This window comes from Arcicella sp. (assembly GCF_964672035.1).
On record NZ_CBABQS010000006.1, the window covers coordinates 1 to 57,671 of the forward strand.

Annotated in this window: 51 protein-coding genes (1 of these 51 running past the window's edge); 11 read left to right on the top strand and 40 right to left on the bottom strand. The window is 35.2% G+C overall.

Features of this window, described 5'->3' with window-relative positions; translation table 11 throughout:
• Positions 1-4,001, bottom strand: a 4,001-nt coding sequence (gene porU2 / locus AC1W31_RS02740; protein WP_481732868.1) for a putative type IX secretion system sortase PorU2, incomplete at its 3' end; no start/stop codon positions are given.
• A gap of 528 nt (positions 4,002-4,529) precedes the next feature.
• Here porU2 and AC1W31_RS02745 point away from each other — a divergent pair.
• Entirely contained in the window at positions 4,530-5,603 is a 1,074-nt protein-coding gene (locus AC1W31_RS02745; RefSeq protein ID WP_481732869.1) for a twin-arginine translocation signal domain-containing protein, read from the top strand.
• 18 nt (positions 5,604-5,621) lie between these two features.
• Entirely contained in the window at positions 5,622-7,205 is a 1,584-nt protein-coding gene (locus AC1W31_RS02750) for a c-type cytochrome domain-containing protein (RefSeq protein ID WP_481732870.1), read from the top strand.
• A gap of 63 nt (positions 7,206-7,268) precedes the next feature.
• On the opposite strand, the gene AC1W31_RS02755 is transcribed toward AC1W31_RS02750, so the two are convergent.
• Positions 7,269-8,222: an aldo/keto reductase gene (locus tag AC1W31_RS02755; protein WP_481732871.1), complete on the bottom strand. Its 954-nt coding sequence runs from the start codon at positions 8,220-8,222 to the stop codon at positions 7,269-7,271.
• A gap of 133 nt (positions 8,223-8,355) precedes the next feature.
• Here AC1W31_RS02755 and AC1W31_RS02760 point away from each other — a divergent pair, with 133 nt between their 5' ends.
• Positions 8,356-9,648: a DUF2851 family protein gene (locus AC1W31_RS02760; protein ID WP_481732872.1), complete on the top strand. Its 1,293-nt coding sequence runs from the start codon at positions 8,356-8,358 to the stop codon at positions 9,646-9,648.
• 2 nt (positions 9,649-9,650) lie between these two features.
• On the opposite strand, the gene AC1W31_RS02765 is transcribed toward AC1W31_RS02760, so the two are convergent.
• The 5 genes from AC1W31_RS02765 to AC1W31_RS02785 all read right to left on the bottom strand — a co-directional run bounded on the left by AC1W31_RS02765 (position 9,651) and on the right by AC1W31_RS02785 (position 16,304).
• Complete coding sequence (locus AC1W31_RS02765) at positions 9,651-12,941, bottom strand: carboxypeptidase-like regulatory domain-containing protein (RefSeq protein WP_481732873.1); 3,291 nt, start codon at positions 12,939-12,941, stop codon at positions 9,651-9,653.
• A gap of 136 nt (positions 12,942-13,077) precedes the next feature.
• Positions 13,078-13,857, bottom strand: coding sequence for a hypothetical protein (locus tag AC1W31_RS02770; RefSeq protein ID WP_481732874.1), 780 nt, complete (start codon positions 13,855-13,857; stop codon positions 13,078-13,080).
• Complete coding sequence (locus AC1W31_RS02775) at positions 13,832-14,275, bottom strand: ABA4-like family protein (RefSeq protein ID WP_481732875.1); 444 nt, start codon at positions 14,273-14,275, stop codon at positions 13,832-13,834. The genes AC1W31_RS02770 and AC1W31_RS02775 overlap by 26 nt, the downstream gene beginning before the upstream one ends.
• A 162-nt stretch (positions 14,276-14,437) precedes the next feature.
• Positions 14,438-15,616, bottom strand: a complete 1,179-nt coding sequence (locus AC1W31_RS02780; protein ID WP_481732876.1) for a class I SAM-dependent methyltransferase — start codon at positions 15,614-15,616, stop codon at positions 14,438-14,440.
• 127 nt (positions 15,617-15,743) lie between these two features.
• Complete coding sequence (locus AC1W31_RS02785) at positions 15,744-16,304, bottom strand: hypothetical protein (RefSeq protein ID WP_481732877.1); 561 nt, start codon at positions 16,302-16,304, stop codon at positions 15,744-15,746.
• Positions 16,305-16,517: 213 nt separating this feature from the next.
• On the opposite strand from AC1W31_RS02785, the gene AC1W31_RS02790 reads away from it, so the two are divergent.
• Positions 16,518-17,213, top strand: coding sequence for a fatty acid desaturase (locus AC1W31_RS02790; protein ID WP_481732878.1), 696 nt, complete (start codon positions 16,518-16,520; stop codon positions 17,211-17,213).
• Positions 17,214-17,288: 75 nt separating this feature from the next.
• Here the strand turns inward: AC1W31_RS02790 and AC1W31_RS02795 are convergent, their stop codons facing one another.
• Complete coding sequence (locus AC1W31_RS02795; RefSeq protein ID WP_481732879.1) at positions 17,289-18,263, bottom strand: polyprenyl synthetase family protein; 975 nt, start codon at positions 18,261-18,263, stop codon at positions 17,289-17,291.
• A 382-nt stretch (positions 18,264-18,645) separates the two neighbouring features.
• Between AC1W31_RS02795 and AC1W31_RS02800 the strand changes: the two genes are divergently transcribed.
• The gene (locus tag AC1W31_RS02800) at positions 18,646-19,587 is read left to right on the top strand and encodes a patatin-like phospholipase family protein (RefSeq protein ID WP_481732880.1); all 942 of its coding nucleotides are present in this window, start codon (positions 18,646-18,648) and stop codon (positions 19,585-19,587) included.
• A gap of 157 nt (positions 19,588-19,744) precedes the next feature.
• Here the strand turns inward: AC1W31_RS02800 and frr are convergent, their stop codons facing one another.
• From frr to AC1W31_RS02825, 5 genes are all read right to left on the bottom strand, one after another.
• The gene (gene frr, locus AC1W31_RS02805; RefSeq protein WP_481732881.1) at positions 19,745-20,305 is read right to left on the bottom strand and encodes a ribosome recycling factor; all 561 of its coding nucleotides are present in this window, start codon (positions 20,303-20,305) and stop codon (positions 19,745-19,747) included.
• 99 nt (positions 20,306-20,404) lie between these two features.
• A complete protein-coding gene (gene pyrH / locus AC1W31_RS02810) occupies positions 20,405-21,115 on the bottom strand; it encodes a UMP kinase (RefSeq protein WP_481732882.1) in 711 nt (236 codons plus the stop codon).
• A gap of 173 nt (positions 21,116-21,288) precedes the next feature.
• Complete coding sequence (locus AC1W31_RS02815) at positions 21,289-21,786, bottom strand: acyl-CoA carboxylase biotin carboxyl carrier protein subunit (RefSeq protein ID WP_481732883.1); 498 nt, start codon at positions 21,784-21,786, stop codon at positions 21,289-21,291.
• A gap of 25 nt (positions 21,787-21,811) precedes the next feature.
• Entirely contained in the window at positions 21,812-22,735 is a 924-nt protein-coding gene (locus AC1W31_RS02820) for a DMT family transporter (RefSeq protein ID WP_481732884.1), read from the bottom strand.
• Between the two features lie 145 nt (positions 22,736-22,880).
• Positions 22,881-23,387 carry a hypothetical protein gene (locus AC1W31_RS02825; protein WP_481732885.1) on the bottom strand — a complete coding sequence of 169 codons (507 nt, stop codon included), beginning with the start codon at positions 23,385-23,387 and terminating at the stop codon, positions 22,881-22,883.
• 213 nt (positions 23,388-23,600) lie between these two features.
• Here AC1W31_RS02825 and AC1W31_RS02830 point away from each other — a divergent pair, with 213 nt between their 5' ends.
• Both AC1W31_RS02830 and AC1W31_RS02835 read left to right on the top strand, forming a co-directional pair.
• Positions 23,601-24,470 (top strand): aldose 1-epimerase family protein, encoded by an 870-nt coding sequence (locus tag AC1W31_RS02830; RefSeq protein ID WP_481732886.1) that lies wholly within the window; start codon positions 23,601-23,603, stop codon positions 24,468-24,470.
• Between the two features lie 169 nt (positions 24,471-24,639).
• The gene (locus tag AC1W31_RS02835) at positions 24,640-26,913 is read left to right on the top strand and encodes an NADP-dependent malic enzyme (RefSeq protein ID WP_481732887.1); all 2,274 of its coding nucleotides are present in this window, start codon (positions 24,640-24,642) and stop codon (positions 26,911-26,913) included.
• A 67-nt stretch (positions 26,914-26,980) separates the two neighbouring features.
• Here AC1W31_RS02835 and AC1W31_RS02840 read toward each other — a convergent pair whose 3' ends face one another.
• From AC1W31_RS02840 to AC1W31_RS02860, 5 genes are all read right to left on the bottom strand, one after another.
• Positions 26,981-27,991: a glycosyltransferase family 2 protein gene (locus tag AC1W31_RS02840; protein WP_481732888.1), complete on the bottom strand. Its 1,011-nt coding sequence runs from the start codon at positions 27,989-27,991 to the stop codon at positions 26,981-26,983.
• A gap of 102 nt (positions 27,992-28,093) precedes the next feature.
• Positions 28,094-29,212 carry a glycosyltransferase family 4 protein gene (locus tag AC1W31_RS02845; protein WP_481732889.1) on the bottom strand — a complete coding sequence of 373 codons (1,119 nt, stop codon included), beginning with the start codon at positions 29,210-29,212 and terminating at the stop codon, positions 28,094-28,096.
• Positions 29,213-29,291: 79 nt separating this feature from the next.
• Positions 29,292-30,632: an argininosuccinate lyase gene (gene argH / locus AC1W31_RS02850; protein ID WP_481732890.1), complete on the bottom strand. Its 1,341-nt coding sequence runs from the start codon at positions 30,630-30,632 to the stop codon at positions 29,292-29,294.
• A 29-nt stretch (positions 30,633-30,661) separates the two neighbouring features.
• Complete coding sequence (locus tag AC1W31_RS02855; RefSeq protein WP_481732891.1) at positions 30,662-31,735, bottom strand: M20 family metallo-hydrolase; 1,074 nt, start codon at positions 31,733-31,735, stop codon at positions 30,662-30,664.
• A 72-nt stretch (positions 31,736-31,807) separates the two neighbouring features.
• Positions 31,808-32,728 carry an ADP-ribosylglycohydrolase family protein gene (locus tag AC1W31_RS02860; protein ID WP_481732892.1) on the bottom strand — a complete coding sequence of 307 codons (921 nt, stop codon included), beginning with the start codon at positions 32,726-32,728 and terminating at the stop codon, positions 31,808-31,810.
• An 81-nt stretch (positions 32,729-32,809) separates the two neighbouring features.
• Between AC1W31_RS02860 and AC1W31_RS02865 the strand changes: the two genes are divergently transcribed.
• Positions 32,810-33,013, top strand: a complete 204-nt coding sequence (locus tag AC1W31_RS02865; RefSeq protein WP_481732893.1) for a hypothetical protein — start codon at positions 32,810-32,812, stop codon at positions 33,011-33,013.
• A gap of 320 nt (positions 33,014-33,333) precedes the next feature.
• Here the strand turns inward: AC1W31_RS02865 and argB are convergent, their stop codons facing one another.
• Both argB and AC1W31_RS02875 read right to left on the bottom strand, forming a co-directional pair.
• Positions 33,334-34,113 carry an acetylglutamate kinase gene (gene argB, locus AC1W31_RS02870; protein ID WP_481732894.1) on the bottom strand — a complete coding sequence of 260 codons (780 nt, stop codon included), beginning with the start codon at positions 34,111-34,113 and terminating at the stop codon, positions 33,334-33,336.
• Positions 34,114-34,208: 95 nt separating this feature from the next.
• Positions 34,209-35,183, bottom strand: a complete 975-nt coding sequence (locus tag AC1W31_RS02875) for an N-acetylornithine carbamoyltransferase (RefSeq protein ID WP_481732895.1) — start codon at positions 35,181-35,183, stop codon at positions 34,209-34,211.
• A gap of 170 nt (positions 35,184-35,353) precedes the next feature.
• Here AC1W31_RS02875 and AC1W31_RS02880 point away from each other — a divergent pair, with 170 nt between their 5' ends.
• The gene (locus AC1W31_RS02880; RefSeq protein ID WP_481732896.1) at positions 35,354-35,905 is read left to right on the top strand and encodes a hypothetical protein; all 552 of its coding nucleotides are present in this window, start codon (positions 35,354-35,356) and stop codon (positions 35,903-35,905) included.
• 362 nt (positions 35,906-36,267) lie between these two features.
• Here the strand turns inward: AC1W31_RS02880 and AC1W31_RS02885 are convergent, their stop codons facing one another.
• The 20 genes from AC1W31_RS02885 to AC1W31_RS02980 all read right to left on the bottom strand — a co-directional run bounded on the left by AC1W31_RS02885 (position 36,268) and on the right by AC1W31_RS02980 (position 56,628).
• Positions 36,268-37,221, bottom strand: coding sequence for a hypothetical protein (locus AC1W31_RS02885; RefSeq protein ID WP_481732897.1), 954 nt, complete (start codon positions 37,219-37,221; stop codon positions 36,268-36,270).
• Positions 37,222-37,628: 407 nt separating this feature from the next.
• Positions 37,629-37,925: a YtxH domain-containing protein gene (locus AC1W31_RS02890; RefSeq protein WP_481732898.1), complete on the bottom strand. Its 297-nt coding sequence runs from the start codon at positions 37,923-37,925 to the stop codon at positions 37,629-37,631.
• A gap of 11 nt (positions 37,926-37,936) precedes the next feature.
• The gene (locus tag AC1W31_RS02895) at positions 37,937-38,134 is read right to left on the bottom strand and encodes a hypothetical protein (RefSeq protein ID WP_481732899.1); all 198 of its coding nucleotides are present in this window, start codon (positions 38,132-38,134) and stop codon (positions 37,937-37,939) included.
• A 161-nt stretch (positions 38,135-38,295) separates the two neighbouring features.
• Complete coding sequence (locus AC1W31_RS02900; RefSeq protein ID WP_481732900.1) at positions 38,296-38,568, bottom strand: hypothetical protein; 273 nt, start codon at positions 38,566-38,568, stop codon at positions 38,296-38,298.
• Between the two features lie 12 nt (positions 38,569-38,580).
• Entirely contained in the window at positions 38,581-39,585 is a 1,005-nt protein-coding gene (locus AC1W31_RS02905; RefSeq protein WP_481732901.1) for a YpdA family putative bacillithiol disulfide reductase, read from the bottom strand.
• Positions 39,586-39,740: 155 nt separating this feature from the next.
• Positions 39,741-40,451 (bottom strand): head GIN domain-containing protein, encoded by a 711-nt coding sequence (locus tag AC1W31_RS02910; protein ID WP_481732902.1) that lies wholly within the window; start codon positions 40,449-40,451, stop codon positions 39,741-39,743.
• A gap of 158 nt (positions 40,452-40,609) precedes the next feature.
• Positions 40,610-43,027, bottom strand: a complete 2,418-nt coding sequence (locus AC1W31_RS02915; RefSeq protein WP_481732903.1) for a PspC domain-containing protein — start codon at positions 43,025-43,027, stop codon at positions 40,610-40,612.
• Positions 43,028-43,106: 79 nt separating this feature from the next.
• Complete coding sequence (locus AC1W31_RS02920) at positions 43,107-43,457, bottom strand: PadR family transcriptional regulator (protein ID WP_481732904.1); 351 nt, start codon at positions 43,455-43,457, stop codon at positions 43,107-43,109.
• Between the two features lie 303 nt (positions 43,458-43,760).
• On the bottom strand, positions 43,761-43,934 hold the full coding sequence (locus AC1W31_RS02925) for a hypothetical protein (protein WP_481732905.1): 174 nt from the start codon (positions 43,932-43,934) through the stop codon (positions 43,761-43,763).
• Positions 43,924-44,970 carry an ATP-grasp domain-containing protein gene (locus AC1W31_RS02930; protein ID WP_481732906.1) on the bottom strand — a complete coding sequence of 349 codons (1,047 nt, stop codon included), beginning with the start codon at positions 44,968-44,970 and terminating at the stop codon, positions 43,924-43,926. The genes AC1W31_RS02925 and AC1W31_RS02930 overlap by 11 nt, the downstream gene beginning before the upstream one ends.
• 229 nt (positions 44,971-45,199) lie before the next feature.
• Positions 45,200-46,084: a toprim domain-containing protein gene (locus AC1W31_RS02935; RefSeq protein ID WP_481732907.1), complete on the bottom strand. Its 885-nt coding sequence runs from the start codon at positions 46,082-46,084 to the stop codon at positions 45,200-45,202.
• 322 nt (positions 46,085-46,406) lie between these two features.
• Positions 46,407-47,744 (bottom strand): primase-helicase family protein, encoded by a 1,338-nt coding sequence (locus tag AC1W31_RS02940; RefSeq protein ID WP_481732908.1) that lies wholly within the window; start codon positions 47,742-47,744, stop codon positions 46,407-46,409.
• An 89-nt stretch (positions 47,745-47,833) separates the two neighbouring features.
• Positions 47,834-48,145 carry a hypothetical protein gene (locus AC1W31_RS02945; RefSeq protein WP_481732909.1) on the bottom strand — a complete coding sequence of 104 codons (312 nt, stop codon included), beginning with the start codon at positions 48,143-48,145 and terminating at the stop codon, positions 47,834-47,836.
• Positions 48,126-48,311, bottom strand: coding sequence for a hypothetical protein (locus AC1W31_RS02950; protein WP_481732910.1), 186 nt, complete (start codon positions 48,309-48,311; stop codon positions 48,126-48,128). Before AC1W31_RS02950 ends, AC1W31_RS02945 begins: the two co-directional genes overlap by 20 nt.
• Positions 48,312-48,374: 63 nt before the next feature.
• On the bottom strand, positions 48,375-48,632 hold the full coding sequence (locus tag AC1W31_RS02955) for a hypothetical protein (protein WP_481732911.1): 258 nt from the start codon (positions 48,630-48,632) through the stop codon (positions 48,375-48,377).
• A 137-nt stretch (positions 48,633-48,769) separates the two neighbouring features.
• Positions 48,770-49,558 carry a hypothetical protein gene (locus tag AC1W31_RS02960; protein WP_481732912.1) on the bottom strand — a complete coding sequence of 263 codons (789 nt, stop codon included), beginning with the start codon at positions 49,556-49,558 and terminating at the stop codon, positions 48,770-48,772.
• The gene (locus tag AC1W31_RS02965; protein ID WP_481732913.1) at positions 49,524-50,735 is read right to left on the bottom strand and encodes a site-specific integrase; all 1,212 of its coding nucleotides are present in this window, start codon (positions 50,733-50,735) and stop codon (positions 49,524-49,526) included. Before AC1W31_RS02965 ends, AC1W31_RS02960 begins: the two co-directional genes overlap by 35 nt.
• 935 nt (positions 50,736-51,670) lie before the next feature.
• On the bottom strand, positions 51,671-52,486 hold the full coding sequence (locus tag AC1W31_RS02970; protein WP_481732914.1) for an energy transducer TonB: 816 nt from the start codon (positions 52,484-52,486) through the stop codon (positions 51,671-51,673).
• A gap of 224 nt (positions 52,487-52,710) precedes the next feature.
• Positions 52,711-55,323, bottom strand: a complete 2,613-nt coding sequence (locus tag AC1W31_RS02975; protein WP_481732915.1) for a TonB-dependent receptor — start codon at positions 55,321-55,323, stop codon at positions 52,711-52,713.
• Positions 55,324-55,968: 645 nt separating this feature from the next.
• The gene (locus tag AC1W31_RS02980; RefSeq protein WP_481732916.1) at positions 55,969-56,628 is read right to left on the bottom strand and encodes an alpha/beta hydrolase; all 660 of its coding nucleotides are present in this window, start codon (positions 56,626-56,628) and stop codon (positions 55,969-55,971) included.
• A gap of 260 nt (positions 56,629-56,888) precedes the next feature.
• Between AC1W31_RS02980 and AC1W31_RS02985 the strand changes: the two genes are divergently transcribed.
• A complete protein-coding gene (locus AC1W31_RS02985; RefSeq protein ID WP_481732954.1) occupies positions 56,889-57,473 on the top strand; it encodes a 7-carboxy-7-deazaguanine synthase QueE in 585 nt (194 codons plus the stop codon).
• An 84-nt stretch (positions 57,474-57,557) separates the two neighbouring features.
• Positions 57,558-57,671: the 5' portion of an OmpA family protein gene (locus AC1W31_RS02990; RefSeq protein ID WP_481732917.1), read on the top strand. It continues 1,746 nt past the right edge of the window; 114 of the gene's 1,860 nt are visible here — the first part of the coding sequence; its start codon is at positions 57,558-57,560; its stop codon lies beyond the right edge, outside the window.

Genomic DNA, 57,671 nt, shown 5'->3' on the forward strand with positions numbered 1-57,671 from the left:
GAACGATTCGTCAGAATTTGCCTGACCGTGATAGAATCTTGGAAGTTCTGTTCAGAAATATTTTTAAACCAAATAGCTGCTGTAAAGTCTTCATATTCTTGTTTATCCGTAATTTTTGAAGACTGAGACGCATCCACAACGCCTTCGGGCACGCCCTTATACGTAACCATCCATGATTTTAATTGAGGTGCTTTTCCGAAAAAATCGTTGGTTTTTAGCTGTAATTTTAATTTAATAAATGGGCATTTTTTAGCATCTATTGAATTGATTTTCAATTGATTAGATTGTATATTTTGTTGTAAATAAGTTTCATTCCCTTGAAAATTTACGCCGATAATATCATACAAAAATGATTGATTTTTTGGGTCATTTTGTTCGATTTTTATAAATATATCATTCCACTCTGAGGTAGGCCCAATCAAGGGAGAAGTGATTGTTCCTTCGTTAAATCGGTCTTTAATTTCAAAATTATCAAGGCTCAATATCTCGGTTTCGGGGTTTCCATCAAAGTTTGGGAAAAGTTCTAAACTTGCCTTTTTTGCTCCTTTCCTACCAATCGTAAAGAAGGGTGAACCCGCTGTAAGTCGTTGAATTTTAGAGACATCCACACCAATTTCTGCAAATTGTTGTAAATTTTTAGTCGTTAATTTTGAGTAGTCTATCAATCCAGAATTCCAAATCATGACATAATTTCCCCAAGGAATTGCGGAGAAATAATCATTAATATCGGTATCGGTTGGTTCGGGAGAAAGGTAATTGATGGAATAAGGCGTATATCCACAGACTAATCTTGGTAAAACTGAAAAAGGTCTCAAAGCATGATTGAATGCAACCGCATTGAAGTTTTGCCAAGGATAACAAACGCCATCGCTCAACAATAATTTATCATTCAGAATTACGAAATTTGAACGATAGGGGCGAGATACGCCACTATTCCAGCCATACACTTTTGCGGATATTTTTATCATTGATTGGGGAAATTTCCAGTTTGTTCCGTCCAAAATAATTTGATTGTCAGTAGTCGTTTTTTCTAATTGAGCAAAGCTATTTTGAGCGAATCCTTCCGTGCCATTTTTGAGGTAGATAAACGAACTTTCCACCCAATCTTTTTGACTAAATATTTTCGTTCTGACGTAATAAACCGTGCTGTCTTTATCCAATAAATTTGTTCGCCAATTCAATAGAAATGAAGCCGTTCCAGAGAAAGTTTTTTTGAAAGTTGAATTATAGTTCTTGGAAGAATCCAACTCAATTGTAACGACTGATTTATTGTAAATTAAAGGAATTTGTAAAGTGAAATTTACTTCTTTTTGATTGACAATAGAGAATTCAAGGGGCGATAAAATGCTGATATTTGCACTCGGAAAGTTATATTCATACACCACTGAATTATTGTTTTTTCTGGATTCAAGTATTTGATTATCAGAGTCTAAGTTGATTTCAAAACGATTATTTCCAATGCTTAGGTTTTTGTCATTTCTGATATTAAAGTATAAAGTATCTTGATAATTAATGGGGTTGAAAAGCATTTTTCCAAAATCATCTACCGTTCCATTAGCGTACATTCGTTTTAAACTGATGCTCAATTTTTTAGCAGAAACTCTGCCCAAATTGCTGACAATTATACCAATTTTTATAGAATCTGCATTGGCATTTAACGGATTATTTTTATCAATATTTTGCAAGAAAATAGACGTATTATTTACTTCATAATCAGGTTTTTGAGTTGGGAAAAGCGCTACTGCTGGGTCGCCTTGCAAGGTGAATTGTTGAGCATTTCCAAGCACATAAAAATTGTCTGGGAACTTCTTTAAATGCCGATTTATACTCTCACGCATGATAGTTCCGAAAGGTTTATCCGCCCATAATGAATCGGTAAATTGTGTATTATAAATTTCGTCGGAATACGTTTTTAAGGCAAAAGGATAACCCAAATTTGAATGAGCCAAAAATAAAATTGCCCCACGATTTGGCGTATTTACCCAATCTGTTCCGAAGGAATTTCGAGTACTAAAAAGGTCACCCGCATCACAGCCGTTTACCATCACGAAGGGATATTTTCCTTTGTTTTGATAACCCAAAAGGTCATTAGAGCAATAGCCAATGTCCATGTCGGTTTGGCCTGGAGCGGAATGCCCAAACATCATAATCATTCCAAGGCCTTGATTTACACGCTCGGTAACGTTAATAAATTCAACGGGATTATCGGTTTTTTTGGATAATAAATCTACTTTTTGGCCCAATAAACCTTGCTCGCAAACCGCTTTAAATTCTTCGGTATACTGTCGTAAAGAAGTGAGCTCACTAATGCTTCTACCGCCCGACATTTTTAAGGCATTTTTTCGCCAAAGTGCATCCATTGGATTCGCTTCATGCTCTTTTACTTTATTCAAATAGTTCAAAACTGTTTCTGGATTATCAGTTGCCAATCGACCAATCGCAAGGCTTGAAAAGTTGGCATCTGTTCCGTTCAATCCCATGGTAAAAGGGATGTCTCCACCGGGATAACCCCACGTAGGAACTAAGTCAATTTGATAATCCGTTAGGCTTTTTCTGGCTCTTTGTGGATAATTTGCATTGCCAATTAAGAAAACAAATTCGGGTTTATTATGTTGCAATATTTGGCTCAGAAATCGCTTGATTGCCAAAGGGTTTTTATCTCCATAGGTAAATAAATTATAGAGTAAATCTACATCTACTGAAAGCGTGTCGTATTTTCCTCCCATAGCAGATGCTCTGTAAGTTGCATACGCTTTTATATATTTTGATAAAGATTTATGGTTGATAATCAGGTAATTAGCTTTTGTAGTTACCACATTTCTAAAGCTAATTGGCTCAATTTGAATAACCTTTTTTACTTGATTAGTCGCTAAAATTTGTTGTCCCGAAACGATGCTTTCGATAGCCGTTCCGTTGTTAGTAAATTCAATTTTTTGTACGTTGTTTTTATCCGAAATATCGTACAATTGTACGCCTTCGGGAGCGTTTGGAATACTGATAAATCGGTCTTGCCTTTCATTTTTTGGCCACGTGAAAACTTTCTCAGAAACACCTTGCATATCAAAACTTTGAGGATAAATTAGTTTGATATAAGATACTGAATATTGGTCAGCCTGGGAACCAATTGAGCGAGTTGAAATTCGTAAGGTGTTATCGGCAATGTCTTGGAAATTTACTATTTTTTTGATTTTCTTGGTGTAATAATTTTCCAAAATAGTAGTATCCAAAATCCGTTGATTTGGGGCATTCCTAAGCCAAGTTTCAATCAAATGCCCTCCTGATGAACGACCCGTAAAAAGCAGTTCAATCTGCGGTTTTTGAGTAACTGATTTTATTGAATTTCTAAGATTAAAGTCAAAATTTGCAAATATATTTTTGTCTTGAACTTCGCCCGTCCAGCCTTTTCCATCGCCATAATTACTATCTAAAACGCCTGAATGTAATGCCACCCCGATAGGATTTGGTTGTCCTTCGGCGTAGGATGAAGTGAATAATTGCAGGTTTTCTTCCCAATGAAAAAGCGCTGGTTTGAGGTTTTGAGTATTTTCTTTTTTGGATATTTTTATTCGTTTACCTGTCTGATCATCAATATGATACGTTAAAAAATACGAAGCTGTATCCGAGTATAAACTGTAGTATTGATGAGGTTGGGATAGGGTAGGGGCGTAAAGCAAAGAATCTAATTGTCCATTATTCCCTTCGGCATAAAACTCTATAAAATCGGTTTCATTGAATATTTTATCTTCGCCACTTTTGATAAAAATGGCTTGTTCTTGTCCACGCCTAAATACTTGTATTTTTTCTGGATTGATATTCGTTGGAAAGCCTGCTGTTTTTAGGTTAATGAAGGGAATTTGATAAATTCCTTTCTGCGTGATTTTGAACTTAAAATATTGCTGATTCTGCTTTATCCACTCGTTTCCAAAAGTTTGGGCGTGCGCAAAACTGTAAGATAGCAATAAGGAGAAAAACAGTGGATAAGTGCGAGTATAGGTAGTCATTTTTGTGAGAATATTAATTTTTTCAAAGTTCTTAATTTATCGAATAAAAACGAATTTTTTGACTCTTTTCCTGAAAGTATTTCAAAATCTTTTCGAAACCCTCGAATTTTTCTGAATTGATAAATCTTACCTTATGATTTGACAATTTGTAGAGGAGAATAATTATGATAATGCTGGTTCGCAGGCGTAACACCGCTTTTAGAACATTATGACAAAGTGAACTGGATGCGTAATATATTGTAATTCGGTTAATGATTAATAACTACACAAAAGTCTCCGATTAGTTCATCGGGGAGTTTTTAGTTTTACCCCATAATTCCTTGCATTAATTTATTTGAAATATGAGTATATTGCTAATGGATATTTTCTTTTGAAGATAACAAAATTTTACGGTTTTGAATATGGATAAAGAAATTTTACCATCCTTGAAAATTTTGTAAAAACCCTTCATTGAGAACGGTGAAATGCCAATTTATTGTCTATAATCGGCTATATCTTAATTTTCAGAGAATACTTAACTAATTAATCATGAACCCATATAATTCGAGAAGAAATTTTCTGAAAACCAGCGGGTTAGCCGTTGGAGCAGGACTTTTATCGCATAATCTTTTAGCCAAAAATCAAAAAATGGAAGACGTTATAATCGGTCATAATGCTCATAAATACCGTGTAAAAGCAGGCTGGGGCATATTGGATGCTGGTAAAAACCCTGTAAATGATTGTCACGAAATGGTGGAAGATGCCAAAGGACGGTTAATTATGTGTACCAACGAAACCAAAAATAACGTCATTATTTACGATAAATCGGGCAATTTGTTGGAAACTTGGGGAACTACCTACACGGGAGCCCACGGCCTTACGATTGCCAACGAAGGAGCGGAACAATTTTTATTTATTTGTGATAATGCCCGTCACCAAGTGATCAAAACAGATTTGAAAGGGCGTGAAATAATGAAGTTGGAATATCCAAAAGAGACGGGCGTTTATGATTCGCCCAATCAATTTGTACCCACAGAAACGGCTATTAATCCTGCCAATGGTGATATTTATGTGGCGGATGGGTATGGTGCAAATTATATTACACAGTATGATACCCACGGAAAATATATTCGTCATTTTGGGGGTAAAAGTTCAGATGGTGCCTATGCTGATGAAAAATTCAATACTTGTCATGGCGTTTTAGTGGATACACGGGATAAGGCAAATCCAACGCTACTCATTACCGACCGAATGAACCAATGTTTAAAAAGATTCACTTTAGACGGGAAATTCTTAGCCGTTTACCGTTTCCCCGGTACATTCATCTGTCGCCCAGTGCTGCACGGAGATAATATTTTTGCGGCAGCTTATAGAAGTGGAGATGCTTCTTGGTTAAATTCGGGCTATATTCAAGTGATTGATAAGGATATGAAAGCCATTTCGACCCCTGGTGGTTCGGAACCGATTTATAAAGATGGAAAACTTATTCGTCAGTACAAAGATGACCCGAGTAATGTTTTCATGCACCCACACGATGTATACGTGGATTCGGACGAGAACGTATATGTGCCTCAATGGAATTCTAAAAAGACCTATCCAGTGAAATTGGAAAGAATTTCTTAGTTGTTCGATTTTCGATGTATGATTTTCGACCTAAGAGAATCGAACATCGAAAACCGAATGTCGAACAACGAACAGCGAACATCTAAAACCGAATATCGAATAATAAAAATGATTTTACAACAAACCACTTCTCCATCCGATTGGGCCATGTTTTTTGGACATTTTCACCCTGTGATTGTTCATTTACCCATCGGAATGTTGATGATTGCTGCTATTTTGGAATATATTTCTCGAAAGAAAAAAGTCGATGCACTTCAACCTGCCATTGCCCCTGTGTTGTGGTGGGGAATGATTTCGGCGATTATTTCCTGCGTTTTGGGGTATCTCCTTTCTACTTCGGGAGAATATAATGAAGATACCCTTTTCTGGCATCAATGGATGGGGATTGGCGTGGCCGTGGTATCGTTAGGGGCTTGGTACATGAAGAAAAACTGGCAAAATGACGCTTCTATGAGCAAAATTTATGTGCCATCTTTATACCTCGGGGTTATATTACTGACGGGTACTGGACATTTGGGTGGAAGTTTGACGCACGGGGATGATTATCTATACAATTTCACGCCCGAACCTTTCAGAGGGTTTGCGGGAATGCCTCCCCGTACAAATGGCGTTGGCGTGAGAAAAAAGATTGAAAACATTGAACAAGCCCTTGTCTATCAAGATGTTATTGCGCCTGTGATGGAACAAAAATGCTGGTCGTGCCACAATGCTAATAAAATTAAAGGGCAATTACGAATGGATAAACCCGAATTATTGGTAAAAGGAGGCGAACACGGAGCCATTTTTAAAGCCAATGACCCAGATAATTCTGAGATAATTAAGCGACTTTTACTCGACATGAACGATGAACATCACATGCCGCCAAAAGGAAAAACACCTTTGACCGAACAAGAAATTTCGTTGGTAACTTGGTGGATAAAGAACGGAGCAAAGTTTGATGTAAAAGTTGCTCAAATGAAGCCAGATGATAAAATTAAGCCCATTTTAGTTGCTTTGGTGGGTGGAGCATCCATGGAAAATACGGCCAATGGAGGCGAAACAATTTCCCCTATTTTCAACGAAAAAGTAGCAGTAGCTTCGGAAAATGACATCAAAAAACTGACGGATTTGAATGTAATTGTAATGCCCGTTTCGAAAGACCAAAATTATTTAGATGTCAATTTTATTAATGCCCGAAATTTGGACGATTCTAAAATGATTTTGTTATCAAACGTTTCGGAACAAATTGTTTGGTTGAAATTGGGAAATACAAAAATTACGGATAAATCGCTTTCAGAAATTACGCAATTGCCACATTTAACTCGCCTAAATCTGGAGCATACCGCCATAACTGATGCAGGAATTAGCCAATTGAAAGACTTGAAATATTTGGAATACATCAATCTTTTTGATACCAAAATAACCGATGCAGGCATTGCAACATTGGCAAAATTAAAAGCTTTGAAAAAGGTGTATTGCTGGCAAACAAAAGTAACCATTGCGGGTGTAAACGCTCTAAAAAAAGCCTTACCAAATGTGGAAGTGGATATGGGTTGGCATGATAAAATGCCTACGACCGATACTACCAAGAAGATTGAAGAGAAAAAGGTGGTGGCGAAATAAAGTTTATAATTCGTTTCTCAAACACGGAAGTCGTCCTTTCAAAGGACGACTTCCGTACAATTTCTACTCGTCCCAAAGATTTTCCAAAGTATAATCACTTCCTTCCAAGCACCAAAAATCCCCTTTAATATAGCGGTAATGTAAATCTAAACTGCTCATTTTTGCCATTTCTTCGGCGGTAAGTTCAATATCTGCTGCTTCTAAATTCTCTTTTAACCTTTGTGGGTTTACCGATTTTGGAATTACCGAAGCACCCCTGTTTACCGCCCAAGCCAACATAATTTGTGCGGGAGAAACGCCTTTTTCTTGGGATATTTTAAGAATTGTTTCATTTTGGAAAAGTTTTGGTTCACTTTCCAAAATCCTTGCGGCTGGTCGGTCGGCAGAACCTAATGGACAATATCCTGTCAAGAAAATGCCTTTTTCCTGAGCAAAATTCAAAAGGTCTTTTTGCTGTAAAAACGGGTGCGACTCCACCTGCACAACTTCAGGCATTACGCCAGTTTCTTCCGAAATTTGATTGATTTTTTTGATGCTGAAATTGGAAACGCCAATGTGTTTGGTCAAACCTTTTTCTTGCAAATCAATCAATTCTCGCCACGTTTCTGACAAGGGGATTTCGTTTAAACTAATCAAATCTTCGCCTTTTTGGGAGTAGCCAATATTGTATTGCAAAGCCACAGGCCAGTGAATTAGGTATAAATCCAAATAATCAAGTCCTAAATCTTTGAGGGTAATTTCAAATGCTCCTTTTACATCCTCTTTGCGGTGGCGATTATTCCACAATTTAGACGTAATCCAGAGTTCTTGTCTCGTCACTTCACCGTTTTTGATAGCATCCGCAATTGCCTGACCAATTTCGGCTTCATTGCCGTAAAAAAAGGCACAATCAAAATGGCGATACCCAATTTCAATCGCCTTTCTGACTACCTCATATACCTCTCCTTTCGCTGATTTCCAAGTACCTAAGCCCAAAACGGGCATTTCATCACTATTTTTAAAAGTTAAATATTTCATGGGGGAATTTTAAAATGTTTATTAATATTGTTAAAAATAATACATTAATTTTTCTATTTTAGTATTATTTTTAAAACCGCCCTTACTACAAAAGACAATATCATAATTTACCACCATTTTTCCCCTACAAAAAATGTCCGAATCTTATCTTCACTTTCTTTATCAATTTCAATATTTCGATAAAACTCATCTGGAAACTACTGATAATGAATTGGTTAGAATTATAAAAATTGGCAGATTAAATGCTGATTCAGGGGCAGATTTCCAAGATGCCCGAATTGTAGTCGGTGAAGTCGAATGGGCGGGAAGCGTGGAAATTCACCTAAAATCATCCGATTGGGATATTCATAAACATCAAAATGATACTGCCTACCAAAACGTAATTCTGCATTTGGTTTGGGAGGATGATAAACCTATTCTCAGAAAAGATGGTACGAAAATTCCTACGCTTACGCTACGGGAAAGAGCCGATAAAAACCTTCTTAGGAAATATCAAGCCATGATGGAATCCAACGCTGAGATGCCTTGCCAAAATCAATTTATGGAAGTTGACGACATCAAAAAACTGTCGATGTTGGATAAGGTTTTGATGAAACGATTGGAGGATAAATCTTTGATAATTCATCAGTTTTTGCAAGAAAATAATGCTGATTGGGAAGAAACCACTTACCAAGTTTTGGCCAAAAACTTTGGCTTTAAACTCAATTCAGCACCTTTTTTGAGTTTAGCGAAGAATCTTCCGCTCAAAATTCTCCAAAAACATCGTGATAATTTATCGCAAATTGAAGCCCTAATTTTTGGGGTTGCAGGCTTTTTGAATAACGAAAACAACGACCTTGAAAAGTGGGATGAATATCGTTTAAATCTCCGCAAAGAATTTCAATTTTTAGCTTCAAAATATCAATTACAAGACAAAATTTTGGGTCAGCACGAGTGGAAATATTTGCGACTTCGTCCTGCTAATTTTCCAACGGTTCGTTTGGCGCAATTTGCCCGATTTATTCACGAAAATGCCAATCTTTTTTCGGTCTTAATTTACCTCGAAAATGTGAAAAGTTTAGCCAAAATTTTGAAAGTAAAACAATCGGATTATTGGATTGAACATTACGTTTTTGGCAAAAAATCCGAAGGAAAAGTGCCAACTTTTGGGAATGCTTCGGTAGAAAATGTGGTGATAAATACGGTTGTTCCATTATTGGTTTCTTACGCTAATCAAAAAGATAATCGGGAATATTTAGAGAAAGCCATTCGTTTATTAGAAGAACTCCGTGCAGAAGAAAATAGTATCACAAATCATTGGAAATCAATGGGTTTGTCAATAAAATCAGCCTTCGATTCGCAAGCGAGTATTGAATGGCACAACCATTTTTGCTTGGCTAAAAAGTGCTTGAATTGTAATGTTGGCGTGGATATTTTGCGGAGGTGAATCTACTCCTTCGCCTCCTCATCAACCTGCACACTAATCACTTCTCCCGTGGTTGAAATGCCTTCAATTAAAGTCGAACTTGGATGGTTATTTTTCCAAAATTCAATGAACTGTTTTTCAGCAAAATGGTCTATTTTATCTATCTTCCAAAAGTAAGTTCCAATATTTTTATGCTCGGTTTTTGAGTTCATAAAATCTCGTTTTGGCATTAAGCCAATGCTGGCAAAGGTTTTAAATTTTTGGGTTTTCAGAAAATCTCCGTCGGCACTCAATATATTGATAGCCAGTGAATTAGTCCTTAAATTTATGGCTGATAGTTTTACAGAATCAGTTAAAATATGAATAGATGCTGGTTTTATCAAAGATGCGGGAAGCAAACTAATATTTTGCCACACCATCGGAATGCCATCAATTGAAATACTGATGTTCTTTTTATGCGTAGAATCTCGCAAAAAGATATTTTTTTCGTTAAACACTAAATCAGGTAATTCATTTTTTAAAACCTCATAAAGTCTATTTCCCATAGAAAATCCACCAATTTCATTGATAATTTTGTCTGCATGAGGATGATTTTTTCTAAAATCAATTTCCTCTTTTTTAAAAACTTCTTTTGTAGGTTTTTTCAAAAATAAACTGTCTTGAGCAATCATTAAAATCTTAATGTCATCATCTTTTTCAGCGTTAGTTTTGAAATTCATTTTGGGTAAAACGTGCCATTTTGGAATGAATATTTCGGGAGATTCAATCTCAAAAGTTAGGGGTTCTTGAGCCTGTTGAAATTGGAGTTTAAACTTTGCGGTGTCTTCAAAAATTAAAGGTTCTGTCTCAAAGCCTCCTTTGCTATCAGCAATTGTTTTAAGTCCCAATTGCCAATTTTTTGTGTTGACATATCCAACAATTTCTGCTGGTTTTTTCTTGTCAAAATTCTTTGCTCGACCTTTGATGGTTGTTCCTAATTGAGGCTCAAATTTCTTATCATTACGTTGGGAATAATCAATGGATGAATTAGCCAAAAGCATCAAGTCTAATATCTCTTTTGCTTGTATAGTAGTATCTAAAGTGCTTTTAAATGGTTCTACGGCATATTTTAGGTCAGAATTCAGAAACAAAAATTTTCTTAAATTCTCTATTTTACTTCCCTCATTGATAAACCTTTTATCTGCCAAAGAAACCAATGTACTGCCTTCAATGGCAAGGCTGTCTTGGTCTAAAATCTGAATTTCAACCCCGCTATCTTTCGACTTTAAACTTACAATTGGACGATTTGAGTCATTGTAATTGTAAAAAACTCGTTCAGCAATTTTATTATTTAAGACATCTAATATCAACACATTTACGATTCCTTCATCGGTTAAATTATCTTTGGGAAAGATAAATGTGGTGATTTTACTTTTGGGCAAAAAATCATTTTCGTAGATAATTTGCCCTCTTTGATGAATAATAAAACGTAGCGGTTTGAATTCCGATAAGGCCAAATTGGAATATAATTTAATCAAAATATTGTCCGTATTTAGGATGGGCCTCACTTGCAAAGCAAAGCCTTTCTTGAGGGTTGTTGGCAACTCAATAATTTTACCATTATTCAGTTTTACGTGAATTGAATGTTTGGAATTTGGAATAGTAAAAAAATCTCCAATTCCTTGAATCTCCACTGCTTGTGTTATGGAAGTCTCGGTAGAATCTAAAGATTTATCTATATATTCTCCCGAGATTTTGGCAAAACTGCCATCAGGATAGGTGGCACGAATGCCCATGCGATTACTGATTCCTTCGATCAGATTTCCACCTTCGGGAAAAAGCTGAATTTGGATAGAATCTGAACTCACCGTATCGGACAACATCTCTTTTGAGAGAATCCTGATGTTTTTCCGAAAGAACAAATCTTCGTCATAATTTCTCATCCAATTGGTATGGCCAATTAACTGACAACTGCTTGATAATGAGTCGAATAGTGGAATAAAACCTTGACTGATGCCATCTTCAATCAAGAATTTTTGTTGAGAAAAAACCTTCTTTTTGTTTCGTAAAGTGACATAAAGAATCTTGGAAGGACTTGGTTTATGCGTAGTTGCGTCTAAGGTGTACGCCTTAAACCAGAGTGTATCGTGTGAGAAATACGCATCTCTATCGGTTCGTATAAAGACTTTTTCGTGAGGTTGATAGTTAGGAATTGTCAGAGAATTTTGGGTAGAATCTTTCGCTGTATTGAGCAATTCATAATCATCAGGCACAAAATCAGCGACTCGGCGATTGCCCATGCTACCCATCAAAAGTAATTTTAGCGGTTCTTCCGAAATGCCTTGATACGAGAATTTAAAATTATCAGCTTTAGTTTCTATCCAACTTACTTGGTGGTTAATTTCTGCATAAAATGTTGAATTATCTCGTTGTTGAAGATAATGGATTTCGTAACGATTTTTGGGTAAAATTATTCGTTGCAACTGAACATCAAATTTTGCCAAAATATTGATATTTACTTCCATTAATTTTTTGGGGAAATTGTCTCTAAAAAGGCGATTTCTGGCAATATTTTCAAGGGTATCTTTTTCCAGATAAACCCTGAAGCCTTCTTCCTGAGAAGTTCCCATAACGATTGATTTAAAAAAATGCCGAATAGAACCTTTGTAGGCTTTCTCACGATTTTTTTCAATCAATTTTTGTTGTATTTCATCCGTTTGCGGAATTGGTTTAAAAAAGACATTTCCACCAAACTGAAAATCTTCGTTGGTAGAACGAAATGTTGCGAGTGAATAATCTATGTCATAACCTAATGCTTGATTTTTGATAATTAATGGGTTTTCGGCAGTGGCGGTAAGTACCCTTTTTTCGAGCGCAAAGTTCAATTCGTGCGGGTTGGTAATTTCCGTTTTTTTAACATTTTTAGATTTACCCAAGAATATTTTTAAAAAATGAGCGTAGTTTTTTTTCCATTGTTTCCCTCTTTTTCCAACCACAATAATTTCACTTAACTCTTTACTATTGACGTTTAGTTGAATTTTAAGGGTTTGATTTTCATTAGGTTTTATCACAAATTCCTGCTCAAAACTCTTATAACCAATCATCGAAGTTACCAATTTTAAATAGCCAGTTGGTACGTTTTTTAGAGAAAAATAGCCTTTTTCATCGCTTTGCGTTCCTTTGGTAGTTTTGCTGATATAGACACTCACAAAAGGCAAAGGCTCTTTAGTTTTTGCATCAATAATTCGTCCGCTAATGTCTTGCGCAAACATTGGTGAAGAAATCCATGAGATGAGCAAAATTGAGATAAAGAGGCAAGGAAATGCTTTTGACATGGTGTTAGGGCGATAATTATTTGGCAACAGAAAGACACAAAGTAACACAATGTTTTTGGCAAAATTATACGGCGTAAATACTATTTTTTAATACCTAATTTTGACGAGAAAAAATCTATAATTTACGCAATCTTTCCTAAATAAAAGGAGTGCCATGAATTGCCTGCATCAACGTAAAGCAAACAAAAGCTAAGTAAATAATTGAACCAACCCAAATCATTAAACTTGCTTTCGACTCATTCTTAATAGTAGAAGAAACATAAAAACCCAACAACGGAATAATTTGAAGCGAATGAATTCCGAAAAAATGAGCCACTCTTAAATCGCCAAAAAGCGTACTCCAATTTAAAAAGGTAATCCCTGATTCACCAATTTTTCCCCCTACGTTATGGGAATTAATAACGCTCATGTAGCCTCCCATAAAGCTAAAAATGACAAAAAGTATTAAGCCAATTTTTATGGAAAGGGCAAAAGGTTTACTGATGGAATCAGTTTTTTGGAAGATAAATCTTAGTGAAAGAATCAAGGTAGCAGTAGTGAGCCAAACAATCATGATACCCATGATAGCATACAAAATACCGCCTAAGAGTTCTGTCTGATTGAAATGCGATAATTTTCCCCTAAAAGCTTGAATGGTAATGACGCCGTTTTCGTATAACATAACAATGGTGGCTAAAATAGAATACCATTTTACTCGATTTTGATTGTTTACGTAAAAAAGCAAATACGCCATCGTCCACGCATATATCCACGTACTCAAAGCAAATTTTAGGGGCTTTATCATAGAATTAATCCCTAAAATTATCTCGGTATTTACGGTTGCGTATAAGCCGAGACAAACCGCCAAAATTAGAAAGAATAAGCCCAATTTTGCTAATAGTGAATTTCTGCTAAATATCTTTATAATTAGTTTCATGGAAGGATTGAGTCTTGACTGTTTTAATAATAAAAAACAAAAGATAACCCACCGGACCAAACATAAAAGTAAATGGCAATGTCAGCGTGTAAAGCCACCTCGAAATTTGTAATTGTTGCGATTTTTTAACGATGTAGGCACCCACAAATAAATCAAATGCTAAATAGTGAATCCAGCCCATCGCAACCGCATTGTCATTTTGAAATAGCGCTTTTACATTCACCAAAGTGCTGAAACTATCCACGCTGAAACCCGAAATGTCTTTCAATAATAAATAGGCGTACAAAATAGAGAAGAGCAAAACGATTCCATTCAAAATGATGGTTTGCGTGTACTTCCAATTGGGCAGAAAGATTAATAAAATCCAGCCCAAAAGCACGAAGGAATTGGCGAAAGAAAAGATTGATGAGGCGTTCATGGTTGATTGGGGTTTTTGAGAATATTGTGAATACTTAAAATTGCAAAATAGCTTTTTCGGAGGAACTTTTCGAAAGCTTTAAACTTTCAAGAAGTTAATAAATTAGGGAAAATCTATCTCATTCACCCTGATTTACAATTAGGCGTGGTTTGGTTAAGTATTTTAAAGCAAAGATAATAATTTCTCTAAATGATGATAATCAATTCCAAAATACGCTTTCGTAGCTTTCAATTTCTCTAAAATTTCCGCTTGTTTCTTGGGATTTGTTTTGCCTTTTATGCCTACAACCAATACATTTTTTGGCGTGTGAGCATCAGAAATGAATTGGAAAACCTTGGTTTTGTAGCCAAAATATTCCAAAATCATGGCTCTGATTCCGTCCGTTACCATTTCGGCTTGGCGTTCTAAAAAAATACCGTATTTGGTCAAAAAGTCTAATTCGTTTTTGGCTTTATTTTTCTCAATTTCCCTTCTAATTTGTTTGTGACAGCACGGAGCCACCACAATTAAATCGGCTTGGGCGGTGATTCCTTTGTAAATTGCATCGTCAGTGGCAGTGTCGCAGGCGTGGAGGGCGATGAGAATATTGGTATCTGTACTATCGTAATTTTCAATCGTTCCCTCGGTGAAATTGAGGTTTTTGAAGCCCGTTTTTTCAGCAATATTATTACACAATTCCACCATGTCGGGGCGAAATTCTACGCCCCTTACCGCCGTTTCTAACTTCAAAACATTGGTTAAATAATCGTACAAAGCAAAAGTTAAATAGCCTTTTCCCGAACCCATATCAACCACTTTTTTGAGATTTTCGGCAGGAATTTCTTTGATTAGCGAACTCAAAATGTCAACGTAATGATTGATTTGCTTGTATTTATCCTGCGCATTTTTATAGACATTTCCTTCTGTATCAGTAATTTTTAACTCGTGCAAATATGATTTTCCCTGACTTTCAATCAGGCGTTTTTTTGCATGGTCATGGTCTAAAGAAATGTTGGTGTTTTTACTGGTAGGATTTATTTTTTTTATCGTAATCTTTTGATTATTAAGCTGTTCTAAGATTAAATCAAATTCATTGGTAAAAAGTGTGGCGATTCTGAAACCATTTTTAATCGCTTCTTGAATTAGTTTTATGCCTTCTTCAATCGTAAAATTTTTGACAATATCACGGGTTTTATAACGATACGTAAAACTCAGATTTTCAATCCGTTTTATCAAAATCCGTTTGACGTAAATATTCTTCAGTTCTGCTTCTGAACCTTTATAATTTCCCAAAGAAATTTTGATGAAAGAATTCTGTAAAATACTTTCAGAAAGTGATGATATAAATTGTTCTTTTTGCACAATTGTGTGATATTATATCAGACCACAGATTGTACAGATTTGACGAATTTTCACAGATTTTTAATAATTTTATCCGTGGAAATCTCTATAATCCGTATAATCCGTGGTCTAAATGGGTATAAAAATCTTACTCGGAAATTTCGAATGTTCTGGGTAATGCCATTAGATTCGCATAGTAGGAAGGAGCGCAACTATAGATATATTCCAAGAGTGTATTGACATCGGCATGAAAATCAAATTGAATATCTGGATGCAATTTTACCAATTTTTTCAAGACAAAATCGGTTCGTTTTGCCACGTAATTCGCTAAGGTATCGGATTTTGAAGAGTATTTTTTAATCCACTTTAATTGCTTTTCAAAACAGTCTTTCAACAATTTTATGGTCAATTCAATTTCACCGTATTTATCTTTCGTAATTTTTACATGGCGAGTAATTTCGGCATTGACATAGCGCATATCCATCATCAAATAACCCGATGAATAAGCATCGGTGCGATACAATTTATCAATGGCTGCTTTCACTTCATCACGGCGAAAATCTACACTTGCGTTGCCCTCAACCAACATAAATTGCAACTGTTGGCTCAGAATATCGTCTTTGGTAATGAGTCTTAATAATAGCTTATCTTTATCTTTTTGAGGCATTGATAGAATGGCCTGCTGTAAATCTTTTTCTAATTTTGCCATTGATTAGCATTGAGTTTTGAGCGATGAGCGATGAGGAAAAAGCTCATTCTAAAATTTAGGGGTACTTTGACCGATTTTGCAACAAAGTTAATGATTTAGGGGTTAAATAGCTATGAGTTGTGAGCCGTCAGCAAAGAGTGTTATAAAACATTAAAAAAATCGTAGGCGCATCATTCAATATTGCATTTTATTGAAAGCTTATTGCTAATAAACATGAAGAACAAAGGAATATTTTACGCTATAACCATTATCACACTTTGGGCATTGTCGTTGACTTATTTATTGCATTACAAAATTGATTTTAAAGACCCGCTGGTATATGTGTTTTTGCTGATACAAATGCACTTATATACGGGTGTTTTCATTACTGCCCACGATTCAATTCACGGGGTAGTAGCTCCCAATAATAAGCCACTCAACTATTCGATAGGTTTCTTGTGTGCAACCATTTTTGCCTTTAATAATTACGAAAAACTTTCTCGAAAACATCATCTTCATCATGCGCACGTAGTATCAGAAAATGACCCTGATTATTATGATGGAAATTTCTTTCGGTGGTATCTCAAATTTGCGTTGGAATATGTAACGATTTGGCAGATTTTATTGATGGCGGTAACTTATAATCTATTAAAATTATTCTTTCCGATGGAAAATCTCATCGTGTTTTGGGAAATACCGGCAATCCTTAGTACGCTTCAATTATTCTATTTCGGTACTTATCTGCCTCACAGGGGCGAACATCATCCAACTGATCAGTTCAGAGCAAAAAGTCAAAAACTGAATCATTTCCTTGCGTTTATCACCTGTTATTTCTTTGGATATCATCACGAACACCATGCTTATCCTTATCTTCCTTGGTGGAATTTGGCAAAAGCAAAGGAGAAAGAAGATTTACTTATAAAACAATAAAAATAGGCTTTAAATAGTTTTTAAGATGTTGATTTACAGATGGTTGCTTCATTCCTCGTGATGAAAAATTTATCATTACTTGCTGCGTTCAATTGTAAACTGAACTAATCCAGCCAACGATTGCTTAAAAATTGTATTGGGAAATGTACTTAAAATGCCCTGTGCTTCATCCACAAGCCTTTGCATGGCTTTAGTAGCGTATTGAAGTCCACCAGACTGTTTAACAAATTCAATCACTTCAGCAACTTTTTGAGAATTTTCGGATTCGTTTTTGATGATATTAATGATTCGACGTTTTGTTAACCAATCCGCCTGATTTAAGGCATAGATGAGTGGAAGTGTCATTTTTTTCTCCTTAATATCAATCCCTAAAGGTTTACCAATTTCAGCATCGCCATAATCAAATAAATCGTCTTTTATTTGGAAAGCAATCCCTACTTTTTCGCCAAATAATCTGGCTTTTTCTACTGTTTCAACATCGGCACCCACCGAACTAACGCCCATCGCACAACAAGCAGCAATTAATGTAGCGGTTTTCCTGCGAATTATTTCAAAATAAACTTCCTCGGTAATATCCAATTTACGAGCTTTTTCCATCTGCATCAGTTCACCCTCCGCCATTTCTTGAATCGCATTTGAACCAATTTTCAACAACTCAAAATCATCATTATTAATAGAAAGTAGGAGGGCTTTTGATAATAAATAATCACCGACTAAAACGGCAATTTTATTTTTCCAAAGGGCATTCACCGAAAAAAATCCACGACGATAATTTGAATCATCCACTACATCATCGTGTACAAGGGTAGCAGTGTGCAGAAGTTCAATCAAAGCAGCTCCACGATAGGTTTTCTCAGTAACATCTCCGCAAAGTCCTGCCGTTAAAAATACAAACATTGGTCTAATTTGTTTGCCTTTCCGTTGGACGATATAGTTCATAATCGTATCCAACAACATAACTTTGGTTTTCATCGATTGCCTAAACTTTCCTTCAAAGGCTTTCATTTCTTCGGCAATCGGGGCTTGTATTTCTTTAATTGATAAACTCATTATTTCTTAGTTATGAGTTATGAGTTATGAGTTATGAATTATGAGTGATGAGCTATTGGTTATGGATAGGAAGTCACTATTGTTGATTATTTGATAGTATATTAATTTCAAAATTTACTAATTTATAATGCACAACTTATAACGCACAATTCATAACGCACAATTCATAATTCATAATTCACAACTCATTACTCATAACGACACTGCAAATTACATCATTCTATAAAAACTTGTATCTAATCTACATTTATTAACTTGTTTTTATTTTTTTAGTTCGATATTTGGAAGAGAGTTTTATAGTCCGAAAGTTAAAGAGTTAAAAATTTCTGCTACTTTTTGAATAAGAACGATTTAAGTCTTTAACTTTTTTAACCACAAAAATATGAGTAAAATATTAGTATTGGCAGGAGGATCTGTCAAAGGAGCATATCAAGCGGGGGTTGTTAGAGCAGTATTTGAAGCGGGCTTTCGTCCAGATGCTATTTACGGAATATCGGCTGGCAGTATGAATGCCTCTTATTTAGTGAATGATTTAGGAAGTTCGTTCCTTGAAAATGACGGCAATTTAGACTTTAATCAAACAGCATCTGACCTGTGTGATTTTTGGATAAATAATATCAATACACCCGAAAGTCTGGCCTTTAGGCGGGGTACTTATGATTTGGGTATGAGTGCTATCCGGAGAAATTTTGAAGGATTATTGGATACTACGCCACTCCGTGATATTCTGCATAATAATATTCAAATCAGAAACCTTAATGCCAGTCCAATTGGCTTGAAAGTGGGGGCTGTTGATATTATTAATGGAAGTATTGTGTATGCCGACCCAACTTACGAACACTTTTTAGATTACGTCATGGCATCATCGGCCATTCCAATTTTGATGCCTGTAGTCAATATTGGCGGAATGAAAAAAATGGCATTTTTGGATGGAGGTATGAGGGATGTAGCACCCGTCAAAAAAGCCATCAATGACGGCGCAACCGAAATTATTTGTATTGCTTGCCATACTCGAAACATTGATGGGGGCTATTTCCCCTATGGAAATCTATTGGCTTTGGTGGATAGAGTGATGGATATTGCCGTAAATGAATGCCTCAATGCAGATTTGGACTGGGCAGAATTCAGAAATGAATGTTTACCAATGGATGGCTCACCTGGGGCATTTGGAATTTTGGAAGGGCAATCCAGAATTAAACTCAAAATAATTCGCCCGCAAAGATCTTTAAATATTGATATTCAAGAATTTGACCAAGAAGATATTCAACGCATGATTCTGTTAGGCTATCAGCACGGGAAGGATGAAATGGTAGGATATAATTAACTACACTGTTTAATAAGTTATTCTAACATCCCGAAAGTAGAAATAACTTTCGAGATGTTCCCCAATCATAATTTCGATAGGTTATTTTAACTTCCCGAAAGTTATTTCCACTTTCGGGAAGTTTCCCAAAAAAACTTATTATTCATTGTCAATTGAATTAAACCGACATAATATCTTTTTCTTTATCGGCAAATGTTGATTCAACCTTTGTAATATAGCTATTGGTCAAAGTCTGAATTCTATCTTCGCCTTCTTTTATGGCATCTTCCGATGCACCATCGGCTTTCAATTTCTTGATACTATTATTAGCATCCTGACGCACGTTACGGACATTGATTTTTGCCGTTTCGATTTCGTTTTTCACCCGCTTTACCAATTCACGACGACGTTCTTCGGTGAGTGGTGGAATATTTAAACGGATATTTTCCCCATCATTCATCGGATTTAATCCAATATTTGAGTTTCTGATTGCCTTTTCACATTCTTGAATCATCTTTTTCTCGAAAGGTTTCACCAAGATTGTCCGAGCATCGGGGGTACTAATAGACGCTGCACCCGAAAGTGGCGTATTCATGCCGTAATAATCAACTTGAATACCATCCAACATGGCAGGAGTGGCTCTTCCCGCACGAATTTTTGATAATTCAATGGCTAAATGTTTCAACGCACCATCCATGGTTTCTTTGGCAGCGTCAATATAAAATTCTATTTCCTCCATTTTTCAATGAGTAATTTGTGAATGAGTGATTGAGTAGATTTGTAGGAAACAGCGAGTTTTAAATTTCTCTAAAAACTGTTCACCATTAATTAATAATTATTAACTAATTAACGTTCCAACGGTTTCGCCTTTGGCTAAATTGAGCAGATTATCTGATTTATTCATGTCGAAAACAATAATTGGAACTTCATTTTCTTGACACAACGTGAATGCCGTAGTATCCATGATTTTTAATCCTTTGGCAATTGCTTCGGCAAATGATAAAGTATCGTATTTTGTTGCTAAAGGGTCTTTTTCTGGGTCAGCGGTATAAACACCATCAACTCTTGTGCCTTTCAAAACCACTTCGGCTTCGATCTCAACGGCACGCAAAGCAGCGGTAGAATCAGTGGTGAAATAAGGATTTCCTGTGCCAGCACCAAAGATTACGATACGACCTTTTTCTAAATGTCTCATGGCTCTTCTACGGATAAAAGGCTCACAAATAGTATCCATTTTTATGGCAGTAAGTAGACGAGTGTACATCCCGTGTTTTTCCAAAGAAGCCTGAATTGCCATGCCATTTATCACGGTCGCTAACATACCCATATAATCGCCTTGCACACGGTCAATACCTACTTTTGCAGCAGCAGCACCTCTAAAAATATTGCCTCCACCAATCACAATAGCGACTTCAACGCCTAAATCTTTTACTTTTCTAATTTCCTGAGCGTATCGCTCTAAGATTGAAGGGTCTATAACTTCGCCACCTGAACTAAGGGCTTCGCCAGATAATTTAAGAAGAATACGTTTATACTTGGGTTTGTCCATGATGTAAGGTTTTTTGCGAGGACAAAGATAGGGAAAAGCAGGCTCAATTCACAAATTTGAAAATAGGCTAATCTGAAATAATTTACGAATTAGCCTATTTTTTAGAATTGAAGTGTGATTATACTCAAGCGGTTCGCCGCCCGATTACACATTTTCAAATTATCAATTTGGTGTCATTCAAACTCAATCATTACTTGATTTTTTTCAACGTTTTGTTTTGGCGTAATTTTAATAGCTTTGATGATGCCTTCGCCCGTAGCTTTCAATACATTTTCCATTTTCATAGCCTCTAAAATAAGGATGGTATCGCCTTTCTTGACGGTATCACCTACCTTGACTTTTATGTCCACAATAAGTCCTGGCATGGGGGCTTTGAGGTCATTAACCTTTGAAGAATTGGCATTACTCATACCCAATTGGTCGAGGAGAATATCGAAACGGTCTTTTACCGAAACGGGATATTTCGTATTATTTATTTTAATTAAAAAAGATTTAGCCTGATAATCCGCCTCCAAAACCTCAGCATTGAAGGAACGATTATTATAGATGACATGAAAATTTCCATCCTTTACTTCAACCATATCCCATTTGAAAGGTTGTGAGTTGACAGAAATTTCGTTTTTATCTGACTGAATATCAAAGGTTTGCGACTTTACGGCGGCTTTTAGCATGGGCAATTGAAAGTTGACAATTAATTTATGATTTATTCACCAAATATACGCCAACTAAAATAATTCCCATGCCAATAAAGTGCTGAATTTGTATAGCTTCTCCGTCAAGAATTCCCCAAAGGATGGCAACAATTGGAATAAGATAGGTTACAGAACTCGCCAACACGGCACTGGTTATTTGAATCAATCTATTGAAAAGTACCATGGCTACCGCTGAACCTAATACGCCCAAAAGCACTGAATATAAAAGAGGTACTTGAGCTTCTGGAAGCATTACTTTATCCATAAAATCGCCGCTAAATAATACGACAAGAGCCACTGGCCCGATGGTCATGAAGATAAAGGAAGTGATTAGGAATGGGCTTAAATCAAGTCCGGTGAGGTATTTTTTGGTAATGTTCAAATTGAAGCCGTATAAAAGCGTGGCCGCAATTACGTAGAAAGCATAATTGTTAAATTGTAAGCCTTTTGCGCCTGCCAATATTAATAATAGCGCTCCAATAAAGCCCAAAATAATACCAAAAACTTGGCGTTTTGTGATGAGATTTCCGAAGAAAAGGCCGCCAACAATGAGCGTAAATAGGGGAGTAGTTGAGTTCAAGGCACCCGAAACACCGCTATCCAATTTGGAACCTGCCAACGAAAATAAATAGGCAGGAAAGAGATTTCCTAAGCATCCAACTACTAAAAATAGATGCGCTTTTTGAAGAGGAATTTTTTTGATATTTGCTAAAAAGAAAGGCAAGAAAAAGCAAAAAGCCGCCGTTATACGCAATGAGCCTACTTGAGAGGCATCAAAAATAATCAAACTCTTTTTGACAAGAATAAATGAACTTCCCCAAATGACTGCCAAAAGAGCCATTAAACCCCAAGCAAAAGTAGGGTTTTGAAGTTTTGAGATAATGGGTTGATTAACAGTAGTTTTTGTTTCCATGCAAAGATAACCCACGCAAAGTTTAGAAAGTTTCCTTCTATTAGGTTTAACGTCGTGGCAATAAGGCAATCATTGATATATTCGTTAAGTATTTTATGGAACTTATAATCTAATTAATGGGCTCTTTTAAACGCTAAACGCTAAACGCTAAACGCTAAACTTATTTCGGACATCTATTTCCCCATTTTCTTAATTTGGGAAATTTATTTTTCATCAAGCAAGTAGTGATTCCAAACTCTAAAAGAATACTGCTATTAAAGCCCGATGAAACCGATGAAAACTCCAAATGTACACCCGCTGCTCGTGTTATCATGGCTCGTAAACCCACAAAAATGCCAACGGAAGTTTTAAAACTGCCTTGATAGGTTTCGCCTCCTAAGAAAGCGCCAATATAAGGGTCGAAATTGCCATCAGAAGCATCAGAAGCATAACCGAAATGTTGATATCCTCTGAAACTGATGTGGTTATAATTTTCAAAAACACGTATAAAACGATAGGCATGAATGCCCAAACCGTAAAAATCACTTTGGGGTAATCGCCGCTCTAAATTGAGGCTTAAAAACGTTGGGTGAGAGGGCAAAATCCGGTCGGCTTTTTCTAAATCTTGGTCAGAACCGTAGGCAAAACTTAAGTATATAGGTTTCTCGCCCTGAGCTTTTAGTTTCATGGAAAACAAACAAATCAATATAGACAAAACCAGTCCAGATTTCAAAATTAGGTTTATTTAGCGTTAATAATGGGTATTGATTTAAGAAGTAGAAGTAGGTGGAGTGCTAAAGAATTGTGAAATTGGTCAAAAAATATGAATACTCAATATTTCCCCAAGTATAAAGACAATTCATTTGTGTAAATTTGCAAAGAAAATTAAAAATCTCCCCTCATGCAAATCCTAAAAAACCAAAACCTCACCATCAAAATAAACCCAAATGGGGCAGAACTTACCAGCCTTTTTAACAACGAAAACCAAACGGAATATATATGGAATGCTGACCCTGCATTTTGGGGAAAATCATCGCCCGTGTTGTTTCCAATTGTGGGTTCATTGAAAGAAAATAGTTATTGTTTTGAGGAGCAAGAATACACTTTACCACGGCATGGATTTGCCCGTGATAGCGTATTTATTGTGGAAAAATCAGATGAAACTCATGCAACTTTTTTACTAACTTATGATGAAAATACGTTGAAAGTTTACCCTTTCAAATTTGAATTTCGTTTGATATATTCCTTAGAAAATGATACGCTAAATGTTACTTATTTCGTGAGAAATATCGGAGAAAATAAGTTGTATTTCTCAGTGGGTGGACATCCTGCTTTTACCGTTCCTTTATCAGAAAATACTTCTTATGATGACTGTTATTTGGAGTTCAATAAAACAGAAACTTTCAAACGTTGGGGGCTTACGTCAGATGGTTTAATTGAAACGCAACCATTTGATTTTCTAATAGATACAAATAAATTAGCTTTGACGAAAGAACTATTTTATGACGATGCAATTGTCTTTAAAAACCTTGAATCAACGTCCGTTATTTTAAAATCGGATAAAACAAATCGGCAATTAAAATTCGATTTTGAAGGCTTTCCGTATTTAGGTATTTGGGCGGCAAAAGAGGCTGATTTTGTCTGCATTGAGCCGTGGTGTGGCATTGCCGATGCAGCAAATCATCATCAGGAATTGACGGAGAAGGAGGGAATTATTTGTTTGGATTTGGGAGAAACTTTTGAAAGAACTTGGCGGGTCACTATTAGCTAAATGTCATACTTATAGCATGAAAAAATAGATGATTTTTTAAATAAACGTTAATTTGCGATTTCGTTATACAATTTAAAAGAAAAAACATATCAATGATAATTCTCCGCTTAATCAGCATCGTGTTGTATTTTTGTGAGCGTATAACTATCATAAAAATAAAACAATCCAAATGAGTCAAAATCCAATCCGAAAACAGGATGCCTTAGACTATCATTCTAAAGGTCGCCCTGGCAAAATTGCCGTTATCTCCACCAAAGAAACTGAAACTCAACGTGATCTCTCTTTGGCTTATTCCCCGGGTGTAGCTGAGCCTTGTTTGGAAATTGCTGCGAATCGTGAAAATGTCTATAAATATACTGCAAAGGGCAATTTGGTGGCAGTTATCACGAACGGAACGGCCGTTTTAGGATTGGGAAATATTGGAGCAGAAGCTTCAAAACCCGTGATGGAAGGTAAGGCAGTTTTGTTCAAAATCTTTGCGGATATTGATGTTTTTGACATCGAACTAAATACCGAAGACCCCGAAGAACTCATCAGAACGGTCAAAATTCTTGAACCTACTTTTGGCGGAGTGAATTTGGAAGACATCAAGTCGCCCGAATGTTTTGAGATTGAAGAAAGACTCAGAAAAGAACTTAATATTCCTATTATGCACGACGACCAGCACGGTACCGCCATCATTTCGGGTGCTGCGCTGTTAAATGCTTTGGAGATTGTTGGCAAGAAAATTGAAGACTGTCGTTTCACCGTTTCGGGAGCAGGTGCTGCGGCGCTTTCATGCATGAAATTATACTTAGGATTAGGGGCGAAAGTAGAGAATATTTTGATGTTTGATAAAGATGGATTAATCTCAAAATCTCGTACTGATTTGAATAAATACGTTGCTCCGTTTGCCACCGAACGTACTGATATTCATTCACTTACGGAAGCAATGGTGGGAGCGGATGTTTTCTTGGGGTTATCGGTTGGCAATATTGTAAACCAAGGTATGATTAAGTCAATGGCGAAAGATGCGGTTGTTTTTGCCATGGCAAATCCAACGCCAGAAATCTCTTACGAAGAGGCCGTAGCCGCCCGTGAAGATATCATCATGGCAACGGGTCGTTCAGATTTTCCGAATCAAGTGAATAACGTCTTGGGCTTCCCGTATATATTTAGAGGTGCGTTGGATGTACGAGCCACTGAAATTGACGAAAACATGAAAATGGCAGCGGCAAAAGCATTAGCTGCTTTAGCTAAAAAGCCCGTTCCAGATATTGTAAATTTAGCTTATAACGAAAAAAATCTTTCTTTCGGACGAACTTATATCATCCCAAAACCCGTTGATCCACGATTAATTACCACCGTAGCGCCCGCCGTGGCTCGTGCGGCAATGGAATCTGGGTTGGCTCAAAATCCTATTTTGGATTGGGATGCCTACGAATCAGAACTGAGCAAAAGATTAGGTTTGGATAATCAATTGATGAAATATATCGTCAATCGTGCCAAGCGTTCACCTAAACGAGTTGTTTTTGCCGATGCAGAAAATTTGAAGGTTTTGAAAGCCGTACAACAGTCGAAAGATGAAGGTATTTGTACGCCAATTTTATTGGGAGATATTGCAAAAATTAAGGGTATAATCGCTACTAATAACTTGGATTTGAACGAAGTAGAGATTATTGACACTCGTTCGCCCAAGATGGCAGAACGTTTGAAAAGTTATGGAAATTTATTTTTTGATAAGCGAAAACGAAAAGGATATAACCTATACGAAGCTCAAAAACAGATGCAAGTAAGAAGTTATTTTGCTTCAATGATGGTAGAAACGGGCGATGCAGATTGTGTTATTTCGGGTTTGACCCGTAATTATCCAGATGCTATTCGTCCAGCTTTGCAGATTATTGGCCGTGAAGATGGTGTGAAAAAAGTATCGGGTATGTATATTCTTTTAACCAAAAAAGGTCCCGTATTTTTCTCTGATACCACCGTGAATTTTAATCCAAGTGTGGAGGATATTGTTGAAATAACGGAGCTTACAGCCAAAGCCGTTGAGCAATTTAATTTGAAACCCAGAATTGCTTTATTGACGTATTCTAACTTTGGAACGGCTGATGGCGAAGATGCTTTGAAAATGCGTGAAGCAACGGCAATTTTACAGAAAAAACATCCTGAAATGATTGTGGAGGGTGAAATGCAAGCACATTTAGCCTTTGATAATGAGTTGATTAAAGAAAACTATCCATTCTCGAAATTAGCGGAAGAAGGAGCCAATACCTTGATTTTTCCAAACCTTTCAGCCGCAAATATTGCGTATAATTTATTGAAAGAAACCTCTGATATTGAGTATATTGGGCCAATTTTATTAGGTTTGAAAAAGCCAGTTTATGTGCTACAATTAGGTTCGTCGGTGCGTGAAATCGTGAATATGGTAGCCATCGCTGTGGTGGAAGCACAAGGGAAATGATTTTTTGATGATTGATATTCGTTTTTCGATGTTTGTTAACTGAAAAACGAATATCTAATATCGAAAATTATTCAAATAAATCTCCCAAAACGGCCAAATAAACACCGTACCAATTTGAGCCAAGATTCTTATAACGATGGTAATTTCCCTGGTAAAAATTTCTAAATATTGGTATTACCCGTTTCAATCGGTTCTTTGCCAAATTGCTTCGTAATTGATAATGTTGTGAAATTCTTTGTAAGGGTTTTAGATTCCCCTTCAATTCTGGATAGTTTATGTGAATATGATTGAGCAAATTATAATAAAGATTACCTTTCTCAATGAATGGACGAAGTTTTTTATCTCTTGGTCTTGAAAATCGAGAATAAAGGTGAATTATTTCCCTTTCTTTTTCTACAACACCAACTTGTTGCAGTTCGTGTTGCCTGTATAAAACTAAGGGTTCAGCCACAAATCCAATTTTATTATTGATAGAAGCCAAAATACCTATCCATCCATCATGAATGAAATCGGGATGAATATTGGTTGGGAAAGGCATTGATTTTTGCGCAAATCGTTTTCGCATCGCAATCGTACAACCGGTTACCCGATTGCCAGTCAACAATAAATCTAAGGCATTCCCTTTCTTCCATTCATCAATTTCATTTTCCCAGAAGCGTACTTTTTCCCACATCGTCATCTTCAAATCTTGTAATGATTCATCCACCAGTACGGCATTTGTAAAAACTACATCTTGCGAAATGTTTTCTACCAAATAATTAACCAAAATTTCAATTTTGTGAGATAGCCAATAATCGTCTTGGTCGCAGAGAAAGATTACATCCTTTGAACAAAGGCTGATGGCATATTCAAAGTTTTTTATGATACCAAGAGCAGGGATATTCTGGTATAATTTGATTGGAAGAAATTTCGAAAATTGGTGAATTATTTCGAGTGTTGTATCCGAAGAGTTATCATCACAAATGATTATTTCATTCGGTTGAAGTGTTTGATATTGGATACTTTTAAGTTGTTCACCTAAAAATTTACTACCATTATGAGTACAAAGTGCAATTGAAACTGTTGGGACTTGTTTCATTTTATTTTAATAATATAGGGGTTAATATAAATTATTCTCTGTATGAAGAATATCTTTGTTTGGCGGTAATTTTAAATAGATTCTACTGATTATATTAATTTTTTAAGGTAATAAATCCATTAATGTCTCCCATTTAAGATACATTTTGGGTGCATCAAAATCTAATGCTCTTTGTTGTAATATTTCTTTATTTACCTCAATTCTTCCTTCCATCAAATCTATCATTGCCTCAACCAAATCTTCAACGTTCCAACTTTCAACCACTTTTCCCATGCCTTCTCGCATTATATCAGTAACCCCACCCGAATTAAAAGTAATAATGGGTTTTCCTAAATAAGCCGCTTCTATGTTTACCATCCCAAAAGTTTCTTCATGTGAAGGTAATAAAAAAGCATCTGCCAAATCAAAATAATCGTAATATTCTGTAGCTAATGCACCCGTCAAAATAATATTATCACACTGATAATATGCTAATTCTTTTCTGAAATAGTATTCAGAAGCATTTGTCGTACCCCCTCCCATCCAAATAAAGTAGCAAATTTTATTTTTTTGTTTCATCAATCGAATAATTTTCGGAATATAATCGATTCCCTTTCGATAAATCAAACTTCCCGACATGGCCCATACATACGCATTAGGTGGAATATTTAACTGAGTTTTCAGCGCATTTTTATTGTTTTTGGCAGGTTGAATACTTTTCAAATCTATGGAAGGATAGAGAGTTTGAATATTATTAGCACCCATAATTTCAAGAGATTGCCGCCCAATTTCTGATAAACAAATGGTCATATCCGCTTTTAACATCGCTTGAATATCCGTTGCTAAAACAGATTCATACAGCAAATAAGGCATTTCTGAGATATGCGAAATGATTTTTACACCTAATTTTTGTGCAAGTTTCGCAAAGTGTGCTGAATGATTGGTGTTGAGATACCAATAGTCGGGTTTTAATTGCTGATGAATCTTAATGATATTTTTTTCATAAACTGAGTAACCAAATTTAGTCAATAATTTGAGAAAAAAAAGTTGATGACCAGAAGTATTGAAAGGAGAAGTGTAATAGGGAATATTGGCGGGTAATTCATCTTTGAGACTGCCGATTTTATCACTGTAAATGGCAACTTCAAATTTATCAAAGTTTAGATTTTTAAAGATATTCCACAGCAACATTTCGGAGCCTGTTCTACCACCATAAGGGGTGAAAAATAAAATTTTCTTCATAAAAACGCTTTGATTTGCGGTGGAATGTAAGGTCGGAATTGAGTTCCGCATTGCCGACCTTGAAAACTGAAATTAGCAACTAATTCTTCAACAATTCCTCAATTGCCAATGCTACTTTTTCAAAATTAAATCTTCCTAAAACTTCTTGCATCATGTTGGTAATCTGATGATTACATAAATTTCCGATGCTTCCTTCGTGGGTATGATTTAAGTTTCTATTGGCCGAATACGTTCCGCCATTTATCTCATTGCCAATAATTTTGTAGGCTTCACGGAATGGAACGCCTTGCAATACCAACTCGTTTACTCGTTCTACTGAGAATAACATATCATATTTGGTATCATCTAAAATCCCGTCTTTTACTTCGATGTTTGAAAGCATGAAATAGGTCATGTCTAAGCAATTCAGAATTTCATCAAAGGCTGGCATTAACACTTCCTTCAAAATCTGCATTTCACGGTGATAACCCGACGGAAGATTTCCCATAACTAACTGAATTTCATTGGGTAAGCCTTTCATTCGGTTGGTTTTTCCTCGTAATAATTCCGCCACATCGGGGTTCTTTTTGTGGGGCATTATGGAACTTCCCGTGGTCATTTCATCGGGCAATTTGATGAAACCAAAGTTTTGAGAATTGTACAAACAAATGTCCATCGCCAAACGTGAAAGCGTTGAAGCAACCTGTGCAATGGCAGTAGTGGCAAATAATTCCGTTTTTCCACGAGACATTTGTGCATAAACAACATTGTAGTGAAGTTCTTGAAAACCAAGCAGTTCCGTGGTCATCGTGCGGTTCAAAGGAAACGAAGATCCATAACCTGCACCCGAACCCAATGGGTTTTTATTAGCAATTCGATAAGCCGTTTGGAGCATTTCGGTATCATCAACCAAAGCCTCGGCATACGCTCCGAACCACAAACCAAAGCTTGAAGGCATGGCAATTTGAAGGTGCGTATAACCAGGAAGAAGTACGTCTTTGAATTTATCACTCAAAGAAATTAATAACTCAAATAAGCGATTGGTCGCTTCGGTAACTTCTTGCAAACGTGAACGAGTGAAGAGTTTTAAGTCCACCAAAACTTGGTCATTCCGTGAACGTCCCGAGTGGATTTTCTTGCCTGCTTCGCCCAATTTGCGAGTCAAAATGAGCTCTACTTGCGAGTGAACGTCTTCAATTCCTTCTTCAATCTCAAAATTTCCCGCTTGGATTTCTTGGTAAATATTCTTTAATTCTTGCTGAATTTCAGCCAATTCCGATTCTTCCAAAAGTCCAATACTCGCCAACATACGAGTATGTGCCAATGACCCCAATACATCGAAAGGGGCGAGGAGTACATCAAATTCGGGGTCACGCCCAACGGTGAATTTTTCAATTTTTTCGTTTACCGAAACGTTATCTTTTTGCCAGAGTTTGCTCAATTTTTTCTTGTTTTAATTTGACTAATAATCTACAAAATTACCTTTCCCAACATCTTAATATACAAATCAATACCTTCCTCAATTTCATTCAAATAAATGAATTCATCGGCCGTATGGGAGCGTTCAGAATGTCCAGGGCCCATTTTTAACGATTGACAATCCAATACTGCTTGGTCGGAAGTGGTGGGTGAACCATACGTTTTTCTACCCATTTCAATTCCTGCTTTTACAATTGGATGCTCCATCGGAATTGACGATGGCTTCAAACGAATAGAACGTGCATCTACTTCGGAATCAATATTTTGACGAATGGTTTCTAATGTTTCTTCGAGCGTATATTGTTCCGTCACCCGGCAGTCAATGGTAAAATTACAAGTGTCAGGCACAACGTTGTGTTGTTTTCCTGCATTGATAATTGTCACCGACATTTTCATTTTCCCCAATATCGATGAGACCTTTGGGAACTCATAGTTCTGAATCCAATTAATGTCTTTAATAGCTTTGTAAATGGCATTTTTACCTTCTTCACGAGCAGCGTGACCAGCTATTCCATGAGCGGTACAATCAACCACCATCAAACCTTTTTCGGCAATTGCTAAGTGCATTTCAGTGGGTTCTCCGACGATGGCGAAGGAAATTTCGGGCAAATCATTTTCTTTCAACAATAATTCTAAACCGTTCTTTCCAGAAATTTCTTCCTCTGCCGAAGCCACAAATAAGACATTGAATTTCAAATCGCTACGATTATAAAAGTAATAAAAAGTAGCCAATAAACTTACCAAGCAGCCGCCCGCATCGTTGCTGCCTAAACCGAACAATTTTCCATCTTTTACCAATGGCTCGAAAGGGTTTAATGTCCAAGAAGGATTTGGCTTTACAGTGTCGTGGTGAGAGTTTAACAAAACTGTTGGAAGTTCGGGATTGAAGTGTTTATTTCTTGCCCAAAGGTTATTGATTTTTCTGCGGAAAGGCATATTTCTTTCTCTGAAAAATTCTTCGAGAATATCGCCTGTTAAAATTTCTTCACGACTAAATGATTGAGTGGCAATGAGTTGCTTTAAAAGAACGATTGCGTCTTGCGTGATTTGTTGTTGTAAGGTCATTGTTTAAATTATGAATTATGAACGGTTCGCCGTAGCGATTATGAATTATAAATTAGAAGTTCCTGACATAATTCATAGCTTATAATTCATCGCTAATTTTTCTATATCTTCTTTTTTTACCAAAGTCTCAATCCATTCTGCTGGAATTTGCTCAAAACCGTAAAAAAATCCTGCTAAACCGCCTGTCACAGACCCAATGGTATCGGCATCATCACCTAAATTTACGGCTTTTAAAACAGCATCTTTAAAATTATCGGTTGTCAAAAAAGCCCATAAACTGGCTTCCAACGTATGCAATATGTAGCCCGATGAATAAATGTCTTGCTCAGGAATACAGGAAATATCATCGAACAAAATTCGGTTATAAAGTTCTATTTCCGTGTTTTTTATATTAATTAAATGTAAATAATCTCGAACGATATTTTGAGCTTCGTAATAAGCATCACATTTATCTTTTTCTTTCAATAAATTTATGACAAATTCTACGGCAAAAAAGCACCCAATAATTGAGCGAATATGCGCATGGGTAATAGAAGAAACTTCTTTGACAATCCTAAAACGTTCGTCAATGGGTTTATTTTGAAGATAAATAGCTAAGGGCAAAATTCTCATCAATGAGCCATTTCCATTGGAATAATCATCGCATTCGCCTGATTCTAAGGCAGATACGCCTTTTGCGAGTTTGTCCATCGCATTGCGAGTGGCAACCCCCATATCAAAAATTTCGCCGTGCGGAGTCCATTGATTATACTGATACCAATGACAAAAACGATTGGCTAATTTCTGAACATCGTAACCTTCAATTAATTGTTCAACCAAAAGCATGGACATCGCTGTATCGTCTGACCACGTACCTGCGGGCTGGTGATGCGTACCATACGCACGCATACCGATAACAGGATTTGCCTGCAAGTGTTTGCGACTCATAAACTCAACTGGAACGCCCAATGCGTCGCCGATTGCTATGCCAAAAAGGAGTCCTTTGGTGTGCATTTGTGGGGTTAGTTATTTTTAGGTAATATTTCTACAAAAATAAATAAAATGCTTAGATTTGTGGAATTAAACAACACGATTATGACAACAGAAAGAGCATATTTTGAAATTTATAAATCTTTGCCCGTTTCAGTAAAGAGTAAAGTTTTTTCTATGATTATCAAGGACGAAAGTCCTTTGTTATCTGAAATAGAAAATAGCCTAATCGAAGTCCAGCAAATGAAAAAAGGATTAAAACCTAAAAGAAATGTTAAAGATTTAATCGCAAGTCTTCGTAATGAATAATGTAATCTATTCAGATACTTATGAATCAAAATTAAAGCGTTTTGCTAAGAAATTCCCTTCAATTTTAGATGAAATAGAAGAATTAGCGGAATAGTTAGAAGAAGATGCCCATTTAGGCACTTCTCTTGGTTCTGGATTTTATAAAATTCGTTTATCCGTTGAAAGTAAAGGCATTGGTAAAAGTGGAGGATTTAAGGTTATTACCTACATTATTTATCAAGAACCTGAATCAAGTGATGTTTATCTTCTTACTATATACGATAAATCTGAAGATAGTTCTTTCAAAAAAGAGTCGTTAGTAAAACTTGTCAAAAAGATAATTACATAATCTTCGTCCCAGCAGTCCCATCATTCACCGCCAATCTCACCTCTGCCGCATGGCAAATTGTTACTTGCGAAACCCCTTCTCCAATCGCTTTAAAAGCATTATCCAATTTCGGAATCATCCCTGTATGAATTGCTCCGTCGGCTTTTAATTGCTCGTAATATGGTTTTTGTAATTTTGGGATTACTGAATTATCATCATCTACATCGGTCAAAACACCCTTTTTCTCAAAACAATATACTAAATTTACTTCATAATTTTTGGACATTGCAATTGCCAAAGCCTGAGCAATGGTATCGGCATTGGTATTGAGCATATTGCCGTCTTTGTCGTAAGTCAAAGGAGCAAAAATGGGCACTAAGTTTTGCTTTAAAAGGCTATCAATGAATACGTTATCGACTTTTTCAATATCGCCCACAAAACCGTAATCTATCTCTTTTACGGGACGTTTTTTAGAAAGAATTACGCCTGCATCTGCACCGGTAAGTCCGATGGTATTTATGTTTCTACTCTGTAATTGTGCGACTAAAGTTTTATTTACTAAACCGCCATAAACCATCGTAACCACGTCCAACATGGCTTTGTCGGTAATTCTTCTGCCTTCAACCATGACGGTTTCAACGTCTAATTTTACGGCAACTTGGGTAGCAATTTTTCCTCCACCGTGAACCAAAATCTTTGGTGAGGGTATTTGGGCAAAATCATTTAGGAAGTTTTCCCTTAAAGTAGGATTATCAACAACGTTCCCGCCAATTTTTATAATGTTTAATTTCATTTCCTTGATTTGGGATTGTGGATTTTAGATTGCGGATTTATACCAAGCTTTCGGATATTGAATTTAATCCGCAATCCGAAATCAAAAATCACAAATTAGAAAAGGTAGGGACTTTCTTCTCTAATTATTTTCATTAAAATCTGTTTCAAAACGACTTGTGCGGACCAGATTCTATTCCCCGCTTGTTGCACCACCACCGAATTGGGCGAATCCAATACGGCATCGTCCACCACGATATTTCTACGAACTGGCAAACAGTGCATAAATTTAGCGTTATCAGTCAAAGCCATTTTTTCAGCCGTCACTTTCCATGAAGGGTCTTGGCTCAAAATTTTGCCATAATCAGTATATGACGACCAGTTTTTGGCATAAATAAAATCAGCATCTTTAAATGCTTCGGCCTGATTGTGCGTTACTTTAGCTTTTCCCACAAATTCTGGGGCGAGTTCGTAGCCTTCGGGATGCGTAATGACAAAATCTACATCAGCGGCATTCATCCACTCAGCAAAAGAGTTTGGGACTGCCTGTGGTAATGCTTTTACGTGCGGAGCCCATGTGAGAACAACCTTCGGTCGGGGTTTTGTTTTGAGTTCTTCAATGGTTACTAAATCTGCTAAAGACTGTAAAGGATGGCGTGTAGCTGATTCCAAACTCACGATTGGGCGACCAGTATATTTAACAAATTGATTTAATACTTTTTCGGAATAATCTTCTTCACGGTTTTCCAAAGTTGGAAAACTACGAATGCCCACAATATCGCAATATTGCCCAATCACGGGTGCTGCTTCCCTGATGTGTTCGGCTTTTGTTCCGTCCATGATGGCACCGTCTTCAAATTCCAATCCCCAACCATCTTGCCCCACGTTCATTACGATAAGTTCTAAGCCCAAATTCTGAGCTGCCCTTTGTGTACTCAAACGTGTTCGGAGACTCGAATTAAAAAACAAAAGTCCCATTGTGCGGTTTCTGCCCAAATGCTTATCAGCATACGGGGTCTTTTTAAATAACAAGGCTTCTTTTACCAAAGCCTGAACATCAATGGCATCTTTTACAGATAGAAAGTGTTGCATGGATTTCTAATTTCAAAATTGAATATGCAAAGTTAATCCAAATGTTAAAATATTGCCATATTTTGTTAAAACTGTTAAGAAATGTTAAAACTGAATGGGCTTACTAATAAAACGATAGTTCATTTCGTATAGTAAGGGTAACACAAATTTTTACTAAACTTTTACACATCGTGCAAAATTTACGTAAACTCTCTATTTTAACTATCACAGCGCTCTGTGCAAATTACGGTTCTACATTCGCTCAAGATGAGCAAAAGGCTTTCAAGGAAGGAGATAAGATTTTTACATTTGGAATGGGATTTGGCTCTGAATCTCCTTTATCATCCATAACGAGGCATTCTCCAATAAATTTTTCCAAAGGCAATGAACCTATTGGATTCACTCCCTCGGTTTCATTTGATTATGGTTTGAAAGCGACAAGAGGAATAATTTTTAGCATTGGTGGATTTTTAAGTTACTCGCAACGGACTGCACCCGTTGATGACGGATATGGATTCAATGCCTATAATAGTTATCCACCTATAATTTCAAGTGACAGTATTTTTAGTATTACAAACCTAAAAGGGCTTAAGAGTCATACACTTACTGCTGGAGTTCGGTTAGGGATACATTACTCAACTCGTAAATGGGATTTGTACGGTGGGCAATGCTTGGTTTTCAGAAGGTTATTACAGAGTCAAATGCAGGTGAGCAGACCTATTACAAAGGAAATCCTGCAATAAATGGCTCTTTTCCCGTTGGCACTACAAAATTTACTTATTTAGATTATAACGTTGAACAATTTATTATTAATCCATACGTCGGTGTAAGATATTTCATAAGCCCAAAAATTGGACTAAATATTGAGGCAGAGCAACATAAAGGTAGAATTGGTCTTTCCTTCAAATTCTAACAAAAAATTTGGCGAGCCTCATTGAGGTTCGCCAAAAAATATCACTAACACACCAAAATATAATCATTTACTCATCGAGCAAATAATGTATTTCTTAATTAGTAAACGATAAAAAGAGAAAGAAGTCACAGCGTATGTTAAAAAAATAATTAAATCGAAATCGAAACTTAGTTTTAGAGAAGTAAATCACAATTATAAAGCTAAAAAATAGGTTTTTTTCTTTGATGTTTCCGCCCCCAAATTTTGCTTAAATCTCGCCAATCCTTCATTCATAACGCCTTTTTCGGTGACTATTCCAAGGTCTAAAATTTTAAATTTTTCCAACTTGCCGTATTCGTAAATACCTGATAATAAGAAGGTTGTTGGGCTATTTTTGAGGTGATTTTCCTCATCGGCAAGGTAAAAAGTATAAATAATGTCGTCATTAATCTTAATGGTTACCCCGACGGCAACCATTGTATTTGAATGAGTTACAGAAAATAATTGAAAATTTTTCGGAAATTTTTTAAAATGCTCCGTTAATTGTTCACAATTCATCGTCATTGGGCGATTTTTACGCACCCTTGAGCGAGCAATAAACGCATGAACAACCGCAATATTTGGATTTAATTCTTGGTTAAACACGTATCCTTTTTTAATATACGTTCTGAGTAATTGCTTTGAAGTAGCACCAATTACAGTTTCATAAAAGGACTTATTGGAAATTGGAATTTCAAAATTCTGGTCGGTAAATTTTACTTGGAAATGTAGGTTGGAAAGACAACTTTGAAGAATATCAATTTGATATTCAGTAAGATAACTTTCTGGATATGAATTAATGACCAGACTTTTTACGCTTAAAGATTGTAGAAATTGGATAGATTTATTCAAAAAATCAAATAAATCTTTTACTGAAATCTCTTCCTGAAATTCAATTCCTCCAAATGTTGCTCTTAATGGACTGTACGCAATTTTATCTTGAATAATTGCGCTAAACCTTGCTTCAATTGTGTGATTATCAATATTTTGCCAATAAAAAGTGTAGCATTCATTTTCTCCTCTTTGATGTTGAAGATGCTCGATTTCATTGAAAAAATATCGCTGAAAATTGAATATTTCAGTAGGAATATTATTGAAATTATGAGAGATAATTAGTTGATACGACATAATTATAAAGCAAAAAATGGATTTCAAAATTAGCTTTGAAATCCATTTTTTTGTCTTTGCTAAATTTTTATTTTTCAGACGGCAAGATACTATTTTCTTCAACAACGTCGTATTTTTGTAGTGTTAAATCCATCGTTAAATTTATAAAACGGTAAACTAATTGGTGACAGGATTGGTTAATTAAAAAAGAAAACAGACTTGGAAACACAGCAACCTCCTCAAAATAAGATTATTGCATGGCTCAAACGGCTCGGATGGGCGGGTTTTTTCTTTTTTCTGATAAAAGGCGTAACACTTTATATTGCTCTTCCGTATTTAATAGCCAAGGGAGTTATTAGTTGTGAAAAATAGCATAAAAAAGGACGGCGTCGCTCAAAGCAACGCCGTCCTTAAAACAATTCATTTAACTAATCCACAACCTCAGTACTTGTTGTGGGTGGTGTTGTTCCCATAAAATCAGCTAAAAATTTCTCAATTCCTGGAAATTGTTCTTTCAAAGCGGCTGCTCCTTCCGTTTTTAATTTCTCGAAATATTCGGGTGCTTTATCGATTGCTCCTTCGGCTTCAGTTTTTAAATTAGAAGCTTTTTCTTTCAAATCGTTTAAGGTTTTTTCTCCTTCTTTAGTTTGGAGATATTTGTTCAAAGCAACGCCAGCGGCGGCTCCAAGAATGAATGTTGCGAGATGTTTTGCGTTTACTGACATGGTTTATTTGTTTAAAAATTAACTCCTGATTTTTCTAAATATTGTGAAATATTAAACTTAATTCCATTGATAATTTCAATGTCTTTCGACCAATCCACTAATAACCAGTCTTTGCCTTGTTCTGCAATAATTACTTTCTTAGAAGCACTCAAAACCCAGATTACTTTCTCTACTCCCCAAGATAATAAACGGTCAGTTTTTTTCCCCAAGATAATAAACGGTCAGTTTTTTTGTAAATGTAGGTTTGTTCTGAAAAATCAGTCGTATCAATGCTCACATCTATTTCTATATCAATTTTTGGAGGAACGTCTAAATAATGCGTATCAATTTTAGTGTTATATAACGTTGCACGGTCATAAATAACAATATCTCATGATAAATTATTGTTTATATCAAGATGAAGTCCAGCTTCACCTGCAAATACATGGTACATATCATCACTTAATTGACGAACTAATAACTTATAAATGTATGACACAATAAGTACTTGTAATCCACTTGCACCCATAATACTTTCTAATGTTTTTTCTTTGCGTAAAACTGCTTTATACCCTTTATAATAGATAGGAATTCTGTCCAAAATCTCTTTAATGAGATATTCAGGAACTTTACGAGCCAATTTTCTTTGCTTTACAGTAGTCATTTGGTTTCAAGTTTAATTATCTTGTAAACTTACAGATTTTCCAGTAATTTTTTCAATAATTTTCACGGCATGAATTCTTGAATTTTCGATGAATAATGAGTGCGTATTCATGCCTCCACAAATCACTCCCGCTACATACACGTTGGGTAAATTTGTCTCGTGTGTATCATCATTATACATCGGTTTCATGATTTCGTCGGCCGATAATGTAATGCCAATTTTACGAAGAAAATCCAAATTTGGTTGATAGCCCGTCATAGCGATTACATTATCATTTTCAATTGTAACAATGCCTTCTTGTGTTTTTATATCTACCTCATTCTCACGTATTTCTGCAACTTCTGAATTGAAATACGCCTTAATCGAACCTTCTTTAATGCGGTTTTCAATATCTGGCTTTACCCAATATTTTACTCGTTCTCCAATTGCTTTATCACGGATAATCATGGTGACATCCGCCCCTTTTCGCCACGTTTCAAGGGCCGCATCTACCGCTGAATTACTTGCCCCAACCACCGCTACTTTTTGCAAAGCATAGAAGTGGGGTTCATCGTAATAATGGGTTACTTTTGGTAGATTTTCGCCTTCCACATTCATCAAATAAGGAATGTCATAAAAACCCGTGGCAATGACGATGCTCTTGGTTTGGTAGGTGCGTTTTTTCGTTACAATCTCATAAAAATCATCAGGATTCTTGTCAATTGTTTCTACTTCTTCAAACAATTTAACATTCAATTTTCGATTAAATGCCACCCTGCGGTAATATTCTAAAGCTTCCGAACGAGTGGGCTTTGCACTATTTGAAACGAAGGGAACATCATCCAATTCCAAGCGGTCGGAGGTACTAAAAAAAGTCATGTTGGCAGGATAATTATAGATTGAATTAACTAAACAGCCCTTCTCTAAGACTGCATAATTGAGTCCCGCTTTTTGGGCTTCGAGTCCACAAGCCAAGCCAATTGGCCCACCACCAATGATAATTAAGTCGTAATATTTTCGATTTTCGATGTCTGTCATTTCGATGTTCGGAGTAAGTTGTTTAAATTTATAACAAAGTAAAAAGCCTATCAGTTTCAACAACTAATAGGCTTTTTACTTTGTTTTTCTAAGCGTCCATTGTCGCTGTTTGGATTCCAACCAATCATCGAAAAACGAATCACGAACATCGAAAATTACTCACTTTTTACCGAACTGGCTCCCGACACATCCGATTTTACCGAAGGCTGTCCACGATAACGCAAAGATGATGCTCCGCTTGCTTCTACACTCAACGTTTTCGAAGCATTTACTTTTACAGAACTTGCTCCTGATATATCAGCATCCACATCTTTGGCTGCGAAATTATAGCAATTTACATTACTTGCTCCCGACACATCGAAATTCATTTTAGTGGCATTTCCATTCATTTTGATGGATGAAGCTCCCGAACAATTTAATTTTACTTTATCCGCTTTTACGTTAACTTCTGAATTAGCCGCTCCCGAAAATTTCAAGGTTAATTCTTCTAAATCGTTAAAACCTGAAATTTTTGATTTTGTTGCTCCCGAAAAATCGACCAATTTTAAAGTTGGCATTACAATGGTGAAATAAACTTTTTTACGATTATTATTCCATTTCCAGCCTTTGCCATCACGATATTTGGCAATTAAAGTTCCGTTGCTAATACTTACCGTTAAATCTTCTAAATCTTCCGAGCGTTCTGCATCAACTGAAACTTTGTAAGTTGAGCCTTGCGTAACATCAATCTGAAAAGCACTTGACATATCTAATTTGTCAAAGCCTTTTAATGGATAATCTTTTTTGTTTTGAGCCATTAATAAATTCGTAGCCAACATTAAAGCGGTCATTACGAATAGGTTATGGATGAGGGTCTTGGTTTTCATGTTATTTTTGTTTGTTTAGTTATCAGATGCAAGTTTATGGAGAAACGTTGCACGTCGTTTAGAAAATTAATTTATCGGTAAACACAAAAGGGTAAACGGTAAAATATAAAGCCATTTTATACATCCGTTCACCCTTTTGCGTTTAACATTTGCTTATTTTATTCCCTTTCAATTGTTCCACCATCCCGCACCGAACGATTTTCGGAAGGTTCGCCACGGTAACGAATTTGGGCCGTTCCTTTTGTTTTTACATCCATTTTTTGTTTTACATTTATCTCTGCTTCGGCATTATCTTTGGCTTCGACAACTGCATTAACTGCTTGTAAATCATACGTTTGTAGTCTTGAAAATCCTGCAATTTTGGCAGTCAAAGATTTTGTGGTACCGTTGATGGTGAGTTTATTTGAGTCATACAATTCTACCGTAAAATCATCGCCTGAAAAATCATGAATTTCACTTTCGCCATTACCACCTTTCAAAATTATTCCTTTGAGTTTAGGCATCGTAATGTGTATCATCAAGTTATTATTATTGCCATTATTGATTGACAAAGTATTATTTTTTACTTCATATTTCAACGATTGCGAATCATTAGCTCCATCAACTTCTACCTTAAATTCATTGCCCTGCCGAATATCATAATTGCTTGTGCCATTATTAACATCAGATTTGATAAACTCAAAATCTTTAACGTCCAATGTCTGCGAACCATCCGAATTTTCATTTTCTGTTTTCAAGATTCTGTTGGTACAAATCAACTCGCCATCTTTGGTAAACTTCCAACGAGAACCTTTGAATTTATCGCCGTCGGCATCTTCAAAATATTGATTGTCCAAGGCATTATCAATAAAAGAACCAAATCCTCTCGACATGGTAAATTCTTTATTAAAAGGTATATACACTTTCATTCTGATGTGTTGGTCACGAAAACGAGCATTATCGTTAAAATCTAATCGGTCGTCGAACAGTAGCAATGAATCTTTCTGGATGATATTATATTTCACATCCAAGGCGTTTTTCTCGGCATCTTGTTTGTCTCTTCCATCCGCTCTGAAAACCTGTTCAACTTTTATAGTTGTGCCATCGTAGCCAATAAGTTCAACGGAAGGCTCCCAATTTTGGTCGAATCCTGTGTAATTAAGGTCGAATATGGGTATTTTATTTTCGGTATTATAATTCAAAACTTTTTCAATCGAAGCAGTTCTGGCAAAATTTCTTGCATAACGCACTCCTGTGTACATTGTTACGAGTAAACCCACCACAAACACGCCCAAAGCACTTTGCCAAACCGTTGAAGTAAATAAATTTCTACGGATAACTAAAGATAAACCCGCCCAAGCAATCACAAATGCTGGCACAGTGGCGGCCAAAAATCCTCCAATAATCATCAAGGGCGAAGCATCACGGCCAATCAACCCCAACGGAACATTATTGCCAAAATACACATGACCCGCTTCCAAAGCTGTTACGCCAACGAACAAAGAAAAAATTAAGGCGATGATAGAAATTACTCCAATAAAAACCATCATACCACCCACAAAAATCTTTCCTGCCGAAACTAAAAATTCAGCGAAAGGGCCCAATGCCTTGAAAATCTGTGAGATAACCCTAAATGGTAATAATAATAATTTTGTAAGCGGGTTCTCGGGATGGTCTTCAACATTGAAGGTTTTTTTGATATTCGATTCGATGTTTTCGAGCGTTATGGGTTCGCCAGACATTTGCATTTTGTCAGTTAAAGTCTTTGCTTCGGGAGCTATCGCCCAGAGAATTACGTAAATAACTAAGCCAGAACCGAATAAAAATATACTCAACACAGATATAAAACGTAACATTCCTAAATCCCAACCCGTGTACGAAGCAATTCCACTCATTACGCCACCCAAAACTTTTCCGTCGGGATTACGATAGAATTTGCGGATTTGTTCGTCTTCTTCCAAAGCTGGATTTGCTGGAAAAGCAATCCAACAGGCGATGTAAAAAATGAAGGTAATACCACTCAAAATACCTGCCGTGATAGGGCCAATTCCTAACAGTAAAAACAGAAATGCCAATCTTACCCAAAGCGGGTCGAAGCCTAAATTATGAGCCAATCCTGCACAAACGCCCCCCAAAAGTTTGCGTCTGGTATCTCGGTATAATTTTCTATTTCCTGCATTATACTTATAATTATATTCTGAATGACTTTTTCCCGTTTGAGATTTTTCATGGTTGATACTCTCGTCAGTCTCACTACTTTTGGACTCGCCAGCATTAGCTTGTTTAGCTTTATTGCTCGTTCCTGCCATTGCCAAATCTTCATCTTCTTCGATAGCGGCAAAGTCTGAAACCGAACCCATTGAAGCAATCAAACCCTCCACATCTTGCAAGGAAATGGCTTGTTTGTCGTCTGATTTTTGTTTATCCCAAAATTTTTCAGCGATGCGAGCTTCAATATCTTCCACAATTTCTTTTGAACCTTCGTAGGAAGAAAAATATTTCTGAATAGCTTTCAGATAAGCATTTAATTTTTCGTAGCCGTCGTCCTCAATATGAAATACGATGCCTGCTATATTGATTGATATGGTCTTTTTCATGTCAGTATTTTACTGGTTATTAGTTATTGGTTGCTGAGTAAGTTGTTATCAGTTTTTCTAATTACTAAATAACCATTAACTATTGCGGATTATGATGATGAAATGAATCTTGAATTATTTGAGCTACCGAACCTTGCAACTCTACCCACGTTTCTTCAAATTGTAACAGGAAAGCCTTACCAGTTTCAGTTAAAACATAATATTTTCGTGGCGGGCCAGATACTGATTCAACCCATTTATAATCCAGCAGACCAGAGTTTTTCAATCTTGTTAATAAAGGATACAACGTGCCTTCCACAACCATAATCTTAGCAGAAGTTAATTCTTCAAGCATATCCGAAGCATACACTTCACCTCTTGAAATAATGTGCAGAATACAGAATTCTAAAATTCCTTTTCGCATCTGCACTTTGGCGTTTTCTAAATCCATAATTTTTAATGGTTTTTATATTAATTCATTTACTCATAAAGTCAAAAATATCATTATACTAATTTCTTGAAACAAAGATATAGAAAGGTACTATGTAAAACAAGGTACTATAAATATATTTTTTCCCTTTATGTATAAATGGCACTGTGGAAATGATAAATGGTAATTATTTTGAGAAAAGAAGTAGGGGAGGGTTTTAAAAAAATTTGGCGAGCCTCACAGAGGTTCGCCAAAATACTGATAATCAATTAGTTATGTAATTTTAGCGTAATTAGTAACAAAATGGTAACAAAAAACTGTATTTTAAAGGATAGATTTTGTTAAATACTTAGATTCTTTAATCTCATCATGTATTTTCTTTCTAAAAGTTATTGGTACATAAAAATATTCATTTTCTATCTCATCAATAACATTTTGTACCAAATAGTCAGATTCTAAAATTATGTTTTCTAATGACTTAAAATCTTCATTTTCCATTTTCTGAACGTGTTGTTAATGCTTTGTTTCCTATTTCTATTGCGTATTGAGTTACAACGCTCATTTTATTTGTCTGAATATTAGCACCTTGTTTGTCGTTACTACCATCTCTTTCATTTTTGGAAAACCCTGTTTTATCCTCTACCAGGTCAAGCAAATTTTCAAAATAATTATGTTCTGTAATGTTGCAAATTTGTGTTCCTGGATTTCCATTATTTTCAATTACATACGTTTTCCCGTTTTCATCTTTCATAATATCAACGCCCGAAAATTCAAGTCCCAATGCTTTGGAAGTATTTACACAAATTTCTTCATCTTCAATGGATAATTCAATTTTCTTACCCGAACCCTGCTTTGAGATGTTAGCCCGAAAATCTCCTTTATTTGCCGTCCGTTCCATTGCAGAAACAACTTTATCACCTACTACAATGGCTCTTATGTCCTTGCCTCCTGCTTTTATGAATGCTTGTATCTTAATGTCAATTCCTGCTTTACAATAACTCTCTAATGCTGTATTTGTGGCAAGCGGTGTTTCAAGTATGCTAACGCCAACGCCTTGGCTACCATGCAGCATCTTGGCAACTGCTGGAAGTCCGCCAACCTTAGAAAGTAAAAAATCAATATGTAGCGGATTGGCGGCGTAAATAGTGGCGGGTACTCTTATGCCTTTGAAACTTAACCTTTGAGTAGTTTTGAGTTTATCCGATGATGTTAAAAGTCCGTCAGCACTTTGAGGGCAATATATCCCTAAATTTTCGGTCAAGTGTCTTAATATAGACGCTCCATGATTTAGGTTTTTGCCAATACGGCTAATAACGCAATCATAGTCATTTGCTTTGAGCCTTTGAGGGGTCAATAAGTCAGCATTACCGTTGTAAATGCGGTCGTATCCGTTCTCACTTTCACTAACGAATAAGTAAAGGTCAGAGGGGTTTAACAACTCGTAAGTATGTCCACGATTTTCGATAACTTCAATTAGCTTTTTTTGGCTACTGTTAGTTAAGATTAAAATATGCAATTTGTTACTTGATTCCATTTTTTGTATTTATTGGTTTTTAGTTAAAAAATTATTGAACTTATATTCTGGATTTTGAGTGGCAATTGCCACTTTCGGCATAGGGTGGGACAGGTGAAAGACAGAAATAATGTATTTTTTTTACTTTTTTGCTTGTAACTTATTGAATACCAATAAGTTGTTAAAAAAAACACTGCAAAAGGGATATAAAAAGGGCTTATTTTGTCTATAAATGAGTTAAAAATTGAGTTTATGGAGGTTTATTTATCAAAAAATCGTTAAAATCCTTAAAATTGTGTGCTGAATAGATGTTTGATTGGTCCAAAACTTTTAACCCTGCATCTCTCATTTTTTGGGTTGCTTTTTGCCCTGCATCGTCATTGTCCAAATAACTGTAAATCGTTTCGGCTATTTTGAGTATTGGCATTGCTTTGGATAAATTGGATACTGAATTTAAAATAATAGCGGTGCATCGTGGACGGCTTTTAAAATGTTCAATAGCGGAAAGAAAATCAAACATTCCTTCAAAAATTGATACGTTCCTACTGCCAACAATGGCAAAGGTTTTGATTGCTGTATGTCCTAAATTGATAGGCTTTTTCATTATCTCACTTCGTAGAACATACCCTTTACTATCATTTTGATAACCAACTCCAAAAAATTGACCTTTGGCGTTTTTATAGTGTATTTCTTTAAGGTAACTAAATGCTGTATAAAGGGTAATTTTACGACTCTCCACGTAGCGGATTAGTGCGGGGTGCTGTAAGTCCTTCATGGCTGTAACTTCGTAGTTCTTAATCTCATTATTAGGGTTTGGACTTAATGAAAAAGAAAGAGGTTTTTCATTTTCTTTCATTAAGTCTTGACTGCCTAAATATTGGCACGCATCTACAAAACTCATACGCTCCATTCTCATTACTAATTCAATGATATTTCCTTTGTCGCTGTCATTGCCTAAATCATAAAATGTATTCTTGGTAGGACTGACAGAAAAGGACGGTGTACTATCGTTTCTTAGTGGGGAATGATACATAAAATAACTTCCACTTTTTGAAGTTGGATTTATGCCTTTTCCTGCCAAATATCCAACTATGGAAACTTGCTTTAATTCTTTTATTTGTTCTTGATTTATCATGGTTTTAAAATCTTAAAATTGCACTGCCTTTTTTTACAACCTTCCAAAGTCCCGTATTTGAAAAGTACCCCTTTTTTTTGGAACATGGAACATTTGGAACGCTTGGAACAGGTTTGGAACATTTTTGGAACACTCTAACTTATTGATTTTTAATATATTATATATTGTGTTCCAAATGTTCCAAAAAACAAGCACTATCTGAAACAGGGACTTTTAAAGAGAAAAACGTTATTTTTTGCGTTTTTTCTGTTCCAAAAATGTTCTAAACGTTCCAAAACTAATTTTTTAGTTGTATGCCTAATTGTACTTTTCTAAGAATCCATTATTTTAAGAATTGATAGGTAATACTATTACTTTCGATTGATGAAGTATTGCCACGCTCTGCACTTGATAGGCTTAAATAATCGTAACGACCTTTCTTTTCGGATTGATTTATTTTTAGTTCAATATCGAGTGCTTTACGAACTTTTTCTTTCTCCAAAAATCTAATATTCCCTTTCAATTCATCCATGATATTTGTAATTGAAAACTTCAATTCTGTTTCATCTGGAAACATGGCAAAAGTATCTTTCACTAATTGTTTGATTGCCTGTGCGACCAATGAAATACTATTATTATAATATAGCATTAATTGAGATGTACGGTAAACTTCGGGGGCAAAATACATTCGAGATTCTAAGGAATGAACCAAAGTACGATTAACCAAAAAATGTAGAAAAGCGGGAATTTCTTTTTGCATTTTTTCGCTTATTTTAGGGTCGTCTTTGTATCCTTTTTCTGCAAATGTTGGGGCTTTAAAAACTGCCCACCTTGGGTCTCCTCTCTCAATTTTTAGGGCTTTACCTTCGTCATTTGATAAGAAAATAAACTTACCTATAAAATCAATTTCACGCTGTGCCTTGTTCTTTTCATTTGATGTAACCTTACCAGTTTCAGTAGATAGCCTTTTTAACATTTGGGTTACACCTTCTTTTTCAAGGCTTGTTTCATCTACAATAATTAAAAGACGTTGCAACCAATAACCGCCAAATTCGCTTTGTAAATCACTATTACCAAGTTTAATAGCGTTGTATTGAAATATCCAATAGAATAGATTTGAGAGGGTTGTTTTGCCCGTATTCTTTTCTGATGATTCAATCAAAATGATAGGCAAACATTGATTTGGATTTGTGTATAAAATTTGGAAATAATCAAGGATAAAATCAAAATAACTTTCTCCAAAAATATGCTTTATGATATGGAAGATATGTTTGCAATCTCCTGCCGTTGGGACGTGTGTAACTTCGTGATATTGGTTATAAAAACCATTGATTGACTGCCTAAAATTAGTGTGTGATGCTACTAAGGTAAAATCATCATACTTTTTAATATCCTTTAAAATACGTTTCGTGAAATCGTCCGTTATAGTTGTTTTGGATAATTTTAGGAGGTCTTTGTAAAGTTTGCCCGACTTGTCTGGACGATGAACAATCTTATAATAATCATCTCTAATCCTAATATAATTATTAGCAATTTTTTTGAGATTTTTTTTCTTTTCTTTCTCTTCCTGCTCCTCTTTTTCTTCTAATTCCTGTGATGTAGTAACATCTAATATTAGAACATTATTAACATCATTATTACCATTAATTTTTAATGGTTCTGCTTTATTTTCTGGTTTCATTTTAGTAATTTTGCCCATGTCAGAAATACAATATTAAAAGGTTAAATTTTGAGCGGTAAAGTCATCCAACTTTACCGCTTTTTTTGTGACTAATTTAGAATAGATAAATCTTTAATACATAATTTAGCAATGTTTAAAAATTTTTCTCTATCTAATAAATCACCTCTCATTTGATAAATATCTAACAAAAACCATCCTATATCTTTAGGGTTAAATTTTTTGTCATTTATTAATAACTTCATTTCATCTAATCTTTTATTCTTAATAAATTCGTCGAATGAAAAATTCTTATAAAAACTCTCGAATTTCTGCAATAAGTCAGCTTTTGACCAATAATCTACGCCTTCTTTCGTCTCAAAATCTTTGAGATATGGAAATCTCTCATTGTATTTTTCTGGCATTTTCTTGGTTGTTGATTGTCTCAATTATTGCTTTGAGTGTTGAAAAATGCGAATCTTTGAATTTTTCAGAAAACGGAATTAAATAAATATTTTCGCCTGTTCCTGCACGCCTGAAGACTTCTTCAAAAAGTTGTGGAAGTGTCCAAAGTTGATTTTTTTCTGTCATTTTATTTATGGTTGTGGTTAAAAGTAAAAAGTCCGTGAACCATCGTAAAGACGGTAAACGGACTTAATTATCATTAAAATCTTTTGGGAAAAGCAAAGCAAGTTGGGAACGTTTCACAAACGTTTTTCTACCTGCATAATCGAAACGATATAAAGTAATATATCCCTGATTAACAAGTGTATAGAATCTTGTTCTTCCAATTTTGAGGGCTTCCCATGCTTCTTTGGGACTAAGTAGATTATCTGTTATTTTTTCGAGACGAACCGAAATAGGACTTTGTCCATTGTCTTGGTTTATTGTATTTGTTATTTGTTGTTTCATAATATTGTGAAGGAGAGTTAAGAATTCCTACGACACAATATTACAAAATATTTCACATTGATTCCATATTTTTATAAATATTTCACATTGATTCCACATTATTTAATAAAATAAAAACCTTGCAAGGTTTGCAAGGTCTAAAAGTATTGAGAAATATAATTTTCACCATATTTATCAAACAACTTTTGAATATCTCTAATTATATTTTTTATATTTTGAGATTCTTCAAAATACTGTAATAATTTTTCTTGAGCATAATTGTCTTTAAAGTCTTGTACTGTTGGATTCCATAGACTTGGTACATTTTCCGAATTTTTAAAATCATGTTCTTTTCTAAGTTCTACTTTTTCACAGGATTGTAATTGACTTAGGTAAACATCAAAAACCCAAATATTAGAATTATACTTTTCTTTAATAGTCTCCAAATTAGGGTAAAAAGTTTTAAAATATTCAAAGGATATTAAGGCTTGTGTACCATGAATGTAAAATTCATCTCCATTATCAAGAACTACTTCTCTAATTTCATGATTTAAACAATTGTGTATAAAACAAGACAAATCATTTATTTCATTATGATACATACTTGCTAAATCATTAATACCATATCTATTAGCTCCGTAGCGTTTATTCAAATTAGAGAACTCTTTTACTAAAAAAATTATTAGTGCTGTATCTCTTTCCCTTTCCTCTAAAAAATTTGAAATATCATGTTTTTGTGTAGTATCTAATTCTAATAAATCCTCTGGAAACGGTTTTAACCTACTTCTAAACCTTGTGTTTTTCCCATGATATGTAACTTGAACATATACAGGTACAACTTTGCCTCCATGTTTATCAAACTCATTAATAGTTCTATTAAAATAGTGCTTTACGGTAATTTTCTTTTCCGTTTTATGTTTCTGATATGTCCGTTTTGTTGCTTCCATTATGTCCAAATATTTTGTTAAAAGTCTGTATTTTCATTTCATCGTTATGTTTTGCATAAGTTTGAGTTTGTGATAAATTTGAATGTTGTAGTTCATCTTGTACTATATTTGAGGGTGCTCCTTTGGCTAAAAGATAGCTTGCAAACGTATTTCTTGAATCCTTAAACCGTAATATCTTCTTAATTTCAGCACGTTCTGCCAATAGTTTAAGGGTTTCATTTACTCTTTGGTTTTTCAATCCCTTAAACAAAGTATCATCATTATTCTTTGGCATATATTTTAAAGCAATTCTTTCGGGTTTACCGCCAAATAAAACAAAGAGATGCTTTACACCAAATTTTTTAGTTTTGTTAGCTTGATAGTCAAGCGTTAAGCCATCTTTGGAGTTCTGGAGGTGTTTAGCGGTTATCTTTTCTGTATCACTATATCGTAAGCCTGTATAGCATGAAAATAAAAACATATCACGGCAACGCTCCAAAAAGTTTTCTTTCCTATCTTCTTTATCAAAAGTTAAGTTTTCAATCCGTTTCAATTCTTTATCCGTAATAAAATTTGAATACGCTTCTACTTTGAGTATTTTAAAATCTTCATAGGGATTTTTTACAGAAATACCACTTTTAACAGCTTGCTTTATGTATTTCCTAAAGTGTTGGTGATGCTTTGATATGGTGTTAGTACCTATTTTTTTACTTTTTAGAAAAGAATCAAAATCCTTTATTATCTGAAAATTAATTTCACTAAATGCAATTTCGGGGCGTAACTCTTGAAGATATTTTAATGTTAATTTTCTGCTATTTTCTACAGGTTTAGAAACTCCTTTTTCTGTTTGAAGTTGTTCATTAAAGTATTTTGTAAATGATACATTGGAAGGCTCTGGAAGGGATTGAGGTTTATACAAAAGTTTAAAATCCTTAATGGTAAACCGTCCGTTCTTTTGCCTAAATTCCAATTCAAAAACCTTTAAATCTGAAATAAGTGTTTCACATTGACGATTAATAAAATTGTCTTTTGGTCTATTTTTAGCTTTGTTCCAACCTTCGGGCGAGATGCTTACACCTGTACCCTTATAGCTTGCTTTTCCATTCAGATACATTCTAATCTCAATCGGTGCTTTATCGCTGGTGTCAAGTTTTTTTTTACGATTAAACCGTAAAGAATATTCAATAAATTTATCCATTGTTTGTCTGCTTTTCTAAGTACAATAGCAAACGTAGGAATAAAAGCCGTGAGCCAATTAGTAACAAAAAAGGTAACAAACTTTACGAACTTTAACGATATTCAACGGTATTAAATACTTTTATTTTCTTTCTCTATTGAATCCACTAAACAGTTAAATACTTGATTCTTGACTAAATTACAAAAATTTGGCGAGCATCACAGAGGTTCGCCAAAATATATCACTAACACACCAAAATATAGTCATGAGTTCAAAAGAATTTTATTCCTCACAACTTATTTTATATTATAATCATGTACCATTAAAAAGTACGTTGAAATCAATGTTTTTGAAATACATCCTTATAAAAAATAAAATTTGCTAAGCCGTTATTTTTTATAATCTGAGAATGATAGCAAACTTAAATATTTTACCTTGCAAATCAAATGTTTAATATCACCTTTTTATTATTCGGTTATAAAATTTATTTTTTATTGACATTTGATATTCTTATGCCATCGTTACTCTGAATTTATTTTTTTAGAAATTGACGCTCAATTTTACTAAAATAAAACGTTTATAATAATATTATTGATTTGGATGGAATAAATATCCATAAAACATTACAACCGGAATTACTAAAAAATCGTAATGAGTTGATAAAGTCAATTAGCTTTTATTCACTTGAATTGTATTGGTTATCACAATACCAATTCTTTGTCTTCATAACATAAGGAAAGAAACGAAAAATGTACAAACGGTAAAAAAAATAATTAGAATCTCAATATCAATCAAAATTAATCAATAATTGTTATAGACTGACAATTGTAAGAAAATATTTAGTTTTTATAAATACAAAACCCCCTTGAATGTCAAGAGGGCTGTAATCAATCATGTTTCTAAAAGTAAAGGATTAATGTAAGTGGTTAATTTGGGTTTAATTCAACGTCTTTAAACTATTCTATTTCAAAATAAATTGGTAAAGTATGCCATGAATTTACTTTTTCTCCTTCTTGCATAGCAGGTATCCACGATGGCATTTTTTTGACAACTCTCAATGCTTCTTTATTACAAGCATCTGTGAGTCCTTTGACCATATAGATTTTAGCTAATTCTCCATTTTTCTTAACCACAAAACGTACAAATACTTTTCCTTTTACGGATTGTCCGTCATTTTCGGGCATGATAATATTTTTGGCAAAGAAACTCTTCATTGCACTTGCACCCCCTAAAAATAGGGCCCTTACTTGCGGAATAGCATAGATTGAATCTGCTTCAATATCATCGTTATTGATGTTTAATGAAGTTTTAGAAATTACATACTTTTCTGTGGGTAATGTCAATTTTACTTCTTTTGTTTGCTCAATATTTCCCGTTGAAGTTGCCTTTCCTAATTCAGAAACTGGCGTTATTTTAATAGGAGTCACCTTTGGCGTTTCAGTTTTCTTTTTATCAGAGTCAAGATTTATTACTTCTTTAATACCTAAAATCTCTTCAATTTCGTCGATATTGTTCATGATAGGTATAGCAATCTCCGTACTTTTTTTCTCTTTGGGTTCATTATCGTGACCAAAAATTATCTCGTCGAGCAACATCTCCTTCTTTCCTTTTAGCGACAATTCGTTTTCCCAAGCAGTTTGAATCGCTTTGGCTACATTTGAAGCGTATAAAGCACGAGACTCCAGCTTGCCAACAAATGATGAACTCCATCGCTGGGCTTTTATAGAATTTATGAATAATATACTGATAAATAAAATAACTAAATTTTTCATGTTTTTAGATAGTTTATTGACTTTTGGAATTAGTATAATTTGCAAGCCCTATTTGCTTTCAATGCCAATCCTTATTAGCTATATTGTTCGGAAATCAATTTTTTAAATACTATTTTAGTAGTGAGATATTAAATCTTGTTTAACTTTTTCATTTCGAATTACATTTCAATTTACCGTGAAAAGGTTAAGCAGATTTAATAAAATTAGAGACTCTTTAACGTTTCTTAAAACTTCAATTTCAAACGAACCGAATAAAAACTTCCGCCAAATCCCATCTGAACGGATTCGTACATTCCACCAGTTTCGGTATTATTAGGATCTTGTTTATTTGGATAAACGTTAAAAATATTTGATCCATTCAAGATGAAACGAATGTTTTTTGATAACTCATAGCCAGCCGATAAATCCGTCGTAACCTTCGCATCGTAGTGATTTAGTACGGTATTGATTGAGTTATAATCAACTAAATCCATAGAAGAAAACCCTGAAAAACGTAAAGCTGCTGAAAACTTCTCAAGTTTATAATCAAACAATGCATGATACTTATATTTGGGTGCCGTATATTGAATCAAAGAGCGTTCTCTTCTTCCTAAGAATTGTTCTTCTCTACCAGCTAATTGAGCGGTAGTATTCACTTTGTCGATGCTCAAATCATTATAATTAAAAGATAATGAAGACGTAAATTGTCCTTTCCCGAGTGTTTTTCTATAATTTGTCACAATGTCAAGGCCTAATGTTTTGGTATTCAAGGCATTTGCAAAGAATTGAGCGCCAATTACGCCTAAATTATTGAAAATGTCTTCCAGACCTTTATCCGTTGCAAAAAAATCTCCTGTCAAAACGATACGATCTTTTACAGTTACTGCGTAGGCATCTACTGAAACTGAAAAATCTTTATTTGGTTGTAAAACAAATCCTAAACTGGCATTCAATGAAGTCTCTTGTTTGAGCGATGGAATCCCTAAAGCTTTTGTGATTGGACTCTGATTGTTGGCAATTAAGCGTTCTTCATAAGTAGGTTTGTTACTTCCTTCTTCCACAACTACATCATTAATTGTTGTGCCAAAATAGGATTGGGCTAATGAAGGCGCTCTAAACCCTGAACTGAACGAACCTCTAAAAGATAATATATCAGTTGCTTTGATACGAGAAGCTATTTTTCCGTTTAATGTTCCACCAAAATCACTATAATTTTCGTAACGTAAGGCAGTAGCAATCAGCCAAGAATTGGTAACATTTACTTCTACGTCACCATAAATCCCTAAATTGGTTCGAGAAGCATTCAAGGCATTTTCTGCACGAATTCCTGGAAAATTTTGAGCGCCACCCGCAATATCTTGATCATTTCCGTAATGCTTCCAAGAAGATTCTTCACCAGGAACAATGCCATAATAATCAGTCCTAAATTCTGAACCTAACGATAAATTGGCACCCGATAAAAAATTATCAAAGCCTTTGGTAAATGTCAATCCTGTAGTGTTTTGGGAAAAATTATAACCACCTGCATCAAAGTTTATTTGATTTTTAATATTTGTACTCGCCACTTGCGATGGATTAACCGTATTCAAGGTTGAGAGTCTAATATTATTTCTACCATAAACGTTGTAAAAATCAATCTCCCAACCGTTGTTTGTTTTTGCTTTGAAACCGACTGTTAAACTTCCGTCAAAAATATTTGACCCGATTTTTGGCTCATAACCATTTGGAAATAAAGACTTTACATTTCTTGGGTTTAAGCTATCAACCGTAAACCCTTGCGCATCGGTTGAACGAAAGTTGATGCCTCCTGACGAATAAAATTTTATTTTTTCAGTAAGATTAAATTCTGAATTCAAATATAAACTACTATTCACGTAAGATGCATCGCCGAATAATGTCCTTCCATTCTGATTTTTATAGTCGAGATATTTAGCATCCGCCGTACGAAAAGTCTTTGCCTTTGATAAAATTTCGCCAGTAATATTGATAAAACCATTTTGACCGACCTTTAATCCATAATTCACACTTGGATTAATCATCAGGCCATCACCTGTACCGTATAATCCCGAATTAATACTGCCCGAAAATTCGTTGGTACTTGACTTCAAAACTACGTTAATTACACCCGCAATGGCATCTGAGCCATATTGTGCGGCGGCTCCATCCCGTAGGATTTCGATATGGTCAACCGAAGAAACTGGAATTGAATTCAAATCCGTACCCGTATTTCCTTTGCCTCTGGTGCCAAATGTACCAATCAATGCCGTTTGATGATAACGCTTTCCGTTTAAAAGCACTAAGGTTTGGTCGGGTCCTAAACCACGTAATGAAGTCGGGTCAACATGGTCAGCAATATCCGAACCTGACTGACGGTTTGAGTTGAATGCAGGCACTAAGAAATGAAGTATTTGGTTCAAATCCATTTGTCCAAAAGCTTGTAATTGCTCGGATGAAATTACATCAACGGGCGCCGTACCTTCATTTTTACCCCGTCCTTCTGTGGCACGACTACCCACCAGAATCAGTACTTCATCCTGCGTTGCTGTGGCTGCTTCTTCCAAAGAAATATCTGGAATGGTAATAACCGCCGTGGAAGGAACAATAATAGAAACTACTTTTTTGTCATAACCAGAAAACCTGATTGACATCTTATAATCACCTTTGGGTAATTTAATTGAAAAGTTACCTTGAAGGTCAGTAGATGTACTGTAAGCGGTATTTTCAATGGAAATTGTAGCACCAACAATTCCTTCTTTAATATCGGCATCTATTACTTTGCCTTTAATGCCTTGTCCAAAAATAGTGGCACTAAATAATACAGGAATAATTAATAGTGTTAGTCTGAATAATTTTTTCATTTGAGTAAGGATAATTTTTAGAAACTTGTTTGGGTATATAAAATATATTATCAAATAGTTGTATTATTTTTTTTAAATTGCATAGCTATAATTCTACTACAAATTGGCTGCCAAAACAGTCAATTCGTCGTAAAAAAAGTTTAAAAAATCCCTTCAATAAAGGATTATCTAAAATTCTTAAATCAAAAATTCTTAGTGTGTTGGGTGAAATGATATACTTACGGTAGTGATAATTAGTGAGATAATCAGTGATTACGGTTTTAAGCCCGTACAGATAAAATGCTACGATTTTATGGAAGAAATGATAGTTTTATACGTACAAGGTAAGGATTTTGGGTTTGAATTAATTAATGAAAATTTTTGACAGAAAGGAAACTCAAAAATAAAGTCAATTAAATCAATAATAATTAGGATTTTGAATACGTAAAAGAGATTCATTTAGCGGATATTCCAGAACGGAACTGAATTTCTTTTCTTGGCGGAGTATATTCAAATCGTTAAAAAGTAACGTCACAAATATATGTATTACAAATTCTACAATCAAGTATTTTCAATTATTTTTGAAAATTAAATAACTAAATGTTTCTAATAAATTTTCAACTATTAAATGTCAGATTTCTACCGGGTTAATGTAGCTTTAGAAAATCATAATACTTTTTGAATGACCGTTATTACTTGTTTAGCGTGATAAATTAAAGAAAAATGATCACCCAAAACTTCCACAAATTCTTCGTCCGGAAAGCCAACAATATTGTCTTTGCGAGCATGAATTCGTAGGTCTGGGGCGAGGGTTAAGGGTTTGACTTTGGCTAACAAAATTTGAAATTGTTGGTACAAAATTCTCCTATCTATTGTTTTCATTCCATCAACTAATTCATCGAATAACTGTTTTGATGCTGGATATTTGTACTCTTTTTTCAAAAATGACACAATTACCGAACTTTGCATAAATCCCCAACGAATGAGGAATTTTAATAAAGTTGGATTTTTTAGTGGTGTAATTAATTTTCTCTGGTTGGTCAATGACGCTAATAAAATAGTCTTACAACCACATTCTTCCTTGATATACGAAGCTATCCATCCACCCATCGAATGCCCGATTACGCAATCCTGAGCCGTAATGTTATATTTCTCAATTAAGTAAGAAGCCATTTTTACAACGTCTAAATCCTCGGGAGCATCATGCCAATCAGCCAATACTTTTTCTAAATCCATCGCAATTTGTTCGCCTTGCGTAATCGTCTTTCTGATTTCATTAAAAATTGTATGGTCTTCGATAAATCCGTGAATAAAAATGAGTTTCATGGTTGGCTATTAGTTATTAGAAAATAGTTCAATATTCAATTATTCGCTAAGGTACCAATTAATTTTAGACTTATAAAAAAAGGATAAAAATTAAATAACTTCCTAAAAATAAGGATATTACCTCTTTGTAATGTAGTTCCGAATAACTAATAACCAATTACTAATAACTGATAACTCGTTTTTCATTAATTTTGCAGGTAAATAAGAAATAGATAATGAATATTGAAAGAATAGAAATACAAGAGACTTTACTACCAACAATGGAATATTTTTATACCATTCAAGGCGAAGGTTTTCATCAAGGAAGAGCGGCTTATTTTATTCGTTTGGGAGGCTGTGATGTAGGTTGTCATTGGTGCGATGTGAAAGAATCTTGGGATATGAATGCCCATCCAAAACTAACTATTAATCAATTAGTTACGGAGGCGGCACAATACAAAGGGCGTTTGGCAGTCATCACGGGTGGCGAACCTTTGATGCACAATTTAGATGCGTTAACGGGCGCTCTACACGAAGCGGGTTTTGAGACAAATATTGAAACCTCGGGCGTGTGCGAACACGTAACGGGCGATTGGGATTGGATATGTTTTTCGCCCAAAAAATTCAAGAAACCCAATCCCGAAATTTATACAAAAGCCCATGAATTGAAGGTAATTATTTTCAATCGATCGGATTTTGAGTGGGCAGAGAGTTTTGCAGCGGTGGTCTCGGATAATTGTATGCTATATCTTCAACCCGAATGGAGTAGAATGGAAATAATGTTGCCCGAAATTATTGAGTATGTCAAGAACAATCCGAAGTGGAGAATTTCGTTACAAGTACATAAGTTTATGGATATTCCGTAACAAAAAATTCCCAAAAGCAATCTTTTAAAAAATATGAAATGTCTATTTATCAAATGTATCTTACTGTTAGCAACTAACTGTTTATTGATAACTACATTTTCCCAAAATCTCCTTTCCTCGACCAACAAAAAAGCCGTTGATGCCTACGAAAAGGGCATTTTGGCCTTGAAAGAACGTAATGTTGAAAAGGCTTTTTCT

What these genes read in the sequence shown, in the direction of transcription:
- AC1W31_RS02745 (WP_481732869.1), top strand. Translation starts at nt 4,530, where the DNA reads ATGAACCCATATAATTCGAGAAGAAATTTTCTGAAAACCAGCGGGTTA.
- AC1W31_RS02750 (WP_481732870.1), top strand. Translation starts at nt 5,622, where the DNA reads ATGATTTTCGACCTAAGAGAATCGAACATCGAAAACCGAATGTCGAAC.
- AC1W31_RS02755 (WP_481732871.1), bottom strand. Translation starts at nt 8,222, where the DNA reads ATGAAATATTTAACTTTTAAAAATAGTGATGAAATGCCCGTTTTGGGC.
- AC1W31_RS02760 (WP_481732872.1), top strand. Translation starts at nt 8,356, where the DNA reads ATGTCCGAATCTTATCTTCACTTTCTTTATCAATTTCAATATTTCGAT.
- AC1W31_RS02765 (WP_481732873.1), bottom strand. Translation starts at nt 12,941, where the DNA reads ATGTCAAAAGCATTTCCTTGCCTCTTTATCTCAATTTTGCTCATCTCA.
- AC1W31_RS02770 (WP_481732874.1), bottom strand. Translation starts at nt 13,857, where the DNA reads ATGAAACTAATTATAAAGATATTTAGCAGAAATTCACTATTAGCAAAA.
- AC1W31_RS02775 (WP_481732875.1), bottom strand. Translation starts at nt 14,275, where the DNA reads ATGAACGCCTCATCAATCTTTTCTTTCGCCAATTCCTTCGTGCTTTTG.
- AC1W31_RS02785 (WP_481732877.1), bottom strand. Translation starts at nt 16,304, where the DNA reads ATGGCAAAATTAGAAAAAGATTTACAGCAGGCCATTCTATCAATGCCT.
- AC1W31_RS02790 (WP_481732878.1), top strand. Translation starts at nt 16,518, where the DNA reads ATGAAGAACAAAGGAATATTTTACGCTATAACCATTATCACACTTTGG.
- AC1W31_RS02795 (WP_481732879.1), bottom strand. Translation starts at nt 18,263, where the DNA reads ATGAGTTTATCAATTAAAGAAATACAAGCCCCGATTGCCGAAGAAATG.
- AC1W31_RS02800 (WP_481732880.1), top strand. Translation starts at nt 18,646, where the DNA reads ATGAGTAAAATATTAGTATTGGCAGGAGGATCTGTCAAAGGAGCATAT.
- frr (WP_481732881.1), bottom strand. Translation starts at nt 20,305, where the DNA reads ATGGAGGAAATAGAATTTTATATTGACGCTGCCAAAGAAACCATGGAT.
- pyrH (WP_481732882.1), bottom strand. Translation starts at nt 21,115, where the DNA reads ATGGACAAACCCAAGTATAAACGTATTCTTCTTAAATTATCTGGCGAA.
- AC1W31_RS02815 (WP_481732883.1), bottom strand. Translation starts at nt 21,786, where the DNA reads ATGCTAAAAGCCGCCGTAAAGTCGCAAACCTTTGATATTCAGTCAGAT.
- AC1W31_RS02825 (WP_481732885.1), bottom strand. Translation starts at nt 23,387, where the DNA reads ATGAAACTAAAAGCTCAGGGCGAGAAACCTATATACTTAAGTTTTGCC.
- AC1W31_RS02830 (WP_481732886.1), top strand. Translation starts at nt 23,601, where the DNA reads ATGCAAATCCTAAAAAACCAAAACCTCACCATCAAAATAAACCCAAAT.
- AC1W31_RS02835 (WP_481732887.1), top strand. Translation starts at nt 24,640, where the DNA reads ATGAGTCAAAATCCAATCCGAAAACAGGATGCCTTAGACTATCATTCT.
- AC1W31_RS02840 (WP_481732888.1), bottom strand. Translation starts at nt 27,991, where the DNA reads ATGAAACAAGTCCCAACAGTTTCAATTGCACTTTGTACTCATAATGGT.
- AC1W31_RS02845 (WP_481732889.1), bottom strand. Translation starts at nt 29,212, where the DNA reads ATGAAGAAAATTTTATTTTTCACCCCTTATGGTGGTAGAACAGGCTCC.
- AC1W31_RS02855 (WP_481732891.1), bottom strand. Translation starts at nt 31,735, where the DNA reads ATGACCTTACAACAACAAATCACGCAAGACGCAATCGTTCTTTTAAAG.
- AC1W31_RS02860 (WP_481732892.1), bottom strand. Translation starts at nt 32,728, where the DNA reads ATGCACACCAAAGGACTCCTTTTTGGCATAGCAATCGGCGACGCATTG.
- AC1W31_RS02865 (WP_481732893.1), top strand. Translation starts at nt 32,810, where the DNA reads ATGACAACAGAAAGAGCATATTTTGAAATTTATAAATCTTTGCCCGTT.
- argB (WP_481732894.1), bottom strand. Translation starts at nt 34,113, where the DNA reads ATGAAATTAAACATTATAAAAATTGGCGGGAACGTTGTTGATAATCCT.
- AC1W31_RS02875 (WP_481732895.1), bottom strand. Translation starts at nt 35,183, where the DNA reads ATGCAACACTTTCTATCTGTAAAAGATGCCATTGATGTTCAGGCTTTG.
- AC1W31_RS02885 (WP_481732897.1), bottom strand. Translation starts at nt 37,221, where the DNA reads ATGTCGTATCAACTAATTATCTCTCATAATTTCAATAATATTCCTACT.
- AC1W31_RS02890 (WP_481732898.1), bottom strand. Translation starts at nt 37,925, where the DNA reads ATGTCAGTAAACGCAAAACATCTCGCAACATTCATTCTTGGAGCCGCC.
- AC1W31_RS02900 (WP_481732900.1), bottom strand. Translation starts at nt 38,568, where the DNA reads ATGACTACTGTAAAGCAAAGAAAATTGGCTCGTAAAGTTCCTGAATAT.
- AC1W31_RS02905 (WP_481732901.1), bottom strand. Translation starts at nt 39,585, where the DNA reads ATGACAGACATCGAAAATCGAAAATATTACGACTTAATTATCATTGGT.
- AC1W31_RS02910 (WP_481732902.1), bottom strand. Translation starts at nt 40,451, where the DNA reads ATGAAAACCAAGACCCTCATCCATAACCTATTCGTAATGACCGCTTTA.
- AC1W31_RS02915 (WP_481732903.1), bottom strand. Translation starts at nt 43,027, where the DNA reads ATGAAAAAGACCATATCAATCAATATAGCAGGCATCGTATTTCATATT.
- AC1W31_RS02920 (WP_481732904.1), bottom strand. Translation starts at nt 43,457, where the DNA reads ATGGATTTAGAAAACGCCAAAGTGCAGATGCGAAAAGGAATTTTAGAA.
- AC1W31_RS02925 (WP_481732905.1), bottom strand. Translation starts at nt 43,934, where the DNA reads ATGGAAAATGAAGATTTTAAGTCATTAGAAAACATAATTTTAGAATCT.
- AC1W31_RS02930 (WP_481732906.1), bottom strand. Translation starts at nt 44,970, where the DNA reads ATGGAATCAAGTAACAAATTGCATATTTTAATCTTAACTAACAGTAGC.
- AC1W31_RS02935 (WP_481732907.1), bottom strand. Translation starts at nt 46,084, where the DNA reads ATGATAAATCAAGAACAAATAAAAGAATTAAAGCAAGTTTCCATAGTT.
- AC1W31_RS02940 (WP_481732908.1), bottom strand. Translation starts at nt 47,744, where the DNA reads ATGAAACCAGAAAATAAAGCAGAACCATTAAAAATTAATGGTAATAAT.
- AC1W31_RS02945 (WP_481732909.1), bottom strand. Translation starts at nt 48,145, where the DNA reads ATGCCAGAAAAATACAATGAGAGATTTCCATATCTCAAAGATTTTGAG.
- AC1W31_RS02950 (WP_481732910.1), bottom strand. Translation starts at nt 48,311, where the DNA reads ATGACAGAAAAAAATCAACTTTGGACACTTCCACAACTTTTTGAAGAA.
- AC1W31_RS02955 (WP_481732911.1), bottom strand. Translation starts at nt 48,632, where the DNA reads ATGAAACAACAAATAACAAATACAATAAACCAAGACAATGGACAAAGT.
- AC1W31_RS02960 (WP_481732912.1), bottom strand. Translation starts at nt 49,558, where the DNA reads ATGGAAGCAACAAAACGGACATATCAGAAACATAAAACGGAAAAGAAA.
- AC1W31_RS02965 (WP_481732913.1), bottom strand. Translation starts at nt 50,735, where the DNA reads ATGGATAAATTTATTGAATATTCTTTACGGTTTAATCGTAAAAAAAAA.
- AC1W31_RS02970 (WP_481732914.1), bottom strand. Translation starts at nt 52,486, where the DNA reads ATGAAAAATTTAGTTATTTTATTTATCAGTATATTATTCATAAATTCT.
- AC1W31_RS02975 (WP_481732915.1), bottom strand. Translation starts at nt 55,323, where the DNA reads ATGAAAAAATTATTCAGACTAACACTATTAATTATTCCTGTATTATTT.
- AC1W31_RS02980 (WP_481732916.1), bottom strand. Translation starts at nt 56,628, where the DNA reads ATGAAACTCATTTTTATTCACGGATTTATCGAAGACCATACAATTTTT.
- AC1W31_RS02985 (WP_481732954.1), top strand. Translation starts at nt 56,889, where the DNA reads ATGGAATATTTTTATACCATTCAAGGCGAAGGTTTTCATCAAGGAAGA.